A 56,979-nucleotide genomic window follows, 5' to 3' on the forward strand; every position below is an offset into this window, starting at 1 on the left:
AGCCCCGTGGCCCTGGCGGGCGGTCAGCAGTCCCTTGCCGACGCCGTCCGGTTTCAGGTACGTCGTCAGCGAGTTGTCCAGCGACTGCATGACCAGGCCGATGATGGTCCGTTCCGACCAGCGGCGGTTGGAGAGGGAGCGGGCGACCAGGAGGGGGTGCCGGGCCGCGTTCGCCAGCCAGGCCAGGACGCGCGAGGAGCCCTCCGCGTACGGCACCTGGAGGATCGACAGGCCGCCCATCGCGTTGGAGCCCTTGCCGTAGCGGACCGGCTCGATGTGGGTGTTCTCGTCCGGGTGGATCGAGGACGTGATGGCGACACCCTGGGTGAAGTCGGCCTGGGCCGTGCCGTGCGCCCTGCGGTAGCGGCGGTTGTCGGTCTGCGCGCCGACCAGCGCCTCGGAGTTGGTGCGGGTCAGCTCGCCCAGCCGCTTCGACAGATACGGCAGCTGACCGCCCGCCTTCATGCGGTGCAGCAGGGTCTGGGTGCCGTAGGTGCCGGCCGCGAGGACGACCTTCCGGGCGGTGAAGAGACGGCCCTCGCCCCTCTTCTTCCGGTCCGTCGGCAGGGTCGCCACCGCGTAGCCGCCGCGCGAGTCGTCCGTGACGGACACGACCGTCGTCAGCGGGTGGACCACCGCGCCCGCCTGCTGGGCGAGGTGGAGGTAGTTCTCGTTGAGGGTGTTCTTCGCGCCGTGCCGGCAGCCGGTCATGCACTCACCGCACTCGGTGCACGCCCTGCGCTCCGGCCCCGCCCCGCCGAAGTACGGGTCCGCCACCGGCTCCCCCGGGCCCGCCTTCGCCATGCCGTCGGCGTCCTTGCCGTCGCCGAAGAACACGCCCACCGGGGCCAGGTGGAAGGTGTCGCCGACACCCATCCGCTGGGCCGCCGCCTTCAGATGCACGTCGGACGGCGTCATGGTCGGGTTCAGCCGGACGCCGAGCATGCGCCGGGCCTGGTCGTAGTACGGCTTCAGCTCCTCCTGCCAGTCGGTGATGTCCTTCCACTGCGGGTCCTCGAAGAAGGCCTTCGGCGGTACGTAGAGGGTGTTGGCGTAGTTCAGCGAGCCGCCACCGACGCCTGCGCCGGCCAGCACCATCACGTTGCCCAGCAGGTGGATGCGCTGGATGCCGTAGAGGCCGAGTTTCGGGGCCCAGAGGTAGTTCTTGAGGTCCCAGGAGTTCTTGGGGAGGGTCTCGCGGGTGTAGCGGCGGCCGGCTTCCAGGACACCTACGCGGTAGCCCTTCTCGGTGAGGCGGAGGGCGGTGACGGAACCGCCGAAGCCCGAGCCCACCACGATGACGTCGTAGTCGTAGGTGTCCTGTGGCACATGCTCTCCTCGTCGAGAACGGGTTGGGCGAACGGGAGTCGGCTAGCGGAAGCGGAATGCCTTCATCAGGCGCAGGCTCCGGCTCATGAAGGCCGCGTACTTCTGGTCGTCCATCCCCAGCGACGGCGCCATCGGCAGCAGCCGCTGCTGAGCGACCGTCTGCGCCTCCGTGTACTTGAGGATGCCCTCGGAGCCGTGGCGGCGGCCGAGGCCGGAGTCCTTCATGCCGCCCATCGGGGACTGGACGCTGCCGTAGGCGGGCGCGTAGCCCTCGTTGACGTTGACCGTGCCGGTACGCAGGCGGGCGGCGACCTCGCGGCCGCGCCGGGAGTTGGTCGTCCAGACCGAGGAGTTGAGGCCGTACGGCGTGGCGTTGGCGCGCTCGACCGCCTCGTCGTCGGAGGAGAAACGGTAGATCGACACGACCGGGCCGAAGGTCTCCTCCTCGCACACCGCCATGGAGTCCTCCACGCCGTCGAGGATGGTGGGCTCGAAGAAGTACGGGCCGATGTCCGGGCGAGCGGTGCCGCCCGCCACCACCTTGGCGCCCTTCGCCACGGCCTCCTCCACATGCCGTGCCACGGTCTTCAGCTGGCGCTCGCCCACCAGCGAGCCCATGTCGGCGCCGTAGGCCAGGGAGTTGCCGAGCCGCATGGCCCGGGTGCGGGCGGCGAAGCGCTCCAGGAAGGCGTCGGCGACCGACTCGTGGACGTACAACCGCTCGATGGAGATGCAGAGTTGGCCCGCCGAGGAGAAGCAGGCGCGTACGGCTCCGGCGGCGGCCTTCTCGATGTCGGCGTCGTCCAGCACCAGCATGGCGTTCTTGCCGCCGAGTTCGAGGGAGACGCCGACCAGGCGGGCGGCGGCGCCCTGGGCGACCTCGCGGCCGGTGCGGGTGGAGCCGGTGAAGGAGACGTAGTCGGCGTGCCGCACCACCTCCGGGCCGACCACCGGGCCCTCGCCGAGCACCACCTGGAAGACGCCCTCGGGCAGGCCGGCCTCGATCAGCAGGTCACGCGCCCAGAGCGCGGTCAGGCAGGTCTCGGTGTCCGGCTTCATGACCACCGCGTTGCCGGCCACGAAGGCGGGCAGCGCGTCGCCGACGGACAGCTCCAGGGGGTAGTTCCAGGGGGCGATCTGGCCCACGACCCCGCGCGCGTGGCGCAGTTCGGTGACCTTCGTGAGGGTGGGGATGGCGCCGGTGTGCCGCTTCGGCTTCAGATAGGCGGCGGCCCGGCGGCCGTAGTGGCGGGCCGCGACGGCGACGGCCTGCACCTCCTCGTGCGCGTGCAGCCGGGCCTTGCCGGTCTCCAGCTGGATGAGGTCGAGGACCTCGGCCTGCCGCTCCAGCATCAGGTCGTGGAAGCGCAGCAGGACGGCGGCCCGCTGCCCCACCGGGGTCTTCTCCCACACGGCCTGCGCGGTACGGGCGGCCTGGAAGGCCTTCTGTACGTCCTCCGGGGTGGACTCGGGCAGGTCGGCCAGCTTCTCGCCGGTGAACGGGGTGTGGTTGGCGGTCCGGCCGGAACCGGCCACGCCCTTGGTGAGCCGGGCCACCAGTTCCGGGGTGACCACGTCGGCGGCGGTGCGGGCGCCCTCGGGGGCGGGCGCGAGGGGGTTGGTACCGGCGATGTCCGAGGCCTGCGTGTCCGTCATGAGGCGCAGGGTATGCCGGAGCGAAGCCTTTGTGTACCCGTCGGTAACGGGGATTCACGGAGTGCTCACACGCCGCCAGTGATCACTGGCAGTGAATGTGCTGATCAGGGCGTTGACGGTCGACCGAACAGAACGATCATTCGAGTCCGGCTTTTTTCGCCAGCAGCAGGCCGAGCGCGGTGCGGGGGGTGCGGCGACGGGGATCGGGGGAGGGTACGACCTCGGGAGCGGGCGCCGGTCGCGCCGTTTCCAGCTCCGGCTCCGGTACGACGGGGAGCCCGAGGTAGTCCTGGAGCGCCGCCGTGACCTGCGCCGCGTCGGGGCGGGCCGCCGGCTCGTCGGCCTGCAGCCGGTCCAGCAGCGGGCCGAGCGCGCCCAGCCGTACCGGGTCGGTGTCCTCGGCGTCTTCCCCCACCGCGGCCCGCAGCAGCGCGCCCAGGGACCACAGGTCGGAGGCCGGTCCGGCGCCGGGGCCCGCGGCGCGCTCGGGGGCGACGAATCCGGCGGGCGCGTCCGCCGGGTGGCCGTCGCCGGTCCCGAAGTCGGTGACGACCACCCGTCCCGTGCCGGACTCCAGCAGGACGTTGGCCGGTTTGACGTCCCGGTGCACGATGCCGACGGCGTGCGCGGCGCGCAGGGCGCCGAGCACCGCGAGCCCGATCCGGGCGGCCTCGACGGGCGGCAGCGGCCCGCGCCGCAGCACCTCGCGCAGCGACTCGCCCTCCACCAACTCCATGACGATCCACGGGACATGGCCCTCGGTGACGACGTCCAGCACCGTGACGGCGGACGGGTGGCTCACCCGGGCGGCCGCCCTGGCCTCCGTGTACAGCCGGTGTGCGATACGACGGCTGTCCTCGTCGTCGGCCGGATCGCCGGGCAGCAGCGGCTCCTTGAGGGCGACCTCGTCGGCCCCTTGCTCGTCCCGGGCCCGCCACACCGTTCCGGTCGGCCCGGACCCGAGACGCCCGGCGAGCCGGTAGCGGCCACCGATCAGACGTACGCCGGGCGGGTGTTCGCCGTCTCCAGTCATGCCACATGAGTACCGTGCGCACCACGCCGTTGTCGAAGCGGGCGGTCAGCGTCCCTTTTCGGATGCGGACGGTTCAGGCGGCCCACCGGTGAAACGTGAACCCCCGGGCCGCCTTCCGCACCTCCACCGCCCCTCCCCCGCCGGCGAAGTGGGCCGGCACGACCAACTCCCGTTCGGCCGCCGCCCGTTCCAGCACCCGCTGCCGGGTGGTGGCCGCCTGCCGCGGATCGAGGCAGAAGCAGCTGCTGCACTCGGGGCGCAGGATCTGCACCGGACTGTGCAGCAGATCCCCGACGAACACCGCCCGCTCACCGCGGGACTCGACCCGCAGCACGGAGGAGCCCGGCGTATGGCCGGGGGCGGACTCCAGCACGAGGTGTGCGTCGATCCGGTACGTGTCCTCCCACCGGACCGCCTGACCGGCCCGGTGCACCGGGGCCACGCTGTCCTCGTACAGCAGCCGGTCGGCCACGCGCGCCCCGCCCCCGTACCCGCCCTCGGGCCCGAAGTGGCGGTCGTCGGCGGCCGGGAGGAGGTACCGGGCACGCGGGAAGGCGGGCACCCACTCGCCGTCCACAGCCTGGGTGTTCCAGCCGACGTGGTCCGCGTGGATGTGGGTGTTGACGACGACGTCCACCGCGCCGGGATCCACCCCGGCCGCGCGCAGCCGCCCCGGCAGATCGCCGGGACGGCGGTGGAACATCGGCAGGCCGGGCCGCTCCCGGTCCCGGCCCACACCCGTGTCGACCAGCACCGTCCGCCCGGCGCTGCGCACCACCCAGGTCTGCAGCGCCGATACGGCGAGATCGGCGCCGGGCTCCCAGTGCCCGGGGGCGAGCTGGTCCTCGTACTCCTGCCACAGCCCGGGACCGCAGTCCGGGACGAGCTGCCGGGCGGACGCGATAGGCCCCTGCCATTCGACGATGCGCAGGACCTCGACGTCCCCGATCAGAAACCTCTGCACGCTCTCTTCGGTCATACCTCCACGCTAGGAGCCGGGTGTGAGCGTTCCAATGCTCGATCGCCTCGACCGGATACGCTGGTGTCTCATGGACGTCGTCAGTGATGCCATCTCGGCCGTCCGGGTGGGGCGGCCCTCTTCCAGCCTGCTGCGGGTGCGCGGCGACTGGGCGGTGCGGCTGGTGCCGTACGAGGGCGCGGGTTTTCATGTCGTGCTGGGCGGCGCCTGCACCCTGCTGCCGGACGACGGCGAAGGCACGCCGGTGCCGCTGGGGGCCGGGGACGTGGTGCTGGTGCCGCACGGGGCCGGGCATGTGCTGGCGGACCGGGCGGCGGGCCCGGAGGCGGCGCGCCGGGCCCGCCCCCTGGAAGAGGTGCGGGACACCGATCTGTCCCTCCCCGGAACCGGGCCCGAGGTACGGCTGCTGTGCGGCAAGTACCGCCTCGACCGCAGCCGGACCCACCCCCTGCTCGCCGAACTGCCCGAGGTGGTGCGGCTGCCGGCCGGCGACGCGGACTGCCCCGAACTGCGCTCGGCGGTGGACCTGCTGGCCCGGGAACTGGACGCGGACGCCGGCCGTCCCGGCGCCAGCCTGGTGCTGCCCGGCCTGCTGGACCTGCTGCTGGTCTACATGATCCGCGCCTGGGCGGCCCGCGCCCGGACCGCCGGATCGCCTGCCGCCCGGACCGGCAGCTGGCCCGCCGCCCTGGCCCACCCGGCGACGGCGGCGGCCCTGCACGCCCTGCACTCCGACCCGGCAGCGCCCTGGACGAACGACCTGCTGGCCGCCCGCGCGGGCGTCTCCCGGGCCACCCTGTCCCGCCGCTTCACCGCCCTGGTCGGCCGCCCGCCGATGGCGTATCTGACCTGGTGGCGGCTGACCCTGGCGGCGACCCGGCTGCGCGGCTCCGACGCGCCGCTCGCGACGGTGGCCCGCGAGACCGGGTACGGCAGCCCGTACGCCCTCTCGCACGCCTTCAGCCGGGAGTTCGGGATCACCCCGGGCCGCTACCGGACCCTCGGCACCTCACCCGAACCGGTCACGAAGCCGTGACCGAGAAGGTGTCGAGGGCCACGTCGAAGTACTCCCGCGCCTCGCGCACCTTCCCGACCGGCGCCGACACCCACACGTCGTACAGCCGCCCGGACTCCTCCCAGCACAGGTCGTACGTGTGCCGCGGGCCCTCGGCCGCGCTGAAGCCGTCCCAGGTGAACTCCCAGAGCGCGGCCGGGTGTCCGGCGTGCGTGGTGCGGGTGATCCGGCCGTCGTGGTAACCGGGGTTCGTGTGCGGGCCCTCGGCCGCCGACCGCTCCATCGCGCCCTGCGGGCCGCCCGGTTGGGCCACCGTGACCTTGATGCCGAGCCGGAAGGTCTCCCCCGGAGAGAGGTAGAAGACGCGCTCGCCCTGCGGGCTGCGGGTGAAGTCCCCCGGTACGGCGAGGGAGAAGCCGGCCGGGTCTCGGGCGGTGCGGTAACCGGAGGGTGCGGTACGGGAGTTGGTATCCGTCGGGCGGGGCGAGGGCGAAACAGGGCTCGTGCCGGTGCCGGTCGCCGGGGACGTCGCCGTACCGCCGGGGCTGCCGCCGCCCCCGGCATCGTCGCCGCGCAGCAGCAACGCCGCCGACACGCCCGCCCCGGCCAGCGCGGCGACGAGCACCGCAGCGATCAGCACCCCGCGCGTGGCGGCCCGGGGTGGCGAGCCGGCCGGCGGCGCGGACTCGGCGGGCGGGAGCGAGGTGCCGTGCGGAAGGTCCGGCTGGGTCGGCGAGTAGGGCGCGGCGGCCCCCGGCGGCGTACGGCTCTCCGTACGTCCGCCTGCGGTACGGCTCCCTGTACGGCCGCCTGCCGCCCCGGACCTGGTCGTACGGCCCCCGCCGATCCGGTGGTGCCCGCGCCCGCCGCCCGCCGTACCGGCCGTACCCGGCGCCTCCGGTGTCCGTCCCGTCTCCAGGTACGCGAGCAGCATCTGCTCGGCGTCGGCCGCGCCGAGGCGGCGGTCGGGGTCGCGTTCCAGCAGGCCCCGTACGACGGGCAGCAGCGGCTCGGCCTCGGCGGGTGGCCGGATCTCGGCGGCGACGACGGCGTGCAGGATGCCGCCGATCGAGTCGCGCCGGAACGGCGAGGCGCCGCTGAGAGCCGTGCACAGCAGCGCGCCGATCGACCACAGGTCGGACTCCGGCCCGGTGCGCACCCCCGACATCCGCTCCGGCGCGGTGTACTCGGGCGAGCCGACGAAGGAACCCGTCTCGGTGAGCGTGGTGGCGCCCGCGACCTGCGCGATGCCGAAGTCGGTGAGCACGACCCGGCCGGTGCCGGACTCGATCAGCACGTTCGCGGGCTTGATGTCCCGGTGCAGCACCCCCGCCTCGTGCGCGGTGTGCACGGCGCTGAGCAGGGCGATGCCGATGCGCGCGGCCTCGGCGGCGTCGGCCGGCCCGTCCCGGGCGATCCGGTCGGCGAGCGAACCGCCCTCGACCAACTCCATGACCAGGTACGGCCGTTCGTCCTGCTCCACGACGTCGTGCACGACGATGATGTGCGGATGCCGCAGCTGGGCGACCGCCCGCGCCTCACGGAAGGTACGGTCCCGGCGGCGGCGGGTGTCGTCGTCCGGGAGCGAGTCGTCCGGGAGGAGTTCCTTGACCGCGACCAGGCGCCCGAGCAGCTGGTCGCTCGCCCGCCACACGACGCCCATGCCGCCGCGCCCGATGCGTGCCTCCAGGCGGTAACGGCCCGCGATCACCCGGAAGTCGGCGCCCTCGGTCCCCATGCGCCCCATCATGCCGCACCGGACCCATGCGCTCCGGGACACCGATCGGCCAAGCCGGGGCGCTCAACCAGCGTTTTCGGCCGTATCAGCCGTTGGCCGGCTGCTGCCAGCTCTGCAGCACCCACTTGAACTGCTTGCTGGTCTTCGCCCAGTCCCCGGCCGGCGTCGACATGTAGATGGCGTACTCGATGCCCGCGCGCGAGTAGTACGTCTCCTCGATGGCGTGCCGCGGACCGGGGACGTACGGCGGGTCCTTCTTCAGCGCGGTCCAGGTGTACTCCCACTGCGCGCCCTTGCGGTCGCGGTAGATGTTCTCCTGCATCTGCACTTGCTTGTAGCCGACCAGCCGCTGGAGCTGCTGTTCCAGGTCCTGCTGGTGCTGGAGGGGGGTCGCGAAGTCCGGGGAGCTGTCGATGGCGATACGGACGAAGTGCAGGCCGCCGTCCGGGCTGTAGTCGATCTGCTTGAGGGGGCCCTGGACCTCGTAGACCTTCCGCTTCCAGCCCTTGGGCAGCGAGAGGGTGAAGCCGAGCGGGTCGTGATAGGTCTGCCAGCTGTCCGGGACCGTGCCGTCGGAGCCCGGCGTGCCGGTGTCGCTCGCGGAGGGTGACGTGGCCGGGCCCGCACCGCCGCTCGCGGAGGTGCCGCTCCCCGTTCCGCCCCACTCCTGGAAGGCGACCGCCGCACCACCGCCGAGCACGGCGGCTGCCGCGACGACGAGGACGAGGCTGCGCAGCCGGCGCCGGGGGCGGGGGCGTGCCTTCGCCGCACCCCGGCCCGCGGGTCCGGATGGTGTGGGCTGCACGGGCGGTGTGGGCGCCACGGCCGTCGGCCCGGTCGCCGTACGGCCCATGCCCGAGGACACGTCCGTGCCGTAACCGGTCGCGGAGGTGCCGTAACCCGACCCGGTGTGCACACCTGAGCTCTGGGTCGGGACGAAGGCCTGTGCCGCGCTCGGCCGGCGGCCCTCCGCCGCCTCGGCGAGCATCTGCTCCGCCTCCTCCGCGCTGGGCCGCTGAGCGGGCTCCTTGCGCAGCAGGGCGGCTATGACCGGGCCGAGCGCACCGGCGTGGCGCGGTTCGGTGGCTTCCTCCTCGACGACCGCCTGCATGGTGCTGAGCGGCGAGGTGCGGCGGAACGGGGAACGGCCCTCGACCGCTGTGTACAGCGTGGCACCGAGCGCCCACAGGTCCGAGGACGGGCCCGGGTCGTGGCCGCGCACCCGCTCGGGCGCGAGGTAGTCGACCGAGCCGACGACCTCCCCGGTGCGGGTGATGGTGGTGTCGCCCTCGATCTGCGCGATGCCGAAGTCGGTGAGCAGGACCCTGCCGTCCCGGCCGAGGAGCACGTTGCCGGGCTTGACGTCCCGGTGCAGCACCCCGGCGGAGTGCGCGGCGCGCAGCGCCCGCAGCACCCACAGCCCTATGCGAGCGGCCTCCGACGGCTCCACTCGCCCCCGCTCCTTGACCGCGTCGGCCAGCGAGTTGCCCTCGACCAGCTCCATCACGATCCAGGGGCGGCCGTCGTGTTCGAGGACGTCGTGCACGGTGACGACGGCGGAGTGGTTGATGCGCGCGGCGGCGCGCGCCTCGGCCCGGGTGCGGGCGAGCAGCACGGCCCGGTCGCCGTCGGAGACGTAGAGGGCGGCGGTCAACTCCTTGACGGCGACCGTCCGGTGGAGCACCTCGTCGTGGGCGCGCCACACCCGGCCCATGCCGCCGCTGCCGATGGAATCGGCGAGCCGGTAGCGGCCCGCTATGAGCAGGCCCTGCATCTGATTCACGTTGCCCCGCAATGCTCTTGACAGGGTCAGACTAAGGACCGGCTACCCCGCAGGGAACAAGCGGGGTACCAAGGTGACAGCACTGTGACGCTTGTCCCCGCCCTCGTGCACAGGGCGCTCAACCGGTGTAGCGGTACGTCGCGGTCGCCTGCTCGTACAGCCGCGTCACCTCGTCCCGCTGGGACTCCGGACCACGGACCTGGATGACGTGATAACGGCCGTTCAGCAGGATCGCCATGTTGCGCACGAACAGGTCGCGCCCCTGCCCGTCGGTCCAGGTGAACTGCCCCTCGGCCATGGTCCGTCCGCCCACCTCGATGGTCCGCAGCCCGGTGGCCGTGGCCCAGCTGGAGTCCCGGTACGGCTGGAGTTCGCTCTCCTTGTCCCGCTGGTAGCCCATGGGGTCGCTGCCGTAGGTGGCGGCGCTGTCCCTTCCGGGTACGACGACGAGCTCGAAGTTCCCGTGCGCGTAGACGATCTGCCCGCTGCCGTTCTTGGGCGTGCGGTCCCATCCCTTGGCGACGGCGATCCTGAAGCCGGCGGGGTCGGTGCGCAGGGTGAACCCGTCGGCGACGGAGGAATCGCCGCCGGTCTGTGTCTCGGTGGTGTCGGTGCCGGGTGCGGACGCGGAAGGGCCGCCGTCCGCGGACTGCCCGGAGGACGGCTGCTGGGTGCGGGAGGGAGCGGCGCTCACCTCCCCCGCGCTGCCGGTACGGTCACCGCCCGTCGCGCCGTTGCCTCCCTGCTTCGGCATGAACAGCATCGCGTAGGCGATCGCGCCGGCCAGGAGAAGCAGGATCAGCAGAAGCAGGGTCCGGCCGAGACTGCGCGGCGACCGGGCCTCGTCCCGGGCTCGCTCCCGGTCCCGCTTGTGCCGTCCGTGCGGCGACTGGGCCTCCGCCGCCCTGGTACGCCGGCGCCGCAGTCGCACCAGCTCGCCGCGGCGCCGGACGATGGGCAGCCGGCGCGGGTCGGCGGGTGGGACGGGCACCACGTGCGTACCGGCGTCGGGCTCGGGTGCGGACCGCACCAGCGAGCGCAGCCAGCCGTTCAACTCCTCGAAGTCGAGCCGCTCGGTCGGATCCTGCCGCAGCAGCGACTCCACGACCGGCCGCAGCGGACCGCACTCCTCGGCGAAGGCGGGTGGCTCGGCGCACACCAACTGCACGAGTTCGGCGGTGGACTCCTCGGGATAGGGCGCGTGCCCCTGCACGGACCGGAACAACAACGCCCCAAGCGCCCACAGATCAGTGGCGGGCCCGATGGGCGCCGCCAACTGCCAGTTCTCGTGTACGGGCCCGGCCTGCTCCGGCGCCCACCGCTCGGTCACGGGCCCGACAACGGTCATCCGCACCTGCCGAGCCCGCTCAGCCGCCAACGGGTTCGCAGGACCGCGCCGAGGACCGGCAAGACCGGCGGGAGCGTCCCAACGGGAGCGGGCGGGGGCTTGTGGGAGCTCCGGGACATGGGGAGGCGTGCCCTGGCCGGGGAGGAGGGGGCCGGCGCCGGAGTGGGGGGTTGGGGGCTGACCGGGTACGGGCGGGGCGTACGGGTCCCCCGGGGGCAGCGCGGGACCGGCGTGGGGGGCTGCGGCCGGCCCCAGAGAGTCCGGGCCCGTGCGGTGGGCCGGAGCCTGGCCCGGTACGGACGGGTGGTGCGGGTGGTCGCCCGAGGGCAGCCCAGGGCGCTGGGTGGCGCCGTCCAGGGGTGGAGCGGTGCGGGGTGAGGCGCCGTGCCAGGGGGTGCCCTGTACGCCGTACGGGTCGGCGATCCGGCCGGGCGGTGTCGTGCCCGGTCCGCCGGGGTACGGCGGCTGCGCCGTGGCGTCGGCCCGGCCCGCACCGGTGTCGCCCTCCGCGGGCGGGCGGGCGCCGGGCAGCGCGGGGTGGGTCTCCTGCACCCGGGCGGCGGCACGCGCACCCGCGCGGTACGCCGCGATGGCCCCGGCGCGGGCGGCACGGATGTCCGCCCCACTCGTCCCACTCGTCCCACCCGCCCCGCTCTCCAGCGCCCGCTGCCCCGTCGGACCGCCGACCACACCGGGCCCGTCGGACGCACCGTTCGCACCGGGCAGCCCTCCGGCCGCCCTCGCCTGGATCGCGGCCCGGCGCGCGGCCTCAGGGTCGATGTCCGCGGACGGAACACCGCCGGCCGCACCGAGGGAGGACACGCCGACTCCCTGACCACCGGCCGACGTACCGCCGGCGCCGGGGGCCGTCTCGTCCGCCTCGTCGTCCTGCCCCGGCACCGGGTCGTACCCGCACAGTGCCTCCTCCGCCGCGCCGACCGCGAGGCCGGTCAGCAGGACGCGGCCGTCCTCGCAGACAAGGACGGTGCGGGCGGTGATGTTGCGGTGCACCCAGCCGTGGGCGTGCAGTACCCGGAGTGCCATGAGCACGTCGGAGGCGACCTCGGCCGCCCGGTACGGCGACAGCGGCTGTTCGGCGAGGAACGCGGACAGCGGACGCGCGGCCACCCACTCGCTGACGATCCACAGGGACCCGCCCTCGGCGAACACGTCGAAGACCTGGTCCAGCCGGGGATGGTCGGGGATCCGGGCGGCAGCCTGCGCGGCCTCCACAGCGCGTCGTACGGCCGGGTCGGCGGGGCGGCGCGTCGCCGTACGGGCATCCGGCGTCACCCGCCGCCCCCCGCGCTCACGCGCCGTGAACCCCTCCGGCAGCCCCTCCGCGTCGAGCACCTCGGCCTCGACGACCTCGGGCAACGGCACCTGCCGGACGAGGACTTCCTGTCCGCTGTAGGTGTCGAAGGCGCGGGTCTCGGTGAGTTCGTACTCGTCGGACGGCGGCAACGGCAGGCGGTAGCGGTCGGCGAGCACCCGACCCGCGTAGTCGTCCACGTTGCCTCCCCCGGCCGCCCGGTTGGTCACATCCGTTCGCCTCACGACCCGTTTCGCACAGACATGCGGCTGCGTACGGTCCGCAACCATTCACGATACGTGCCGGAGGCAACCCGCATTGAGCGGATGCCGGAATGTGACGCCTAAACCACCGTGCGGTGACTACGACTTGGGCGTGAAGGAGGCCGTCAGCGTCTTCCAGGTGTCCTCGCGCAGCGCGCTGCCCCAGTCCGCCGCCTTCGCGGTGTACATCAGCCCGTAGCCGAGATGGCCGTTGACGACGAAACCCCGGTCGACGGTGCGGTACTCGGTGCCGCCCTCGACGTAGGTGAACTCCCAGTCGGCCGTGTTCCAGCCCCGGTAGTCCACCTTCTCGATGCGGACCTTCTGGTAGTGGGAGCGCACCATGTAGCGCTCCTGGTTCTCCCAGTCCGCCACCGGGTCGTCCTTGGGCGTGCTCGTCCAAGCGACCAGCAGCCTCTGCCCGTCGGGCCCGGTGTAGCGGTCACCCGCGTCGTCGCTGGACTTGTACGACCAGCCCTTGGGTAGCCCGATCGAGTAACCCTGGCCGCCCTTGCGGGTGGACACCACCGGCGCGGAGCCGGCGGCGGACGGGCTCGCGCTCCCGTCGGGCTTGGTGTTCGCCGCCGAAGGGGTACCGGCGGACGACGAAGTCGCCCCGCCCGTCCGCGCCGCGCTGCCCGCGCTCCGGTCCTCCTTGGCGGACGCGCTCGCCGTGCTCCTGGCCCCGCCGTTGTCGTCCTTGCCGCCGCCGTTGAGGGCGATCGCCAGGACCGTGCCGAGCACCGCGAGGACGACCACCACGGCGATGATCACCAGCGTGCGCTTGGGCACCACATCGGTCAGCGGCGCCCTCGGCACCGGCCGCGGCGGCAGGTCCAGGTCCGGCGGCGGAACCACCGGCCAGCCGGAACTCGGCTTGGTCGGGCTGGAGTTCGGCCCACCCGCGGCGGCGGAAGCCGAACCGGCCGACCTCGCACCGGGTACGACACCCGAACCCCCGGTCCCACCGGGAGCGGCGGGTCGCACCCCACCGGCGACGGAACCGCCCACGCCCGCCGAACGGCCCGTACCCGACGCACCGCTCGTGCCCGCCGGGCCACCGGCCGCAGGAGCCGTACCCGCGTCCCCAGCGCTCTTCGCGCGCGTCCCCGACCCGGCCGTGGCGGCCCCCGCCGCCTTGCGAACCGAACGCAGCGCGCCGCGCAGCTTCTCCCCGGCCTCCTCGCCCCGCCTGCCCTCGGCCGGACCGGGCTGCGCGGGCAGCGGAACGACCCGGGTCTCGTCCATCGGCTCCGGCTCGGGCGCGTGGATGACCTGGTTGAACATGGCCCGGGCGCGGGCGTCGTCGAGCCGCTCGGCCGGGTCCTTGGTGAGCAGGCCGTAGATGACGTCCCGCAGCGGGCCCGCGTTCTTGGGCTCCTCCAGCGGCTCGGTCATCACCGCGGTGAGCGTGGCGATCGCCGACCCCTTGTCGTACGGCGGCGTGCCCTCCACCGCCGCGTACAGCAGGCCGCCGAGCGACCACAGGTCGGCCGCCGGGCCCGGCTTGTGGCCGCGGGCGCGTTCCGGGGAGATGTAGGAGGGGGCGCCGACGAGCATGCCGGTGGAGGTGATGGACGGGTCGCCCTCGACCTGGGCGATGCCGAAGTCGGTGAGCACGACCCGGCCGTCCTCGGCGATGAGCACGTTGGACGGCTTCACGTCCCGGTGCAGGATGCCCTCGCGGTGCGCGGAGCGCAGCACGTCGAGGACGGCGAGCCCGACCTCGGCGGCGCGCCTGGGCGCCAGCACGCCGTCCTCGCGGATGACCTCGGCGAGGGACTTGCCCTCCACCAGCTCCATGACGATCCACGGCCGGTCGTCCTCGTCGACCACGTCGAAGACCGTCACCGCGCTGTTGTTGCGGATCCGGGCGATCGCCTTGGCCTCGCGCAGGGTGCGCGTGATCAGGCGTCGCTTCTCCTCCTCGTCGATGTTCGACGGGAACCGCAGCTCCTTGACGGCCACCGTCCGGCCCAGGGTCTCGTCCTCGGCCCGCCACACCGTGCCCATGCCGCCGCGGCCCAGGACGTCCCCCAGCCGGTACCGCCCGGCGAGGAGACGACGCTCGCTCTTGTCCTGACGAGTCTCCTGACGAGAAGTGCCCGCCCGCTCCGCCTCCGACATGCGTCCCCTCATGCAACCCGCCCTGACAGAGCCTCCATTGTCTCTCACCCGACAAGTGGCCGACGCCCAGGGTGCCTCCCTGAAGTGGCCGTTCCGCTTATCGGGACGATGGCCTGCAAAAGGACCGAAGCCACGGCCGCAGCCGCCCCCTTGACTCCGCTTCAGGCCGTTTTCCGGCCCTGGCGGCGTTACAGCGGCACGATGTCCGGCGCCCCCAGCCGGGCCGCGTCCGCCGTCAGGTCGTCGGGCTGGAGCTGGGACTCGCGCTCGGCCTCCACCCGCTTCTCGTAGTGCTGGACCTCGCGCTCGACATGGTCCTTGTCCCAGCCGAGGACCGGCGCCATCAGCTCGGCGGCCTCGCGGGCGCTGCGGGTGCCCCGGTCGAACGTCTCGATGGATATACGGGTACGGCGGGTGAGCACGTCGTCCAGGTGACGGGCGCCCTCGTGCGAGGCTGCGTAGACCACCTCGGCGCGCAGGTAGTCGTCGGCGGCCTGCAGCGGCTCGCCCAGGGCGGGGTCGGCGGCGACGAGGTCCAGGACCTCCTCGGCCAGGGAGCCGTACCGGTTCAGCAGATGCTCGACGCGGGCCACGTGCAGCCCGGTGCGGGCGGCGACGCGCGCTCGCGCGTTCCACAGCGCCCGGTACCCCTCCGCGCCCAGCAGCGGGGTCTCCTCGGTCACGCACTCGGCGACGCGCGTGTCCAGGCCGTGCACCGCCTCGTCGACGGCGTCCTTCGCCATCACCCGGTACGTGGTGTACTTGCCGCCCGCGACGACCACGAGCCCCGGCGCCGGGTGGGCGACCGTGTGCTCGCGGGACAGCTTGCTGGTGGCGTCGGACTCCCCGGCGAGCAGCGGGCGCAGACCGGCGTAGACGCCCTGGACGTCGTCGCGGCCGAGCGGCACCGCGAGCACCGAGTTGACGTGATCCAGCAGGTAGTCGATGTCGGCGCTGGACGCGGCCGGGTGGGCCTTGTCGAGGTCCCAGTCGGTGTCGGTGGTGCCGATGATCCAGTGCCGGCCCCAGGGGATGACGAACAGGACGGACTTCTCGGTGCGCAGGATCAGGCCGGTGGTGGAGTGGACGCGGTCCTTGGGCACGACGAGGTGGATGCCCTTGGAGGCGCGGACGTGGAACCGGCCGCGCTCGCCCACCATGGCCTGGGTGTCGTCGGTCCACACACCGGTCGCGTTGACGATCTGCTTGGCGCGGATCTCGTACTCCCCGCCGCCCTCGACGTCCTGCACGCGCGCGCCGACGACCCGGTCGCCCTCGCGCAGGAACCCGGTCACGCGCGCACGGTTGGCGGCTTTCGCGCCGTACGACGCCGCCGTGCGCACCAGGGTGGCCACGAAACGGGCGTCGTCCATCTGGGCGTCGTAGTACTGCAGGGCGCCGACCAGGGCGTCCTTCTTCAGACAGGGGGCGACACGCAGGGCGTGACGGCGGGTCAGGTGCCGGTGCAGGGGCAGCCCCCGGCCGTGCCCGCGCGCCATGGACATCGCGTCGTAGAGCGCGACCCCCGAACCGGCGTACAGCCGCTCCCACCCCTTGTGCTGCAGCGGATAGAGGAACGGCACGGGCTTGACCAGATGCGGGGCGAGCCGCTCGAGCAGCAGCCCGCGCTCCTTCAGCGCCTCCCGTACGAGGGCGAAGTCGAGCATCTCCAGATAGCGCAGCCCGCCGTGGATGAGCTTGCTGGACCGGCTGGAGGTGCCGGAAGCCCAGTCACGGGCCTCGACCAGCCCGGTGGACAGCCCGCGCGTGACGGCATCCAGCGCGGTCCCGGCCCCGACCACTCCGCCCCCGACCACCAGGACGTCCAGCTCCCGCTCCGCCATCGCCGCCAGTGCCTCGGCGCGCTGCTCCGGCCCCAGAGTCGCTGTCCTCACCGCTGCCTCCCGCTGTCGCACACTCGCTCGCGTCGGCCGCACCCGGCGGGCGAAGCCCGGTTCATCCCCTCCTCATGCCCAAATTCTGACCGGCTTGCCCGGGTTCAGCCACCACGGGCTTCCCACCTGTGGACAACTCGCGCACATCCCCGGAAGACACACGAACACAATCACACATAACACTCATATATGTACCTAGTCTGACAGAGCGCTCGCTCATCCTGTCCACAGCGGTTGCGCAACTGTCCCGCTTCGGCTACTGGGAAGGACGGCCTACGCCATGCCCGCAGACCTCGCCGTCATCGGACTCGGTCCCTACGGCTTGCCGCTCGCCCAGGCCGCCGTCGCCGCAGGCATCCCCACCATCGGCTATGCCACCGGTCCCGAGGCGGGCTCGCTCAGCCCCGCCGAGCTGCGCCGGATGCATGCGGCGGGGTTCCGGCCCGGCACCGACCCGGCGCAGCTCGGCCGGGTGCGCACCGCCGTGATCTGCGCGCCGACCCCGCGCGACGCCGACGGCGGGCTCGACCTCGGCCAGGTGGAGGCGGCCGCCCGCACGCTGGCCGAGCGGCTGCGTCCGCACACCACGGTCATCCTGGAGTCCCCCGTGCTGCCCGGGACCACCGAGGAGTTCCTGCGGCCGCTGCTGGAGAAGGGCTCGGGGCTGCGCGCCGGGCGCGACTTCCAGCTCGCCTACTCTCCCAGCCGGGTCGACCCCGGCAACCGCGACCACACCCCCGCCGGCACCCCCAGGGTCATCGGCGGCCTCACCCCCGCCTGCACCGAGTCGGCCGCCGCCTTCTACGGCCGGCTCACCGACAAGGTGGTCCGCGCTCGCGGGCTGCGCGAGGCGGAGACCGTCCAGCTGCTGGAGACCAACTTCCGGCACGTCAACATCGCGCTCGTCAACGAGATGGCCGTCCTCTGCCATGAGCTGGGCGTCGATCTGTGGGACGTGATCCGCTGCGCCGAGACCAAGCCCTTCGGCTTCCAGGCGTTCCGCCCCGGACCCGGCGTCGGCGGGCACGGCGTCCCGCAGGATCTGAGCGGGCGGGCCAGCCGTGGACTGCGCATGGTGGAGCTGGCCCAGCAGGTCAACCACCGCATGCCCCGCTACGTCGTCCAGCGCGCCGCCACCCTCCTCAACGAGCACGGCAAGTCCGCCCGGGGCGCGCGCGTGCTGCTGCTCGGCGTCACCTACAAGGCCGACCTCGCCGATCTGCAGGGCACTCCGGCCCAGGAGATCGCGATCCGGCTGATGGAGCTGGGCGCCTCGGTGAGCTACCACGACCCGTACGTGCCCGCGTGGAGCGTCCTGGACCGCCCGGTCCCGCGCGCGGACTCGCTCTACGAGGCGGCCGCCGACGCCGACCTGACGATCCTGCTCCAGCAGCACCGCACGTACGACCTGCAGGGGCTGTCGGTGAAGGCCCAACTGCTGCTGGACACCCGCGGCGCGACCCCGACGGGAGCGGCCCAGCGGCTCTGATCTCGGCGCAATAACCACGCCGCCCGGGCCACCGGCAATGAGCCCGGTCTGTTTACGCCGACCGCGCACACCGTTGTCAACCGGCACTATCAGGGCGAGCAGTGCGGAACAACCGTCATCCAGAAGACCTCTGACCAAGGGAAGACCACCCTGACCATGTCTGTTCAGAAGTCCGTGACCACGAAGTGGAGCGCCACCGCGACGATCACAAATCGAGGCGTATCCGCTGTACGACGTTTATGGCTTCAACGAAACCAGCGCCGTCGACGGAAAGAAGATTGGCAACGGGCGGGTTCTGAAGCCGGTCGGCGTCTGCTTCAACCAGTGGAACAGCTGACCATGGTGGGATCCACGCAACTCAATTCACCCTCATAGGGATTGCGTTTTCCTCACCAGTTCACACATTCGAAGTGCCTCGGGTGCGGCGCCGGCCCCCACCCGAGGCACTTCGGCGTCAGTGGCCAGAAGCGCGAGGTTCACGCCGCCCCTGGGCGAGTACCACTGCTGCTGGGCACCTGGAGTACCGAGCACGGACTCCGAGCCCCGGTCACGAAAGGGAAACAGCCGCGGCGTTGTCGTCCCCGGCTGTTAATCTCCCCCGGACTCGCCACACACGCGTGTGCCGGGTGCCTTCCGTTTCCGTTCTTCACCTGTGTTCCATATCGGGGGATTTCTGTCATGAGCCAGTCAGTGCCGCCACCGCAGCAGCCGCAGCCCGGCCCGGCCGGCCCCAACCCGTACGCTCAGCAGCCCGGGCCGGCCGGGGCGAACCCGTACGCCCAGCAGCCACCCGCCGGTGCGCCGTACCCGCCGCAGCAGGGCGCGTACCCCCAACAGCCGGGCGCCTTCGCGGCACCGCCCGCCCCGCCCGTGCCGGGCAAGAACAACCTCGCCCTCGGCCTGGTCGCCGCGGTCGTCGCCGCCGTGGCGGTCGCCGCGCTCTACGGCGTCGTCATCGGAGCCACCAAGCACGAGATCGGTTATGCCGCGGTGGGCGTCGGCTTCGTCATCGGACTCGCGGCGGGCAAGGCCGGTGGCCGCAACCCCGCCCTTCCGGTGGTCGGCGCCATCCTCGCGCTCGGCTCGGTCTACGTCGGCCAGCTGATCGGCGAGGCCATGATCATTGCGGACTACGTGCACGCGGGCTTCTCCGAGGTCTTCTTCGATCACCTCAGCGTGGTCCAGGAAGCCTGGAAGAAGGACGCCGACCCGCTCACCTTCCTCTTCTTCGCCATCGCCGCGTTCGCCGCGTTCTCCGGCGCCAAGAAGGCCGCCGCGTAACGCCTACGACAACCCGAAGGGCCCGCCCACCGTGCCGGTGGACGGGCCCTTCGTACGTCGGTACGTCAGCGGCGGTGCTGGCTGTCCGCGACCGTCACCTCGACCCGCTGGAACTCCTTCAGCTCGCTGTAGCCGGTCGTGGCCATCGCGCGGCGCAGGGCGCCGAAGAAGTTCATCGAGCCGTCGGGGGTGTGGGACGGGCCGGTGAGGACCTCCTCGATCGTGCCGACCGTGCCCAGGTCGACCTTCTGGCCGCGGGGCAGCTCCTCGTTGACCGCCTCCATGCCCCAGTGGTGGCCCTTGCCGGGCGCGTCCGTCGCGCGCGCGAGCGGGGAGCCCATCATCACGGCGTCGGCGCCGCAGGCGATCGCCTTGGGCAGGTCGCCGGACCAGCCGACGCCGCCGTCCGCGATCACGTGCACGTACCGGCCGCCGGACTCGTCCATGTAGTCCCGGCGGGCCGCGGCCACGTCGGCCACCGCCGTGGCCATCGGGACCTGGATGCCGAGGACGTTGCGCGTGGTGTGCGCGGCGCCGCCGCCGAAGCCGACCAGGACACCGGCCGCGCCGGTGCGCATCAGGTGCAGGGCGGCGGTGTACGTGGCGCAGCCGCCGACGATCACCGGGACGTCCAGCTCGTAGATGAACTGCTTCAGGTTCAGCGGCTCGCTCGAGTGGGAGACGTGCTCCGCCGAGACCGTCGTACCGCGGATGACGAAGATGTCCACGCCCGCGTCCACGACCGCCTTGGAGAACTGGGCGGTGCGCTGCGGGGAGAGCGCGGCCGCCGTGACCACGCCGGAGTCGCGCACCTCCTTGATGCGCGCGCCGATCAGCTCCTCCTTGATGGGCGCCGCGTAGATCTCCTGGAGGCGACGGGTGGCCGCCTCCGCGTCCAGCTCGGCGATCTCGTCCAGCAGCGGCTGCGGGTCCTCGTACCGCGTCCACAGGCCCTCGAGGTTGAGCACGCCGAGGCCGCCCAGCTCGCCGATGCGGATCGCGGTGGCCGGGGAGACGACCGAGTCCATGGGGGCGGCCAGGAAGGGCAGCTCGAAGCGGTAGGCGTCGATCTGCCAGGCGATCGAGACCTCCTTCGGGTCCCGCGTACGGCGGCTGGGGACGACGGCGATGTCGTCGAAGGCGTACGCCCGGCGGCCGCGCTTGCCGCGCCCGATCTCGATCTCAGTCACGTCTCTAGGCCTTTCCCTATGCGTTGCAGCGCTTTCCAGTATCGCCGACAGGTACGACAACGGCGGCCCCGGATGCTCCGGGACCGCCGCCGTACGGGGTTCACGCGCGCGTGGGCGTCACTTCCTGCTGTAGTTCGGCGCCTCGACCGTCATCTGGATGTCGTGCGGGTGGCTCTCCTTCAGACCCGCCGAGGTGATCCGCACGAACCGGCCGTTGGCCTGCAGCTCGGGCACGGTCCTGCCGCCGACGTAGAACATCGACTGGCGCAGACCGCCGACCAGCTGGTGCACGACGGAGGCCAGCGGGCCGCGGTAGGGCACCTGGCCCTCGATGCCCTCGGGGATCAGCTGCTCGTCGGAGGCGATGCCCTCCTGGAAGTAGCGGTCCTTGGAGAACGACTTACGGTCGCCACGGGTCTGCATCGCGCCGAGCGAGCCCATGCCTCGGTACGACTTGAACTGCTTGCCGTTGATGAACAGCAGCTCGCCCGGGGACTCCTCGCAGCCCGCGAGCAGCGAGCCGAGCATCACCGTGTCGGCGCCCGCGACCAGGGCCTTGGCGATGTCGCCGGAGTACTGCAGACCGCCGTCGCCGATGACCGGGACACCGGCCTCCTTGGCGGCGAGCGCGGCCTCGTAGATCGCCGTGACCTGCGGGACGCCGACACCGGCGACCACACGGGTCGTACAGATGGAGCCGGGGCCCACGCCGACCTTGATGCCGTCCGCGCCCGCGTCGACCAGGGCCTGGGCGCCGTCGCGCGTGGCGACGTTGCCGCCGATGACGTCGACGCCGGAGGAGTTCGACTTGATCTTGGCGATCATGTCGCCGACCAGGCGGGAGTGGCCGTGCGCGGTGTCCACGACGATGAAGTCGACGCCGGCCTCGATCAGGGCCTGGGCGCGCTCGAAGGAGTCACCGGCGACGCCGACCGCGGCGCCGACCAGCAGCCGGCCCTCGGAGTCCTTCGCGGCGTTCGGGTACTGCTCGGCCTTGACGAAGTCCTTGACGGTGATCAGGCCCTTGAGGATGCCCTCACCGTCGACCAGCGGCAGCTTCTCGATCTTGTGCTTGCGCAGCAACTCCATGGCCTCGGCGCCGGAGGTGCCGACCTTGGCGGTGACCAGCGGCATCGGGGTCATGACCTCGTGCACGCGGCGGCTGCGGTCGCTCTCGAAGGCCATGTCGCGGTTGGTGACGATGCCGAGGAGCTTCTTGTCGCCGTCGGTCACCGGGACGCCGCTGATGCGGAACCGGGCGCACAGCGCGTCGGCCTCGGCGAGCGTGGCCTCCGGGTGGATGGTGATCGGGTCGGTGACCATGCCGGACTCGGAGCGCTTCACCAGGTCGACCTGGTTGGCCTGGTCCTCGATGGAGAGGTTGCGGTGCAGCACGCCGACGCCGCCCTGGCGGGCCATCGCGATCGCCATGCGGGACTCGGTCACCTTGTCCATGGCGGCGGACAGCAGCGGGATGTTGACCCGCACGTTCTTGGAGACGTACGAGGCGGTGTCGATCTCGTCGGGCGCCATGTCCGACGCGCCCGGCAGCAGCAGCACGTCGTCGTAGGTCAGCCCGAGTGTCGCGAATTTACCGGGCACTCCGTCGACGTTGGCAGTCATGACACCTTCCCCAAATGGCCTTGATCGGTGCGGATGTCCATGCTAACGGGAAGCACCGCTAGCAAATTCCACGGTACGGGGTCGCTTCAGGCTTCGTATGTTCGTACGGAAGCGGGAGCGCGCCTGTTCACGACAGGACGACAGGGGCTACGGCCCAGGGGTGTTACTGCTCGGCGAGCGCGCGCAGACGGCTCAGCGCACGGTGCTGGGCGACCCGGACCGCGCCTGGTGACATTCCCAACATCTGTCCGGTCTCCTCCGCGGTCAAGCCCACGGCGATGCGCAGCAGGAGCAGTTCGCGCTGGTTCTCGGGGAGGTTGGCCAGGAGCTTCTTGGCCCAGGCGGCGTCGCTGCTGAGCAGGGCGCGTTCCTCGGGGCCGAGGGAGTCGTCGGGGCGCTCCGGCATCTCGTCCGAGGGGACGGCCGTGGAGCCCGGGTGGCGCATGGCCGCGCGCTGGAGGTCGGCCACCTTGTGCGAGGCGATGGCGAACACGAACGCCTCGAAGGGGCGGCCGGTGTCGCGGTAGCGCGGCAGGGCGAGCAGGACCGCGACGCAGACCTCCTGGGCGAGGTCCTCGACGAAGTGGCGCGCGTCGCCCGGGAGCCGGGACAGCCGGGTGCGGCAGTAGCGCAGCGCGAGGGGGTGGACGTGGGCGAGCAGATCGTGCGTGGCCTGCTCGTCGCCGTCGACCGCACGATGCACGAGCGCACCGATCGGCCCCTGGGCCGTGCCCGCATCGTCGTCGCGCATCGGTCCATGGTGCCTTGCGGCCGTCCGGTCCGTCGCATCGTGTTCGTGGTTGTGCACCGAAGCGTTATGAGCAGGTGCGCCGGCACTCATCTCCTGCGCCCTCCCCTTCCGCTCGACCGACTCGTCCCCGAGAGACTCCACACCTCAAGGATGCGGCATCCGCGCCGAAACGAGCAGCGCGCGTCCGGCGGGCCGTCCTGCGCACCACCCGCCGACGTGTCCGGCGAGGTCGTACGCCCGGGCCGTACGCGACCCGGCCGCACGTGCCCCGCACCGCGCCGCACGACACCGGCCGCGAGTACTGCGTCCGGGACCGGCGGGACCCCGCCGACCTGGGCCTTGGCGGGCGGCGGTAACGGCCCGGCCGGGCGGGCGACGGCGCCCCGCGCGCGGTGCGCGATGCGGTACGCGATCCCGTTCCCGCGCGCGGCCGGGCAGCCCGCCGACGATCCGGCGCAAACGCCCTCAAGTGTGACCGGGTCCACCCCGCGAAGACGCCTCACCGTGGCTTCCCGGGGCGATCGGGAGGCCCGGCCGGGGATTTCACCGGGGCCCCGAGCACACCGGTACGCCCTCGGCGCCGACGGCAGCACCGAAGGACGTGCGCCCCCAGTCGGCGAACCAGGGCCGATGCACCCCGGGACCGAGCGCGGCGTCGAGGGGTCGTCGCGTTCGTGTCCACGGGCGCACCGGTCCGCGAACGGTTCAGGCGCCGCCGAGGCCGACGGCTGCCGCCGGGGCGGCGGATCCGTCACCGGAGCCGTTCGGCCCGGGGTGTGATGCCCGGGGCGGCGGATCCGTCGTCGGCCCCGGACATGCCGCCCGGCGCCGGCTGGTCCCGCCCGCCCCGCAGGGCCGGGCACCGGCTACCGGACCAGTCCCCAGCGGAAGCCGAGCGCGACCGCGTGGGCCCGGTCCGAGGCGCCGAGCTTCTTGAACAGGCGGCGTGCGTGCGTCTTGACGGTGTCCTCGGAGAGGAACAGCTCGCGGCCGATCTCCGCGTTGGAGCGGCCGTGGCTCATGCCCTCCAGGACCTGGATCTCGCGCGCGGTGAGCGTGGGCGCGGCGCCCATCTCGGCCGAGCGGAGCCGGCGCGGGGCCAGCCGCCAGGTCGGGTCGGCGAGCGCCTGCGTCACCGTGGCGCGCAACTCCGCGCGCGAGGCGTCCTTGTGCAGGTAACCGCGGGCACCGGCGGCGACCGCGAGGGCGACGCCGTCGAGGTCCTCGGCGACGGTGAGCATGATGATGCGCGCGCCCGGGTCGGCGGACAGCAGCCGGCGCACGGTCTCCACGCCGCCCAGACCGGGCATGCGCACGTCCATCAGGATGAGATCGGAGCGGTCGGCGCCCCAGCGGCGGAGGACTTCCTCGCCGTTGGCCGCCGTCGTCACACGCTCGACACCGGGCACGGTCGCCACCGCGCGGCGCAGCGCCTCTCGGGCAAGCGGGGAGTCGTCGCAGACGAGGACGGATGTCATGACCGCCCTCCCCAGCTGATGCGCGTCACCTTGAGCCTCCAGGCTGGTACGGAATCGTCACCTGTGCGGTCGACCGCCTCGGACGCCTGCCCGAGCGCCGGTGTTCTCAACCGCCTCCGCACTCTCAACGACGGTCACTCGAAAGAGTTACGGGGCTGCATGTCGTCATCGGCACTCTACGTGAGGGCCTCGACACGGTGCAGACACGACCAACAGACCCTCAACTTTTCATCACAACCTATGCCCCATTCGGCCGCTTTTCTTCCCGTTTCGGGATGTCCGAGGCTAGATTCGCAATGAGTCATATTTTCATCTCCTTAGACCGGAGATGTACGGTCGTTGGCACCGTATCCGCCCAGAACGGCTACAAGGGGTCACGTAATGGCAGATTTCTCCCGCCTTCCCGGACCGAACGCTGACCTGTGGGACTGGCAGCTGCTGGCTGCCTGCCGCGGGGTGGACAGCTCGCTCTTCTTCCACCCGGAGGGCGAGCGCGGGGCGGCTCGGAGCGCTCGTGAGAACTCGGCCAAAGAGGTCTGTATGAGGTGCCCCGTCCGTGCGGAGTGCGCGGCGCACGCGCTAGCGGTGCGCGAGCCGTACGGCGTATGGGGAGGCCTGACCGAGGACGAGCGCGAAGAGTTGATGGGGCGGGCTCGTAACCGCCTGGTGTCGGCGTCGACCACCAGCGGGGACACCGCCCCGAGTCATTGAAGGAACGTTTCTGCATTCACTCTGTCGGCGGACACGCGCACGCGTGCCCGTGACTCCCGCCGCGGCACCCTCACGCGCGCGTGGCCGCGTCGCCGTGTCCTGCGGCGGTGCCCTGCGGCCCTATCCGCGCCTGGCCGCCCGGGCCAGCTGTTCCAGCGTCGCCGCCACCGCCGGTACCTGAGCCAGGTCGGGCAGGGTGAGGGCGACGATCTCGCGCCGTACCGCCGGTTCCAGCCGTACCGTGCGCACACCCCTCGGCCGTACCGACTCCACCGCCAGCTGCGGCAGTACGGCCACCCCCAGGCCCGCGCCGACCAGGCCGACCACCGCCGGGTAGTCGTCCGTGGCGAAGTCGATGCGCGGGGTGAAGCCGGCCCCCTCGCACACCTCGACCAGCTGGCCCCGGCAGCGCGGGCAGCCCGCGATCCAGGGCTCGTGGGCCAGCTCGCCGATGGCGACGCTCTCCGCGCGCGCGAGGCGGTGCCGCTCGGGCACGAGGGCCACGAGACGGTCCGTCAGCAGGGGCCGTACGACCAGGTCGTCCCAGTCCTCGGCGGCCGCCGCCCCGGCGTAGCGGAAGGCCAGGGCCAGGTCGCAGTCACCCTCGCGGAGCAGCTCGACGGACTTCGGAGGCTCGGCCTCCTCCAGGGAGACGCGGGTGCCGGGGTGGGCGGCGCGCAGGGCGGCCAGGGCGGTGGGGACCAGGGTGGAGCTGCCGCTGGGGAAGGAGACCAGCCGGACCCGGCCGGCGCGCAGGCCGGCGATGGCGGCGACCTCCTCCTCGGCGGCGGTGAGCCCGGCGAGGATGCCGGAGGCGTGTCTGACCAGGGCTTCTCCGGCCTGGGTCAGGCGCATCTCGCGGCAGCTGCGGACCAGCAGCGGGGTGCCGACCGATGTCTCCAGGGCCTTCATCTGCTGGCTGACGGCGGGCTGGGTGCAACCCAGTTCGCGCCCCGCCGCCGAGAAGGAACCGGTGGCGGCGACGGCGCGCAGGACGCGGAGATGGCGGGCCTCGATCACCCTTCGAGCATAAGGCCTGCTTGGGGATGGCGCCGAATATTCGCTCGACGCTTTGAGGTGGGCTCCCGTACCGTGCGTACATGAAGGTTCTCTCGGTCAATCTGGGCCGCCCGCAGCCGGTGCCGTACACGGACCAGGCGGAAGGCGTGACGGGCATCGGCAAGAAGCCGGTCGACGGGCCGGTGCGGGTGACGGCACCGGGCCTGAAGGGGGTCGGCGCGAGCGGGCTCGCCGGGGACGCGGTGTGCGACCTGCGCCATCACGGCGGGGACGACCAGGCGGTGTACGCCTACGCGCGCGAGGATCTCGACGACTGGGAGCGCGAACTCGGCAGATCGTTGGCCAACGGTTGCTTCGGGGAGAACCTGACGACGGAGGGCCTGGACCTCTCCGGAGCGCTGATCGGCGAGCGCTGGCGGGTGGGTGCCGAGCTGGTTCTGGAAGTCACCTCGGGCCGGATCCCGTGCCGTACGTTCCAGGGCCATCTGGGCGAGCGCGGCTGGGTCAAGAGGTTCACCCGGAAGGCGGCCACGGGTGCCTACCTCCGGGTGATCGAACCGGGCGAGATCCGCTCCGGCGATCCGGTCGAGATCGTGCACCGGCCGGAGCACGGGGTGACGGTGGCGATGGAGTTCCGCGCGGTGACCACCGAGCGCGAGCTGCTGCCGCGGCTGCTCGTGGCGGGCGAGGCGCTGCACCCGGAGACCCTGGCGAAGGCGCGCTCGTACGTGGCGGCACCGGGGGCCTGAGGCGCAGGTGCGCGGCGGAGCCCCAGGGCTGAGGCGCGGGGTCGAGGCGCGCAAGTGCGCGGCTGCGCCGCGGGGCTGAACGGCCGTCAGCCGGGCCTTCGCGCGGAGGCCGAAGGTGGCGGCTGACAGGCGGCGCTGTCGGTCCGGGTCACTACCCTTGGGTCATGACAACGGCTCTGATTACGGGATCGACCGCGGGGATCGGCGCCGCGTTCGCGCGGCGGCTGGCGGCGGACGGGCATGACCTCGTCCTGGTGGCGCGGGACACGGGACGGCTGCGCGAGCAGGCGACGGAACTGCACGACCGGCACGGCATCGAGGTGGAGGTGCTGACCGCCGACCTGTCCGAGGACAAGGGCATCGAGTCGGTGGCCGACCGGCTCGGCGACCGGAAGAACCCGGTCGACCTGCTGGTCAACAACGCCGGTTTCGGCAACAAGGGCCGCTATCTGGACGTGTCCATGGCCGACGAGCTGAGGATGCTCAAGGTGCACTGCGAGGCGGTGCTCCGGCTGACGTCGGCGGCGGCCGAGGCGATGCGCGAGCGGCGCCGGGGCGGGATCGTCAACGTCGCCTCCGTGGCCGCCTTCGTGCCGCGCGGCACCTACGGCGCCTCCAAGGCGTGGGTCGTGCAGTTCACCCAGGGCGCGGCCAAGGACCTGGCCGGCAGCGGGGTGCGGCTGATGGCGCTGTGCCCCGGCTTCGTGCGCACCGAGTTCCACCAGCGGGCCGGGATGGGCACGGACAACATCCCGGGCTGGATGTGGCTGGACGCCGACAAGCTGGTCGCGGCGGCCCTGGCCGATCTGGCCCGCGGGAAATCGTTGTCGATCCCCGACCCGCGCTACAAGGCGCTGATGGGTCTGGTGAAGGTCGCGCCCCGGGGGCTGCTGGGCGGGATCAGCTCGAAGACGGGGCGCAGGTACGGGCCGCAGTAGCCCCGCCCGGGAAGCGGTGACGCCGTCGCTCCGGTGTGGAAACGGGGCGAAAATGGGCGTGACGGAAGACCGGGCCAGGGGGGCCGGGAGGCGGCGTCATGACCTTCGTACAACTCATCGACTGCAGGACGAGCCGGCTGGACGAGATGAACCGGCTCCTGGACGACTGGGTCGCCGAGACCAAGGGGAAGCGGACGGCGACGCACGCGCTGGTCGGCAAGGACCGCTCGGACGCGGCGCACATCGTGGAAGTCGTGGAGTTCCCGTCGTACGAGGAGGCGATGCGGAACTCGCATCTCCCGGAGACCGGCAGGATCTTCCAGGGGATGGTCGCCCTGTGCGACGAGACGCCGACGTTCATCGATCTGGACGTCGTGCGGGACGAGCGGCTGGCCGAGGACACCGTACGGCGGTTCCTGGAGGCGCTGCGGGCTCCGGGCGAACTGTCGCCGCTCAACGACCTGCTGGACGAGGACATCCACAGCCATGACCCGATGAACCCGCAGGACACCCTCGGGCTGGACAACGTCCGCGCCGAGGTCCGCATGTGGCGCGACGCCTTCGACTTCGCCTTCACCGTCGAGGACCTGCTCACCCAGGGTGACAAGGCCTGCGCGCGGTGGACGTGGAACGCCACGCACAAGGGTGACTTCCTCGGCATCGCGCCCACCGGCAGGCAGGTCACCATGACCGGGACGACGATGTTCCGGTTCACGGAACACGGGAAGATCGCCGAGACCTGGTGGCAGCACGACACCCTGGAGCTGATGCGGCAGCTGGGCGCGCTGGACGAGCTGGAGCACTAGAACGGGCGAAGGCCCGGCTCCCCTTCCGGGGAACCGGGCCTTCGTTCAAGGGCGCTCGGCTCAGTGGGCGTGGCCGTGGCTGTGGCCGTGGCCCGCTGCCTCCGGCTCCTCTTCCTTCTTCTCGACGACCAGGGTCTCGGTCGTGAGCAGGAGGGAGGCGATGGAGGCGGCGTTCTCCAGGGCGGAGCGGGTGACCTTGACCGGGTCGATGACGCCGGCCTTGACCAGGTCGCCGTACTCGCCGGTGGCGGCGTTGTAGCCGTTGCCCTTCTCGAGCTCCGCCACCTTGGAGACGATGACGTAGCCCTCGAGGCCGGCGTTCTCGGCGATCCAGCGCAGCGGCTCGACGGCGGCGCGGCGGACGACCGCGACACCGGTGGCCTCGTCGCCGGTCTTGCCGAGGTTGCCCTCCAGGACCTTCACGGCGTGGACGAGCGCGGAGCCACCACCGGAGACGATGCCCTCCTCGACCGCGGCGCGGGTCGCGGAGATGGCGTCCTCCAGACGGTGCTTCTTCTCCTTCAGCTCCACCTCGGTGGCGGCGCCGACCTTGATCACGCACACGCCGCCGGCCAGCTTCGCGAGGCGCTCCTGGAGCTTCTCACGGTCCCAGTCGGAGTCGGTGTTCTCGATCTCGGCCTTGATCTGGGCGACGCGGCCGTGGACGTCCTCGGACTTGCCGGCGCCGTCGACGATCGTGGTGTCGTCCTTGGTGACCGTCACGCGGCGGGCGGAGCCCAGCACGTCCAGGCCGACCTGGTCGAGCTTGAGGCCGACCTCCTCGGAGATGACCGTGGCGCCGGTGAGGATCGCCATGTCCTGCAGCATCGCCTTGCGGCGGTCGCCGAAGCCGGGGGCCTTGACCGCGACCGCGTTGAAGGTGCCGCGGATCTTGTTGACGACCAGGGTCGACAGGGCCTCGCCCTCGAGGTCCTCGGCGATGATCAGCAGCGGCTTGGAGGCACCGGCCTGGATGACCTTCTCCAGCAGCGGCAGCATGTCCTGGATGGAGGAGATCTTGCCCTGGTTGATGAGGATGTACGGGTCCTCGAGGACGGCCTCCATGCGCTCCTGGTCCGTCACGAAGTACGGCGACAGGTAGCCCTTGTCGAAGGCCATGCCCTCGGTGAAGTCCAGCTCCAGACCGAAGGTGTTGGACTCCTCGACGGTGATGACACCGTCCTTGCCGACCTTGTCCATCGCCTCGGCGATCAGCTCGCCGACCTGCTGGTCCTGGGCGGACAGCGCGGCCACGGCGGCGATGTCGGACTTCTCGTCGATCGGGCGGGCCGTGGCGAGCAGCTCGTCGGAGACGGCCTTGACCGCGGCGTCGATGCCCTTCTTCAGGGCGGCCGGGGAGGCACCGGCGGCGACGTTCTTCAGGCCCTCGCGCACCAGCGCCTGGGCGAGCACGGTGGCGGTGGTGGTGCCGTCACCCGCGATGTCGTTGGTCTTGGTCGCCACCTCCTTCACCAGCTGCGCGCCTAGGTTCTCGTACGGGTCCTCGATCTCGACCTCGCGGGCGATCGTGACACCGTCGTTGGTGATGGTGGGGGCGCCGAACTTCTTGTCGATGACGACGTTGCGGCCCTTGGGGCCGATCGTCACCTTCACCGTGTCGGCCAGCTTGTTGACGCCGCGCTCGAGGGCGCGACGGGCGTCCTCGTCGAACTTCAGGATCTTCGCCATGACAGCGGGAGCCCTCTCGGGAATCTGTGGGTGAAAAGACAACTGCGCCCCGGGCGCCCGGCTTCGTTATCGGTCGCGGGGGCCAGGGGCGCAGCTCAAAAACTCTGAGGTGGTCTTACTTCTCGATGACCGCGAGGACGTCGCGGGCCGAGAGGACGAGGTACTCGTCGCCGTTGTACTTCACCTCGGTGCCGCCGTACTTGCTGTACAGGACGATGTCACCGACCTTGACGTCGAGCGGCAGACGCTCGCCGTTCTCGAACCGGCCCGGGCCCACGGCGAGGACGGCGCCCTCCTGGGGCTTCTCCTTCGCGGTGTCCGGGATGACCAGGCCAGAGGCCGTGGTCTGCTCGGCGTCCAGCGGCTGGACCACGATGCGGTCCTCGAGCGGCTTGATGGCAACCTTGGAGCTGGCGGTCGTCACGATCCGACCTCCCCCTTCGGAGATCTCACGGGGTTAACTGTCTGAGGTGGCGACCAGGTCGATCCGTCGTCGCGGGTGCCGGACCTGCCCGTCGCGTTTGTCTGGCACTCTCCAGGGGGGAGTGCCAGGCCTGAGACTATGACCGCGATTAGCACTCGGTCAAGCGGAGTGCCAATGCCCGCGGCGCGTCGGCCGCGTTCGGGCGCGTTCGGGCGCGCGGCCCCGCCGTCCCGGGGGCCGACCGGAGCCGGTCAGTTCAGGTAGTCCTCCAGTCGCCCCGCCGTCAGTCCGCGCTGCTGTGCCCTCCGCAGGACCTGGACCGTCCGGGCCCGCAGGCTCGCCCCCGTCGTCTCGTCCGGGCCCACCAGGACGATGTCGCCGGGGCGCAGGTGGTGGTCGCCGCGGGTGTAGGCCAGGTCGGTCGGGGTCATCGCGGCGCGCCACAGGACGAGCGTGGAGATGCCGCAGTCGGCGGCCGCGCGCAGGGTGGTCGTGTCGTACGTGCCGTAGGGCGGGCGGAAGAGGCGGGGGCGCAGGCCCAGGCGGGACCTCAGACGGTCCTGCTGGCCGCAGATCTCGGCGCGCTGCCCGGCGTACGGCAGTCCGGCGAGCGCGCGATGGTCGAGGGTGTGGTTCTGGATGCCGGCGCCCAGCTCGTGCAGGCGGGCGAAGTGGTCGTAGCGGGGGCCGGCCACGCTGTCGGTGAGGAACATGCTGACCGGCAGCCGCAGTTCGCGGACCATGTCGACGAAGCGGGGGTCCTGGTCGGCGCCGTCGTCGTAGGTGAGGAAGACGACCGGGTCGCGGGTGGGGACGTGGTCCATGACGCGGGGCAGGGAGCGGCCCGCGCTGTGCGGGGTGAGGGCGAGGGTGCGGGCGTCCGGCCGGGGCGGGCGGGCGAGGGGCTCGGTCAGGCCCCAGTGGCGGTAGCTCTGGTCGGGTGCGGCGCCGTGCGGGGCGTGCGGGCGCACCCCTTCGGCGGCCTTACGGCCAAGGCGCTCGATGGGATCGACGGACTGGGCACAACCCGAGCCCACGAGGAGAAGGGCCGCGACGAGAAGTGCGGCCAGAGGGCGGTGCGAGCGCCACCCGGCACGGAACCGACGGAACCGCCCGGCGGCCTTACGGCCGAGGCGCTCGACGGGATCGACGGACCGGGCACAACCCGAGCCCGCGAGGAGGCGGTGCGGGCGCGGTCCGGAACCGGCCGGCCGGCCGGGCCCCGGACCTGGCGTCACCGTCCCGTCGTCCGTCCGGAGGGCGGGCCTCGCGCCCGCCGTGGAGGGTCCGGTGTCCGCCGCGGGCGCGGGCTCTCGGCGCGCCGGGCCCGGACCCCCGTACGGAATGTGCGTGGGTCCGGGCCCGGTGCGGCGGGGGCTGGGGACGGGAGTTCGCCGGCGGGGCCTGGCCCACGGGCTCCTCCCGCGCGTCACAGGTAGTCCTCCAGGCGGGCCACGGCGTAGCCCTCGCGCGTGATGCGGTTCAGGAAGCGGCGCATGTCGTCGACCATCGTGCCGTCCCAGTCGGAGCGGCCGCGGAAGTGGGTCAGGACGATGTCGCCCCGGCGGAACTTCTGGTCGTCCTCGCGGAACTCCCAGTGGTCGACGTAGACCTCCTCGTTCCAGATCGGCGCGTATCTGATGCCGCAGGCCTTGGCGGCGCGCAGGGTGTCCTGGTTGTAGTTGCCGTAGGGCGGGCGGAAGACGGTCGGGCGCTTGCCGAACTGCTTCCGCATGATGTCCTGCATGCCGCAGATCTCGTCCTTCTGCTGCTCGTAGGACAGGCCCGGCAGGTAGGGGTGGTGCAGGGTGTGGTTGTTGAGGGTGTGGCCGTACGACTGCATGGTGCGGAAGTAGCCGTAGTCGTCCTTCACCAGGTAGTTGCTGAGGAAGGCGGTGTACGGGATCTTCAGGTCCCGCATCATCCGCAGGAAGTCCCGGTCCTTCTCCGAGCCGTCGTCGATCGTGAGGAAGACGACCTTCTGCCGGGTGGGGATGGTGGTGAAGACCGGGGGCAGGTCCCAGTCCTCCTGGTGGGCCACCTCGAAGCCGGCCCGGGCGGTGATCTCCGGCTTCTTCTTCGGCGGCGGCGGGGGCGTCAGCGGGACCTGGTCCAGTCCCCAGTGCTTGGCGGCGGCGGCCAGGCGGGTGTGTTCGGTGGCCTGCCGGTCCTGGGGTCTCAGTACCTGTACGGGGCCGCCCTGGCCGGATGCGGGGCGGGTCTCGGCGGGGCCGGCGCAGCCGGAGAGGAGGGCGGCGGAGGCGAAGGCGGCGGCTCCGCAGCCGAGGGCCAGACGACCCGAAAGAGGCCGGTTCTTATCTTTTTGTACGACGGCTCGCATGGTGCCGGATCCTCCCAGCCCGACGCCCGCAACCCCGGCCGACACCTCCACCGGAAGCACACCGTCCACCGACTGGCCCACAATGAGCCGGTGAACGACCTCGCTCTGCTGCTCACCCCCGAAGGCCGTGCCCTCCTCGACGAGGTCCGCGACACCGCCCCGGCGGACGAACTCGCCGTCGCCACCCGGCTGCGCCGCGACCACCCGGCCGAGCTGGTGTCGGCCGCGCTCGGCCAGGCCCGGCTGCGGCAGCGGGCGGTGACGAAGTTCGGGGCGGCGGACGCGGGACGGATGTTCTTCACGCCGAACGGGGTCGAGCAGTCGACGCGGAGCAGCGTGGCCGCCTACCGCGCCGAGCGCTTCAGGGCGCTGGGCGTGACCTCGGTCGCCGACCTGTGCTGCGGGATCGGCGGGGACGCCGTCGCGCTGGCCCGGGCCGGGATCCGGGTGCTCGCGGTGGACCGGGACCCGGTGACGGCGGCCGTGGCCCGGGCGAACGCCGACGCGCTGGGGCTCGGCGAGCTGATCGAGGTGCGCGAGGCCGATGTCACGGAGGTGGACACCGCCGGGTACGACGCCGTCTTCGTGGACCCGGCGCGGCGCGGCGGCCGAGGCCGGATCTTCGACCCCGAGGCCTACTCGCCGCCGCTGTCCTGGGCGATCGGGGCGGCCCGTACGGCACCCCGCGCGGCCCTGAAGATCGCCCCGGGCATCCCGCACGAGGCCATCCCCGCCGAGGCCGAGGCCGAGTGGATCTCCGACGGCGGCGATGTGAAGGAGGCGGTGCTGTGGTTCGGGACCGGCACGCCGGGCGCCGTACGCGCCACCCTGCTCCCCGGCCCGCGCACCCTGCTCGGCCGAGGCCTGCCGGACCCCGGGGTACGCCCGGTGGGCCGATACCTGTACGAGCCCGACGGCGCCGTGATCCGGGCGCACCTGGTCGCGGAGGTGGCGGCCGACCTGGACGGCGGGCTGATCGACCCGACCATCGCCTACGTCACCGCCGACGCACCACGCCCGACCGCGTACGCCTCCGCCTACGAGATCACCGACCAGCTCCCCTTCAACGTCAAGAAGTTGAAGGCCCTGCTGCGGGAGCGCGAGGTCGGCACACTGACCGTGAAGAAGCGCGGGTCGGCGGTCGAGCCGGAGGAACTGCGCAAGAAGGTGAAGCCGCAGGGGCCGAACGCGGCGACGGTGTTCCTCACCCGTGTCGCCGGGGCGCCCACGATGCTCGTGGGCCGGCCCGCCTAGGCATCTCGTCTACGGCATCTCGTCGGCCCGGCGCAGCAGCAGTTCCCGTTCCTTCTCGTTCCGGGCCAGGCCCGCCGCCCGTACGAACTCCTCGCGGGCCTGCGCCGTGCGCCCGAGGCGGGCGAGGAGGTCGGCGCGGACGCTGGGGAGCAGGTGGTAGTCGCGCAGGGACGGCTCCGTGGTCAGGGCGTCCACGAGTTCCAGGCCCTCGGCCGGGCCGTCGGCCATCGCCACGGCGACCGCGCGGTTCAGCTCGACCACCGGGGAGGGGGCCACGGCGGCCAGGAGGGCGTACAGGGTGGCGATGGCGCGCCAGTCGGTGTCCTCGTAGCGGTACGCGTGCGCGTGGCACGCGGCGATGGCGGCCTGGAGGGCGTACGGGCCCGGTGGGCCGGAGGCGGTGGCGCCGGCACGGTCGAGGGCGCGGATGCCGCGGGCGATGAGCAGCCGGTTCCAGCGGCGGCGGTTCTGGTGCTCCAGGAGGACGGGGGTGCCGTCCGGGGCCGTACGGGCGGCCGTGCGGGACGCCTGGAACTCCAGCAGCGCGGTCAGGCCCGCCACCTCCGGCTCCTTGGGCATCAGGGCGGAGAGGACGCGGGCCAGGCGGAGTGCGTCCTCGCACAGGCCGGGGCGGAGCAGGTCGTCGCCGGCGGTCGCCGCGTACCCCTCGTTGAAGATCAGGTAGATGACGTCCAGCACGGAACCGAGGCGGGCCTCACGGTCGGGGCCGTACGGCACCTCGAAGGCGACGTTCCTCGTGGCGAGGGTCCGCTTTGCGCGGACGATGCGCTGGGCGATCGTCGGCTCCGGGACCAGGTAGGCGCGGGCGATCTCGGCCGTGGTCAGGCCGCCGAGGAGGCGCAGGGTGAGCGCGGTGCGGGCCTGCGGGGACAGCACCGGATGGCAGGTGGTGAAGACGAGCCGGAGCAGGTCGTCGTCGATGTCCTCCGGGTCGGCCGGCTCCTCGGGCAGGGCCGTGGTCTCGAGGTCCCGGCCGATCTCGGCGAGCTTGCGGGCGTAGGTCTCGCGGCGCCGGACCAGGTCGACGGCGCGGTGCCGGGCGGTGGCCATGAGCCAGGCGCCCGGGTTGTCGGGCACGCCGTCGCGGGTCCACCGCTCCAGGGCGGCGACCAGCGCGTCCTGCGTCAGCTCCTCGGCGATGCCGACGTCCCGGACGATCCGGGCGACACCGGCGACGACGCGGGGCGACTCCAGGCGGAAGACGGTCTCGATGGCATGTGCCGCGGTGGGCTGTGGTTCCACAGCCCACCATGCAACACCCCTTCGTGCCAGGGGGCCAGCGAACACTCAGGCCTCGGCGATCTCCCGCACCTCACACGAGACGGTCCAGTAGTCCTCGTGGACCTTCACGAACCGCTTGGACCACTCGACGGCCTCGGCCCGGTCCTTGCACTGCATGATCGCGTAGCCGCCGATGACCTCCTTGGCCTCGGTGAACGGTCCGTCGGTGACGGACAGCTTCCCGCCCTCCCAGCGCACCGTGGTGCCCTGGGCGGCCGGGGTCAGCCCGGCGGTCTCGAGCATCACGCCGGCCTTGGTGACCTCCTCGATCAGCTCGCCCATCCGGCGCATCAGCTCCTCGCTGGGGCCCCCGGCGGGAGCGGTGGACTCGTCGATGTGCACGAGCGACAGGTAGCGGGGCATGGTGACTCCTTCGGTCGGGCGGCGGGGCCGTTTCCCTGCCGCTCACCCATGCGTCGAACGGAAGGACCCGGGATCGACACGCCCCCGGAAATTTTTTTCGGCTCAGCGCAGCGAGGCCCACAGCGTGCTCGCCGCCGGTTCCTTCGCGATCACCCGGTTGGGGTCGGAGGGGGCCAGGACGACCGGCATCATCACCGTCGTCACCCGGTCGGCCGTCAGGCCCTTCAGGCTCTGGCCGAGCCGCATCAGCTCGCCCAGCGAGTGCAGGCCGGTGTCGGTGGTGAGGCTCGCGGTGACCGCGTCGGCGACCCGGTACAGCCTGGCCGGGTCGGTGAGGAGGCTGGTGCCTGCCATCTGCTCCAGCAGGGCCTTCACCAGCTTCTGCTGCAGCCCTATGCGGCCGAGATCGCTGCCGTCGCCTATGCCGTGCCGGGTGCGGGCGAAGGCGAGGGCCTGCTTGCCGTCGAGGTGGTGGGTGCCGGCGGGCAGGTCGAGGTGACTGTCGTCGTCGTGGATGTCCTGGTCGGTGGTGACCGTGACCCCGCCGAGCGCGTCCACCAGCCCGGCGAAGCCGGAGAAGTCGATCTCGACGTAGTGGTCCATACGGACGCCGGTGATCGACTCGACGGTCTTCACCGCGCACACCGGCCCGCCCACCTCGTAGGCGGTGTTGAACATCGCGCCGTACGCCACCGCCGTGGAGCGCCCGGAGGACAGCGGACAGGACGGGCGGGTGACGAGGGTGTCGCGCGGGATGCTGACCACCGTGGCCTTCGTCCGGCCCGCGTCGACGTGCACGACCATCGCCGTGTCCGAGCGGGCGCCGGAGCTGTCGCCGCCGCCCAGCTCCTGGTTGGCCTTGCCGCTGCGCGAGTCCGAGCCGAGGACCAGGATGTTCAGGGCGCCGGACGGGAGCGGGGAGGCGGCGGCCGACGGGGTGATCATCGCCCTGGCGGGGCGGTCGTCGCCGAGCGCGCTGTTGATGTCGACGCTTTTGATGTTGTGGTCGAGGTGCCAGTACGCCCAGCCTCCGGCGGCCGCGCCCAGCACCAGGACGCCTGCCAGGGTAAGGCCGACGATCTTCAGCGCTCTCGACCGCCGGCCCACCCGTCTGCCCGCTTCTGCGTGCTCCTCGTGTCGCGTCACGGCAGGAACGTAAGTCCGAATTATTAGGGGACTGTTAGCGGAAGCGGTGAGAGTCGGCTTTCTTCCGAAATTCTCATCCCAAGGTCACCGTGGGTACCGGATTGCCCCCGCTCCAGGACCCGTTGAAACCGAACGTCACCGAACCGCCGTCCGGCACCGAGCCGTTGTACGAGGCGTTGGCGCAGGAGACCGCCGCGCCGGACTGGGTGCAGGTGGCGTTCCAGGCCTGGGTGATCTGCTGGCCCGCGCCGAACGTCCAGTCCGCCTTCCACGAGGACAGCGAGGCCCCGGCGCAGGAGATGGTCACCTGGCCGGTGAACCCGGTGTTCCACTGGCTGCTGACGCTGTACGCGGCGGTGCAGGCACCGGTCGGTGGCGGAGTGCTGCCCCCGCCTCCGTCGCTGCCGCCGAGCGCCGTGGCGATGCCGTAATACGCCGGTTTCGGCTGGTAGTTCTCGTCGTACGGCGTCGCCGCCCCGTACCCCGGGAAGGTGCTCGGCACCCAGGAGTCGGCGTCGGTGAAGCCCCACGCGGTGACGTTGACGCACCGGCTGACGGCGGCGCAGGCGGCCACGACCGCGTGGAAGTCGGCCTTCTGCTGGGCGAGTTTGGTGACGTCGGCGGGCAGCTGCATGCGGATGTCCAGCTCGGTGATCGCCACGTCCACGCCGAGGTCGGCGAAGCGCTGGATGTTCTGCTGGAGTGTCGACGGCACCTGGCCGAGGACGAGATGGGCCTGGAGGCCGACGCCGCCGATCGGGACGCCCTGCGCCTTCAGGGACCTGACCAGGTTGTACAGGGCGTCGGACTTCGCGTTGACGCCCTCGACGTTGTAGTCGTTGATGTACAGCTTTGCGTCCGGGTCGGCCGCGTGGGCCCAGGTCAGGGCGTTGGCGATGTAGCCGGAGCCGAGGCCGTCGTACCAGATCGTGGAGCGGTAGCTGCCGTCCTCGTTGAAGGGTTCGTTGACGACGTCCCAGGCGGCGATCTCGCCCTTGTAGCGGCCGACCTCGGTGCTGATGTGGTTCTGCAGCAGGCTGCCGAGCTGGGCGGAGGTCCAGCTGCCGTTGGTCAGCCAGCTCGGGTTCTGGTTGTGCCAGACCAGGGTGTGGCCGCGCACCTGCTGGTGGTGGGCCTGGGCGAAGGCCACGATCTGGTCGGCCTCGGTCCAGTTGAAACTGCCCCGGGTGGGCTCGACGGTCCCCCACTTCATGGCGTTGCCGGGGGTCAGCGAGCTGAACTGGGCGCCGGTGATGTCGCCGTAGGTACCGGTGAGCCTGGAGCCGGTGACGGCGGTGCCGATGAGCTTGCCCTTCGCTGCCGCGAGGTCGCGCAGGGGAGTGTCGGCGGCGTGCGCCGTGCCGGCGGTGAACAGGCCGACGGCGGCGACGAGCCCGGCCAGTCCGGCCCTTAAGAGGTTTCTGGAGGATCTCATGCGGGTGCCTCCGAAAGTTCGAAAGTTTCGGTCGAACAACCGATTTGCTTCGGAGGAGTGTGGGGGCGCCCACCCCACCCGTCAATACGTCAACTTCCGGCCACCCGCGTCACGCCGGCGCCGCCGTACTGCTGCGCACCACCAGGCTCGTCGCCAGCTCCACCCGGGTCGCCGCCCGCTCCTCCGGCTCGCGCCCCAGCTCCAGCACCAGCCGGGCGGCCGCCTCGGCCATCTCGGTCAGCGGCTGCCGTACGGTCGTCATCGGCGGGCCCACCCAGCGGGCCACCGGCAGATCGTCGAAGCCGACCACGCTGAGGTCCTCCGGGATGCGCAGGCCCAGCTCCCGGGCGGCCTCGTACAGGCCGAGCGCCTGCAGGTCGTTGCCCGCGAAGACGGCGGTGGGCCGGTCGGGGCGGCCGAGCAGCTCCAGGCCGAGCCGGTAGCCGGCGTCGTGGTGGAAGTCGCCGCCGACGATCAGCGAGGGATCGACGGGCAGGCCGGCCGTCTCCAGCGCGGCCCGGTAGCCGTCGACCCGGGCGCGGCTGCACATCATCCGGGACGGGCCGCTGATCGCGCCGATCCGGGTGTGGCCGAGTTCGACCAGATGGCGGGTGGCGGCGAGGCCGCCCTGCCAGTTGGTGGCGCCGATCGAGGGCACGTCCGGGCCCGGGTCACCGGCCGGGTCCATCACCACGAACGGGATGGACCTGCTGGTCAGCAGCGCCCGCTGGGACTCGTCGAGCCCGGACAGCACCAGCACCACCCCGTGCGGGCGGCGCGCGGCGACCTGGTCGGCCCAGGTCCGGCCCGGGGTGAGCCGCCCGGCCGACTCGGACAGCACGACGCTCAGCCCGGCGTCCCGGGCCACGTTCTCCACGCCCCGGATGACCTCCATCGCCCAGGCGCTCTCCAGCTCGTGGAAGACCAGGTCGATCAGCGGGGAGCGGGACGCCTCGGCGCGCCGGCGCCGGTAGCCGTAGGCACGCAGCAGCTCCTCGACGCGGGTGCGGGTCGCCGGAGCGACATCGGCGCGGCCGTTGAGGACCTTCGAAACAGTCGGAGCGGACACCCCGGCCTCACGGGCGATCTCGGCGAGCGTCGCCGTCTGGTTTTCTGTGGGCTTCGAAGGTTTCATGCCCGCGATCGTAATCCCCGCAGGACCTCTTGACGAAGGCTCGTGCGCGCCATAGGTTCCCGGAACATTCGGAGTAGTCAACGAAACATTCGCGAACGAGCTCGGGAGTCCCATGACCATCGCTCCTTGGCGCGACCCCGCCCTGCCCGCCGACGCCCGCGTGGCCGACCTGCTCTCCCGGATGACCCTGGAGGAGAAGGCCGCCCAGCTGTACGGCGTCTGGGTGGGCGCCGCCACGGACGGCGACGGGGTCGCGCCCCTGCAGCGCGAGATGACCGCCGGCTCCTCCGCCATCGAATGGGACGAGCTGATCACCCGTGGCCTCGGCCAGCTGACCCGCTCCTTCGGCACCGCCCCCGTGGACCCGGCGCTGGGCGCGCAGGCACTGGCCCGCGCCCAGCGCCGTATCACGGCGGCCGGCCGCTTCGGCATCCCGGCCGTCGCGCACGAGGAGTGCCTGGCCGGGTTCACCGCCTGGCGCGCGACGGCCTACCCGGTGCCGCTCGCCTGGGGTGCCGCCTTCGACCCGGCGTTGGTCGAGGAGATGGGCCGGCGCATCGGCCACGACCTGCGCGCCTGCGGTGTCCACCAGGGCCTCGCCCCCGTCCTGGACGTCGTCCGCGACCCGCGCTGGGGACGGGTCGAGGAGACGATCGGCGAGGATCCGTACCTGGTCGGCACCATCGGCACGGCCTATGTACGCGGCCTGGAGTCGGCCGGGGTCGTCGCCACGCTCAAGCACTTCGCCGGGTACGCGTCCTCGGCGGGCGCCCGGAACCTGGCCCCGGTCCGGGCGGGCGTACGGGAGTTCGCGGACATCACCCTGCTCCCCTTCGAGATGGCGCTGCGCGAGGGCGGAGCCCGCTCGGTGATGGCGGCCTACACGGAGACCGACGGGGTGCCCGTGTCGGCCGACCCGCGCCTGCTCACCGGACTCCTGCGTGAGGAGTGGGGCTTCACCGGCACGGTGGTCGCCGACTACTTCGGCATCGGCTTCCTCGAGACCCAGCACCGGGTCGCGGCGGACGAGGCGGAGGCGGCCCACCTGGCCCTCGCGGCGGGCATCGACATCGAGCTGCCCACCCTGAAGTGCTACGGCACCCCGCTCGTGACCGCCGTACGCGCGGGCCGTGTCCCCGAGGCGCTGGTGGACCGCGCGGCCCGCCGGGTGCTGCTCCAGAAGTGCGAGCTGGGCCTGCTGGACGAGGACTGGCGGCCGGAGCCGGCGGGCCCGGTCGACCTGGACTCGGCGGAGAACCGCGCCCTGGCCCGGCGCCTCGCCGAGGAGTCGGTGGTCCTGCTGGACAACCCCGACGGTCTGCTGCCGCTGGCCCCGGACACCCGGATCGCGGTGGTCGGCCCCCGCGCGGCGGACGCGTTGGCGATGCTCGGCTGCTACTCCTTCCCCTCCCATGTCCTCACCCAGCACCCCGGAACTCCGCTGGGCATCGAGATCCCGACGCTCCTGGAGTCCCTGCGGGCCGAACTCCCCGACGCCAAGGTGACGTTCGCTTCGGGCTGCGGGGTCGACGACCCGGACACCGGCGGCTTCGAGGAGGCGGTGGCCCGCGCGGCGGAGGCGGACGTGTGCGTGGCGGTCCTCGGCGACCGGGCGGGCCTGTTCGGCCGGGGCACCTCCGGCGAGGGCTGCGATGTCGCCGACCTCCACCTGCCCGGCGTACAGGCCGAGTTGCTGGACACGCTGGTGGCGACGGGCGTCCCCGTGGTCCTCGTCCTGCTGACCGGCCGGCCGTACGCCCTGGGCCGCTGGCAGGGCCGGCTCGGCGCGGTGGTGCAGGCCTTCTTCCCCGGCGAGGAGGGCGGTCCGGCGGTGGCCGGGGTGCTGTCCGGCCGGGTGAACCCCTCCGGCCGGCTCCCGGTGAGCGTCCCACGCCTGCCCGGCGGCCAGCCCTGGACCTACCTCCAGCCCCCGCTGGGCCTGGCCGGCGACGTCAGCAGCCTGGACCCGACCCCGCTGTACGCGTTCGGGCACGGCCGCTCGTACACGACGTTCGCCTGGGAGGCGGTGGACGCCCCCGAGACGGAGATCCCGACGGACGGCTCCCACGACCTCTCCCTCACCGTCCGCAACACCGGCGACAGGGCCGGGTCCGAGGTCGTCCAGCTGTATCTGCACGACCCGGTGGCGAGCGTGACCCGGCCCGACGTACGGCTGATCGGGTACCAGCGCGTGGAGCTGCCCCCCGGCGCCTCCCGCCGCCTCACCTTCCGCTTCCACGCCGACCTGTCGTCCTTCACGGACCGCACGGGCGCGCGGGTGGTGGAACCCGGCGCACTGGAACTGCGGCTGGGCGCGTCGAGCGCGGACGTACGGCACACGGCCCGGCTGCGGCTCACCGGGCCGGTCCGGGTGGTGGGGGCGGAGCGGCGGCTGCGGTGCGAGGTCTTCGAACAGTTGGACTGAGCCCCCAGCGCGAACACTGGCAAAAAGCAAGCCCTGTGCGGCGCGTGCTCAGGAAGCGTTCAGGTTGCCCCTGGGAGGGTCGGGCCCCACACGACTCCCCCCACAGGAGCACCCTTGACGACCACGCCTTCGACGACGACGAAATCCGTCATGAAGAAGCTGCCCGAGGTCACGCTCGCCTTCTGGATCATGAAGATCGCGGCGACGACCCTGGGCGAGACCGCGGGCGACCTGTTCTCCCAGACGCTCGGGCTCGGCTACTTCCTCACCACGATCGCCCTGTTCCTGGTGTTCGTGGTGACGCTGGTGATCCAGCTCAGCTCGAAGCACTACAACCCGTTCTTCTACTGGACCGTGATCCTGTCGACCTCGATGGCCGGCACCACCATGTCCGACTTCATGAACCGGGACGCCAGCGCCAAGTACCTCTCCGGAGGGGCCACGTCCCTCGGCTGGGGCCCGCAGGGGCTGGGCCTCGGCTACCCGGAGGGCGCCGCGATCCTGGTCTCCCTCCTGCTGCTGATCTTCCTCGCCTGGAAGCTGAGCGGGATGACCTTCCAGATCACCGAGATCGTCACCTTCCGGGGCGAGGCCCTGTTCTGGTCGGCGATCCTGGTCTCCAACACCCTCGGCACCTCGATGGGCGACTTCCTCTCCGACAGCTCGGGCCTGGGCTACCTGGGCGGCGCGGCCCTGGTGGCCGGTGTCCTGCTGGTCCTGGTCGCCCTGATGAAGGTCCCGGCGGTGCCGAACGTCCTGCTCTTCTGGATCGCCTTCGTCCTGACCCGCCCGCTGGGCGCCACGGCCGGCGACTTCCTGACCAAGCCGGTCGCCAAGGGCGGGCTGAACCTGGGTACGGCCGGTTCCTCGGCGGTGCTGCTCGCGGTGCTGTTCGGCCTGATGGCGTACGCGCATCTGAGGGAACGGCGGGCGGTGCCACCGGAATTCGCGGCTGCGGAGGAGGTCCAGCCGCAGCGGGCCGGTCACCGGTAACCACGGCCGACCCCCGACAACGGCGAAACCCGCCCCGGAGAACCGGGGCGGGTTTCGAGTGGAGCGCCGGGCAGGCCTTGCACCTGCATCTCCCCGCAGGAAGCGGGACGTCTTTCCTTGGACCACCAACGCACTGCGTCCGAAGCCGTTTTCCGTTTCCGGTTTCCGGCCGTTCGCTGTGTGATGATCATAGCGCAGTTCTGCCGGACACCTCAACCTCAGCCCTCGGCCACCGCCTCGAACCGCCAGCGGTGCACCGCCCGGGTCACCAACCCCGGGTCCGGCTCGGGCAGTTCGGGCAGCTCGGCGTCGTACGGCGCGTCCCACCACGTGATGACCAGCACCCGGTCCTGCGGTGCGCGGAAGGTCTCGCGGCGCAATGGCAGGCCGGCCAGCGGCTGTTCCCGCGCCCAGGCGAGCAGCTCCGCCCCCCGGCCCTCGGCCGCCCGACCCTCCCACATCAGCGCGACGGTCACCGGTACAGGTTCTCCTTGCTGACCTCGTGCACATGGTCGTGGTGGCCGGGGACGTGCGGGTCGGTCACCGGCAGGGAGGAGTCGGCCGACAGGTCCCAGCTGGAGGCGGCCCGGCCCCGGGCGACCATCTCGGCGCCGAGGGCGGCCACCATCGCGCCGTTGTCCGTGCACAGCTTGGGACGGGGCACCCGGAGTTCGATGCCCGCCGCCTCACAGCGGTGCCGGGCCAGCTCCCGCAGCCGGGAGTTCGCGGCCACACCGCCGCCGATCATCAGGTGCTCGACGCCCTCGTCCTTGCAGGCGCGGACCGCCTTGCGGGTCAGCACGTCGACCACGGCCTCCTGGAAGGAGGCGGCCACATCGCGGACCGGGACCTCCTCGCCGGCCGCGCGCCTGGCCTCGATCCAGCGGGCCACCGCCGTCTTCAGGCCGGAGAAGGAGAAGTCGTAGGCGGGGTCGCGCGGGCCGGTCAGGCCGCGCGGGAAGGCGATCGCCCCCGGGTCGCCCTCGCGCGCGTACCGGTCGATGACCGGGCCACCCGGGAAGCCCAGGTTCAGCACACGGGCGATCTTGTCGAAGGCCTCGCCCGCCGCGTCGTCGATCGTCGCGCCCATCGGGCGGACGTCGGAGGTGATGTCCTCGGACAGCAGCAGGGAGGAGTGGCCGCCGGAGACCAGCAGGGCCATCGTCGGCTCGGGCAGCGGGCCGTGCTCCAGCTGGTCGACGCAGATGTGCGAGGCGAGGTGGTTGACGCCGTACAGGGGCTTGCCGAGGGCGTAGGCGTACGCCTTGGCGGCCGAGACACCGACCAGCAGCGCGCCCGCGAGACCGGGGCCGGCGGTCACGGCGACGCCGTCGAGGTCCCTGGCGGAGACGCCCGCCTCCTTCAGCGCGCGGTCGATGGTGGGGACCATCGCCTCCAGGTGGGCGCGGGAGGCCACCTCGGGGACGACACCGCCGAAGCGGGCGTGCTCGTCGACGCTGGAGGCGACGGCGTCCGCCAGCAGCGTGGTCCCGCGGACGATGCCGACGCCGGTCTCGTCGCAGGAGGTCTCGATGCCGAGGACGAGAGGTTCGTCAGCCATGGTCCTTCTCTTCGGTTGTCCGGTGAGTGATCAGGCGCATCACCAGGGCGTCCACGTTGCCCGGCTGGTAGTAGCCGCGCCGGAACCCGATGGGCTCGAAGCCGTAGCGCTCGTAGAGCTTCTGGGCGCTGAGGTTGTCGACCCGGCACTCCAGCAGCACCTCGTGGCACTCGAACGCGGTCGCCGCGCGCAGCAGTTCGGTCAGCAGCCGCCCGCCGAGCCCGGTGCCCTGGTGCTCGCGGGCGACGGCGATGGTCTGCACGTCGCCCTGTTCGCCGGAGGAGGCGAGGCCCGCGTAGCCGACGATACGGCCGGTCTCCTCCTGGGCCACGAGGTAACGGCGGGTCGCCTCGGCGCCCCGGGCATGGGCCAGCTCGGACCAGAACATGCCCCGGGACCAGGCGTCCTCGGGGAACAGGTCCTTCTCCAGCTCCAGGACCCGGTCGATGTCCCACCAGCGCATCTCGCGCAGTCGCACGGTCACTTCGGTGTGACCACCTTGTAGTTCTTGGGGACCTGGGCGTCCGGCCGGCGCAGATACAGCGGCCGGGGGTCCGGCAGCTCCTCGCCGGCGGCGAGCTTCTCCACGGCCAGCGAGGCGAGCGCGGCGGCGGACACGTGCTCGGGCTCGTGGACGCGCGGGAACGTGTCCGGGTAGAGCAGCGCGCCCGCGCCGACCGCCGGCAGGTCCGCGACCCGCTCGGCGATGTCCGCCGGGCGGTCCACGGCCGGGCCGGTGAGCCGGGTGCGCGAGTCGGCGTAGGTCGCCCAGTAGACCTCCTTGCGCCGGGCGTCGGTCGCCACGACGAAGGGGCCCGTCTCGATGTCGGCGGCGTAGGCGAGGCCGTCCAGCGTGCACACGCCGTGCACCGGGACGCCGAGCGCCAGGCCGAAGGTGTCGGCGGTCATCAGGCCGACGCGCAGCCCGGTGTAGGGGCCGGGCCCGGTGCCGACCACGATCCCGGTGACGGCGTCCAGCGTGAGCCCGGCCTCGGTGAGCAGCCGGTCCACGGCCGGCAGCAGCAGCTCTCCGTGCCGACGCGCGTCCACCTGGCTCGACGAGGCGATGACGTCCGTACCGTCGTGCAGCGCGACGGTGACGGCGGGTGTTGCGGTATCCAGAGCGAGCAAGAGCACGCGAACAGCCTACGGCGCCTGCGCCCCGGGCAGCGCCGTACGGGCCGGACGGTCACCGGCTGCTACGGTCTGTAGTACGAAGTACGACATTTGGCACGACGTACGGCATGACGTACGGACTCGACGTACGGCACGAGGCAGAGGTGGACGCACGTGGCAGGGACCAGCTCGGGAATCGTGGCCGGCCTCACCGCGGCGGCCGTCGGCGCCGTCGGCTTCCTCGCCTACCAGGCCCGGGGGACCGTACCGGCGAGCCCGGCCGGCCGGCCCGGCGCCAGCGCGTCCCCCTCGGCCACCGCGACCAAGGCGCCCCGGGACCGCCGCCACCCGACGGCCCTGCCGGGCGGCTCCGGCCGGGGTGAACGGGTCGTGTACTCGCTGGACGACGACCGGGTCTGGCTGGTCGACCGCACGAACCAGGTGGAGCGCACCTTCAGGGTGAACCCCGGCACCATCGACCCGACGCCCGGCTCCTACTGGGTCACCTCCCGCTCCAGCGCGACCACCGGCACCGACGGCCTGCCCGTCGAGCATGTCGTGCGGTTCAGCAGCGTCGACGGGCTGGCGATCGGGTTCAGCGCGGCGGTGGCTGCGCAGGCTTCGGCGGATCCCGGTGTGCGGACCGGTGCCATTCGGGAGAGCCGGGAGGACGGGCTCGCGATGTGGAACTTCGCGACGATCAGGGTGCCCGTGGTGGTGATTCGTTAGGCGGCTTTGCGCTCCACGGGGTGCCGCGAAGTGCCGTCCGGCGGCTGCGGGTCCGTTGTGGCTTGTCGCGCACACGCGGCGGTAGCCGCATGTTCAGCACAGCCCCGCGCCCCCTTCGTCGCCCCTTCGGGGCGTTCGAAATCCCGCGGTGGTCTCGAGATCGCGTCCGCCGCCGCGCACGACGCCAGCAGGTCGTGCATGGAGACCCGGGTGGGGGTGGGTGCGGTCATGGACGCCTCCTGAGGTGCGGGGGCGGGGGTGGTTAGGTATGCCTAACCACGAGCTGGATACCATGGGACCACGCCCGGGACGTCCTGCGCAATATCTTGCCGACGGTCTGTCGGAACCCGAGGTTTCAGGCGGCCAGCGTCTCCAGGCCGGCCTCGGCCCAGCGCTCCCCCAGGCCGGTCAGCGTCACGTGCCGTACCTCGTCCGTGGTGTCTCCCACGGCGCGGTGGATGACGACCTGGAGCCGGTCCTCGGTCAGCTCCTCGACCTTGCCCTCGCCCCACTCCACGACGATCACCGAGTCGGGCAGCGAGACGTCGAGGTCCAGGTCCTCCATCTCGTCCAGGCCGCCGCCGAGCCGGTAGGCGTCGACGTGGACCAGGGGCGGGCCGTCGCCGAGGGAGGGGTGCACCCGGGCGATCACGAAGGTCGGGGAGGTGACCGCGCCACGCACGCCGAGGCCCTCGCCGAGCCCGCGGGTCAGCGTGGTCTTGCCCGCGCCCAGCTCGCCGCTGAGCATCACCAGGTCGCCCGCGCGCAGCAGCTTGGCCAGGCGGCGGCCCAGCTCCCGCATCTGCTCGGGCGAGGTGATCGTCAGCCGGGTCTCAGCGGGGTCCTGCGGAGCTGCTGGTGCTGCCGGTCGTTCCATAGCCACTAACCGTAGCCCCTGCCGGCACGGCACCCGCACGGGTGAGCAGGTCGGCGAGACGGTCGGTGACCACTTCCGGGTGTTCCAGCATCACCAGGTGCCCGGCGTCCGGCACCAGCACCAGCTCGGCTTCCGGAAGCAGGTCGGCGATCGCCTCGCTGTGTTCGCTGGGCGTGACGAGATCCTTGACCCCGGCCAGCACCAGCACCGGCATGTCCGCGAAGAAGGCGAGGGCCTCGGTCTTGTCGTGGTCGGTGAAGGCCGGGTAGAACTCGGCGACCACGTCGATCGGCGTGGACTCGATCATCCGCTCCGCGAACCGCTCGACGGCCGGGTCGACGTCCCGCCCCGCGAACGAGTACCGCTTGATGACCCCGGCGAACAGATCGGCGGTGGCCCGGCGGCCCTTCTCCACCAGCTCCGCCTGCTGCCCGAGCGCCTTGAGCACGCCCGGCAGGATCCGGCGCACCGCGTTGACCCCGGCGACGGGCAGCCCGAAGTTGACCTCGCCGAGCCGCCCGGACGACGTCCCGACGAAGGCGGTGGCGACGACCCGGTCCCGGATCAGCTCGGGGTACTGGGCGGCGAGCGCCATCACGGTCATCCCGCCCATCGAGTGCCCGACCAGCACGATCGGCCCCTCCGGTACGGCGGCGTCGAGGACGGCCTTCAGATCGCGGCCGAGCTGGTCGATGGTGAGCGGCACCCCGTCCCGGGTCTGGGCCACGCCCCGCCCGGAGCGGCCGTGGCTGCGCTGGTCCCAGTGCACGGTGCGGACGACCCCGCGCAGTGCGGCGCGCTGGAAGTGCCAGGAGTCCTGGTTGAGGCAGTAACCGTGGCTGAAGACGACGGTGACCGGGGCGGGGGCCTTGCGGCCGAAGAGCCGGCGCCGACGGGGCGAGACGTTCGGCCCCGGGTCCGGCTCGATCTCGTCGACCTCGTAGTACAGCTCGCTGCCGTCGTCGGCCTGCGCCCGGCCCGGGGTGCCCCGCAGGGTGCCGTACGGCCCCGCGGAGTCCAGGGCCAGCCGGGCCTTGCGGCGCATCCCGCGGCCCACCGTCATCCGCTCGACGGCCACCCCGGCCGCCGCGCCCGCGGCGAGCACACCTATCGCGGCACCGGCGATGCCGGTCGCCCGGCGCCAGCCGCCGGCCGCTCCCGCGGCGGAGGCGGCGGCCGCCGAGGCGACGACGTCCGCCACGGCCTCCGCGCTGCTCTCGCTCACGTACCGCTCCTCTTCACCGTTGTGGCCGTCATCGCCGTACTGCGTTCCGCCGGGTGGTCGCGAACGATGGTGCCGCTGCCGCCGCTCCCACCGGTATGACCGGTGTTACACGTGATCCGGGTCGCGTCTCCCGAAGGGGTCACCGGAGTCCTTCCCCGTTCACGGGGACGCGTTCACATGAGCGCGTTCACATGGCCGCGTTCAGATAGACGCGCGGAACCCGGGTGCCGATGCGCGTGACGATCTCGTACGCGATCGTGCCGCAGGCCTGCGCCCAGTCCTCGGCGGTGGGCTCGCCGCCGTCGCCGGGCCCGAACAGCACGGCCTCGCTGCCCACGGCCGGCTCGTCGCCGCCGAGGTCCACCACGAACTGGTCCATGGCGACCCGCCCGGCGACCGTACGCCACTTGCCGTCGACCAGCACCGGGCCGGTGCCCGAGGCGTGCCGCGGGATGCCGTCCGCGTAGCCGACCGGAACCAGGCCGAGGGTGGTCTCGCCGGCGGTGACGTAGTGGTGGCCGTAGCTGACGCCGTGCCCGCCCGGGGCGCGCTTGACCAGGGCCAGGGAGGCGCGGAGGGTCATCACCGGGCGCAGCCCGAAGTCGGCCGGCGTGCCCAGCTCCGGGCTGGGCGAGATGCCGTACATGGCGATGCCCGTGCGCACGAGGTCGAAGTGGGTCTCGGGGAGGGTGAGCGTGGCGGGCGAGTTGGCGATGTGCCGCACCTCGGGCCGCACGCCCTGGCCCTCGGCGTACGCGAGCATCTCCCGGAAGCGGTCGAGCTGGGCGGCGATGGACGGATGCCCCGGCTCGTCGGCGCAGGCGAAGTGCGACCAGATGCCGGTGACCCGCACCAGCCCGTCGGCCTCGGCGCGCAGGGCCTCGCCGACCAGCGCCTCCCAGTCCGGGCCGGGCTGGCAGCCGTTGCGGCCCAGCCCGGTGTCGGCCTTGAGCTGCACGCGCGCGGTCCGCCCGGCCTCGCGAGCGGCCGCCACGACCTCCCGCAGGGCCCACATCCCACTCAGCGACACGTCGATGCCGGCCTCGATCGCCTGCCGCCAGGGGCCACCCGGCACCCACAGCCAGCACAGCATGCGGGTGTCCAGACCGGCGGCGCGCAGCGCGAGGGCCTCCTCGGGGGTGGCCGTGCCGAGCCAGGTGGCCCCCGCCTCGACGGCCGCGCGGGCGCACGGCACCGCCCCGTGGCCGTACCCGTCGGACTTGACGACGGCCATCACGGCCGCGTCCTTCACCCGGGCACGCAGGGTCCGCACATTGGCGCGCAGGGCACCCAGATCGATCTCGGCACGGGCGCGCAGGGGGGCGGTCGGCACAGTTGCTGTCTCACTCATCGCGCCCCCAGTGTCTCAGAGGGCCCCGCGGGCCCCGGTCGCAGTCTCAGGTACCCGGCCTTCGCCCCCATACGTAGACGTGGTCGCCCTTCTTCAGCACGTCCCACAGCGTGCGCGCGTCACCGAGCCTCAGATTGACGCAGCCCCAGGAGCCGACGGTGGTGTAGATGCTGCCGTAGACGGCGTGGAAGGCCTCGCCGCCGTCGAAGAACTGGGCATACGGCATGGGCTGGTTGTAGAGGGTCGACACGTGGTTCTTGTGCCGCCAGTAGATGGTGTGCCAGCCCTTGCGGGTGACATGCCCCGCGCGCCCACTGCGCATGGGCACCGGCCCGAACATGACCTTGGAGCCCTTCTGCACCCAGGTGAGCTGCCGGTCCAGATCGACGCAGGCGACCTTGTACGACCGCACGGGGCAGTTCTTGGCCGCGTTCGGGCTCTTCTTCGCCGAGACGAGCATCATGGTCGACCAGGTGACGGGTCCGGCGAAGCCGATCGCGGGCTTGATCTTGTACGTGAGCTGGAAGGCGCGGATGGCCTTGCAGTCGGCGCCGGACTGCCGTCCGTCCGCCTTCAGTCCCAGCCAGCGCTCCACCTGCCGTTGGTACGGCCCGGTCTGCTTGCTGCAGGTCACCTTGGTGACGGCGTCGGAGAGGGGCACGTACTCGACGAGGTCGTACGCCCCCGCCGGCGCCCGGCGGGGCTCGATGCGGTCCTCGCGGGGGGTCGGCGTGTACGTCCTCGGCGGCAGCACCTGGTCGGGCGTGTCGATCTGCCACTGCTGACCGGTGGGGGGCACGCCGGGGACGAGGTCCGATTCCGGTTCGGTACGGGGAGCGGGGGGTGCGGGCTTGGCCACCACGGCGGGTGCGGCGCCCGCGGCGAGGGTGCCGGCCAGCAGGGCCGTCATGGTGGCGAGCAGGACGGCGACACCCCGGGACGCGATTCGTCTGCTGATCATGCGATCAGCCAAACGTGCGCCCGCGCCGGATCGGTGATGCCGCGCGGGCGGGGTCACCCGAGGGGCGGAGCCGGGCACCGCCGGGCCCCCGGCAGCGGGAGTTCGTCATGATTGGCCTCAACCATGCGGCCGCCTGGGCGGGTTGGCCGACACGTGCGCCGTGGCCGCGTCCGTCTGTCACGTCGTGACGGCGGACTCCGTTTGCCCCCGTCCCCACGGGGCCGCAGACTGAATGCGGGATCTCACATTCCTGGCCGAAGCCCTCGCCACCCCCGCTTCTGGTTCCAGTCGAGGAGAAACCACATGACCTGGCAGTACAACGACCTCACGCGGGCCGGCGGTGGCCCACCGTCGGCAGGCGATCCCGCCGGATACACCGTGGACGCCGACAGGACCGAACGTGTGGTCCACCGCGGTACGGACGGCCATATTCACGAACTGTCGTTCGACGGCGCCTGGCATCACACCGATCTCACCGGCACGGCACAAGGTGACCCGCCGGAGTCGGCAGGCGATCCTGTCGCCGGGAGCCCGTCCGGAGCGGCCGCGTATGTCTTCTTCCGCGGTACGGACAGCCACATTCACGAGTTGTCGTTCGACGGCGCCTGGCATCACACCGATCTCACCGGCACGGCACAAGGTGACCCGCCGGACTCCACGGACGATCCCTTCGGCATCATCGTCAACGACATAGGCGGAGAACCGACGGTGCTCTACCGCGGTTCCGACAGCGGCATCCACGACCTGTCCGAATTCGAGTCCGCGTGGAGCGACCTCGCCCCCGGCGTCCTCTTCGCGCCGGACACGCCTCCGGAAGCGGCCGGCGGCCCGACCGCCGTCTACTACTGGGGGTTGGACAACGGCATGAACGTGGTCTATCGCAGCACCGACGACCACCTCTGTCTCCTGTCGCTCTCCCGCCACTTCGGCGCCCAGTACAAGGGGGACCTCACCGCCATGGCCACCGGCGACCCGCCGGCCGCGGTCGGCAACCCCGCCGGGGACACACTGGGCGACGAGGAGCCCGAGCAGCACCTCGTCTACCGTGACGGCGACGGTCGCCTCCACGAGCTGTTGGGGGTGTACACGGGTCTCGTCGAATGGCGCCACAACGACCTGTCCACAGCCAGTGGGGCTCCGAACGCCGCCGGTGACCCGGCCGTCCGCTCCTGGGACGTCGACAAGGCCCTGCACGTGGTCTATCGCGGCACCGACGACCACATCCACGACCTCGTGTGCAACGGCCAGTGGCACCACGAGGATCTGTCCGGCATCAGTGGGGCTCCGCAGGCGGCCGGTGACCCGGCCGTCTACTCCTGGGACGTCGACAAGGCCCTGCACGTGGTCTATCGCGGCACCGACGACCACATCCACGAGTTCCGCCTCACCACCGGCTAGCCACCGCGTCGCACGTCCCGCCAGGCCGACGGCAGCTTCTCGGCCACGTCGTGCGCTCCCACCGGCGCCCCCTGCGCCGCGAACCTCCCGGCCAGGCCGTGCAGATACGCGGCCGCACTCCCCGCGTCCAGGGCCGAGAGTCCCGACGCCAGCAGCGACCCCGTGAGCCCGGACAACACGTCCCCGCTGCCCGCCGTGGCCAACCAGGAGGTCCCCGTGGCGTTCACCCGCGCCGCCCCGCCCGCGACGTCGGCGACCAGTGTCGTGGACCCCTTCAGCAGCACGGTCGCCCGGTACACCGCCGCCAGCTCCCGCGCCGCGGTCAGCCGGGCCCCCTCGACCTCCTCCCGGCGTACCCCCAGCAGCGCGGCCGCCTCCCCGGCATGAGGGGTCATCAGCGTCGGCGCCGTACGCCCCCGTACCGCGTCCCGGTCGGCCAGCCGCAGCCCGTCCGCGTCGAGCAGCACCGGTACGTCCGTGCCGAGCACCTCGGCCACGGTCGCCGCGTCCTCCCCCGCCCCGGGCCCGGCCACCCAGGCCTGCACGCGCCCCGCCTCGGCCGGCCCCCGGTCGGACACGAGCGTCTCCGGGAAGCGGGCGATGACCGCGTCCCCGGCGGGACCGACGTACCGTACGGCCCCCGCCCCGCCCCGCAGCGCCCCGGAGACGGCGAGCACCGCGGCCCCCGGATAGCGCGCGGACCCGGCCGCGATGCCGACGACACCGCGCCGGTACTTGTCGCTCTCCGCGCCCGGCACCGGCAGCAGCCGCGCCACGTCGGCGTGCTGCAGGGCCGCCAACTCGCCCTCGCCGGGCAGCTCCAGCCCGATGTCGACGAGCCGTACGACACCGGCGTACTCCCGCGCCGGATCGACCAGCAGCCCGGGTTTGTACGCGCCGAAGGTGACGGTCAGGTCGGCTCGTACGGCGGCCCCCCGCACCTCCCCGGAGCCGGCCTCGACCCCGCTGGGCAGATCCACGGCCACCACGGCGGCCCGCGACCGCTCGGCCACCTCGGCCAGGGCGGCCGCCTCGGGCCGCAGCCCCCCCTTGCCGCCGATCCCGACGATCCCGTCCACGACGAGATCGGCCCGCTCGACGAGCCCCTCGACAGCATCGGAAGCCACGACTCCGCCGGCGCGCCGCAAGGCGGCGAGCCCCCCGGCGTGCGCCCGGTCGGGTGACAGCAGGACAGCCGTCACCCCGGCCCCGCGCCGGGCCAGCCGCGCCCCCGCGTACAGGGCGTCCCCGCCGTTGTCCCCGCTGCCGACGAGCAGCACCACCCGGCTGCCGTACACCCGCCCGAGCAGCTCCGCGCAGGCCGCGGCCAGCCCCGCGGCGGCCCGCTGCATCAGCGCACCCTCCGGCAGCCGCGCCATGAGGGCCCGTTCGGCCGCCCTTACCGTCTCCACGCTGTACGCAGTACGCATGGCACCGAGTCTGCCCCGCGACCCCCGCCCGTCACACCCGGGCCTCACCCCTCGGCGACCACCACCGCCGAGGCGACCCCGGCGTCATGGCTCAGCGACACGTGCCAGGACCGCACGCCCAGTTCCGCGGCCCGCGCCGCCACGGTCCCGCGCACCCGCAGCCGGGGCCGCCCGCTGTCCTCGACGTACACCTCGGCGTCGGTCCAGTGCAGTCCGGGCGGTGCCCCCAGCGCCTTGGCCAGCGCCTCCTTGGCCGCGAACCGGGCCGCGAGCGAGGCGATCCCGCGCCGCTCCCCGCTGGGCAGCAACAGCTCCGACGCCACGAACAGCCGCTCGGCCATCCCGGGCGTGCGCTCCAGCGACGCCCGGAACCGGTCGATCTCGGCGACGTCGATCCCCACTCCGATGATGCTCATGGGCCGCAGCCTACGGTCCTCCCGGACGCGCCCGGCCGACTCCCCGCACCACCGCGCCGCCCAGGGTGACGAGGTGTCCGAGCACCCCGATTCCCCCGAGCAGCTGCACCGGCTGGCCCTGCGCGCCACCGACCGGTTCCGGACCGCCGAACTGGTCCGTGCCCTCGCCGGGGACCACTCCCCGAGCGCCACCGACTGGGCCGTACGGCTGGCGGAGGACCTGGCCGGCGTCCTCGCGCCGGACGCCTGGCGGCCGCTGGCGCGGCAGATCGCCTGGCGGCTGGCGAAGCGGCCGAGCACGGTCGCGCTCCGGCCGCACTTCGCCTCCCACGCCCCCGTCTCCCTGGACGACCCGGGGACCGAGTTCCGGGCCTGTCTGCTGCACGAGATGGCCCTGCGCTTCGGCTTCCACCACCCCCGGCACGACGAGGTCCCGCTCGCGTACGGCGCCGCGCTGCGCGACCTCGGCCACCCCCTGTCCTGGCTGCCGCTGAACTCGTACCGCTTCGAGCAGTCGATGCGGCTGTGCTCCGGCAGCGACGGCGGTGCGGTGGGCTCGGACGGACCGGAGCGGCTGCGCGCCACCCATCCCGAGATCCCGGCCACCGACAAGCTCGACGCCGAGTGCCTGGACGGCACCACCCGCGAGACCGTCTTCACCTTCCACACCACCGCGGACGACCTCGCCGCCGACCTCTTCCTCGCCGGCTTCGCGGGCGGCTGGTACGGCGAACCGCAGTACGGCGCCTACGCCCGGCTGCACACCTGGCAGAGCCTGTACGCCGTGCTGGACGCCGGCCCGGACACCCCGCACCGGGAGGTGGTACGACAGGTCGCCGACTGGCGCTGGGTCCGCTTCGCCATGCCCCGGTACACGGACAACCGGTGGTTCAGCCGGGACTTCACGGACACCGCCGTCGCCGCGCTCGACCCGACCCGCACCCGCCTCGGCGTTCTCGCGGCGAGCGAGACGGACTGACGAATTCCCCGTCTACGCTCCCGTCCATGACTTCTCAGGCCTATCTCTCCGACCTGTTCTCGCTCGACGGCCGCACCGCCCTGGTGACCGGCGGCAGTTCCGGCATCGGCCGGGCCATCGCCGGGGCCCTGGCGCGAGCCGGTGCACGGGTGGTGATCGTGGCCCGCGGAAAGGAGCAACTCGCCGATGCCGTGAGCGAGTTGACGGCCGTTGGCGCGCAGGTCTCCTTCGTCGCCGGTGACGTGAGCACCCGTGACGCCGTGCGCGCCGTCGCCGAGGAGGCGGCCGGGGTCTTCGGGGAGCCGGACATCCTCGTCAACTCCGCCGGGATCAACCTCAGGCCGCCGATGAGCGAGCTGGGCGAGGACGTGTGGGACGCCACCATGGCCGTGAACCTGGAGGCGCCCTTCCTGCTGGGACAGCGGTTCGGGCCCGGCATGGCGGAGCGGGGCTTCGGCCGGATCATCCACGTCACCTCGCAGCAGGCCCACCGCGCCTTCGTGCAGAGCGGCGCCTACGGCGTCTCCAAGGGCGGGCTGGAGTCGCTGGCCCGCTCGCAGGCCGAGGCCTGGTCACCGCACGGCGTCACGGTGAACACGCTGGTGCCGGGCTTCGTGATGACCCCGTTGAACCAGCGGATCGCCGCCGACCCCGAGAAGTCGGCGGCGCTGGCCGCGCGCACGATGACCGGCCGCAACGGTCTGGCCGAGGACTTCGAAGGCGCGGCCGTGTTCCTCGCGAGCCGCGCCTCCGCCTATGTCACCGGCCAGTCGCTCTTCGTCGACGGCGGCTTCTCCGTGCACTGAGCCGGCTGCCTACTCCACCGTGACCGACTTCGCCAGGTTCCGCGGCTGGTCCACCTCGTTGCCGCGCGCGGTGGCCAGTTCGCAGGCGAAGACCTGGAGCGGCACGGTCGCGACCAGCGGCTGGAGCAGGGTCGGGGTGGCCGGGATGCGGATCAGGTGGTCGGCGTAGGGGACGACCGTCTCGTCGCCCTCCTCCGCGATCACGATCGTGCGGGCACCCCGCGCCCGGATCTCCTGGATGTTGGAGACGATCTTGTCGTGCAGGACGGACCGGCCGCGCGGCGACGGTACGACCACCACCACCGGCACGTCCTCCTCGATCAGCGCGATCGGCCCGTGCTTCAGCTCGCCCGCCGCGAAGCCCTCGGCGTGCATGTAGGCGAGTTCCTTGAGCTTCAGGGCGCCTTCCAGCGCCACCGGGTAGCCCACGTGCCGGCCCAGGAACAGCACCGTGTTCTTCGACGCCAGCGTGCGGGCCAGGGCCCGTACCGGCTCCATGGTCTCCAGGACCCGCTCGACCTCGACCGAGATCCGGGACAGGTCCTTGATGACCGCCTGGATCTCGTCGCCCCACTTGGTGCCGCGCACCTGGCCCAGGTACAGCGCGACCAGATAGCAGGCCACCAGCTGGGTCAGGAACGCCTTGGTGGAGGCCACGGCGACCTCGGGCCCGGCGTGCGTGTACAGCACCGCGTCCGACTCGCGCGGGATCGTCGAGCCGTTGGTGTTGCAGATGGCCAGCACCTTGGAGCCCTGCTCACGGGCGTGCCGCAGCGCCATGAGGGTGTCCATGGTCTCGCCGGACTGGGAGATGGCGATGACCAGGGAGCGGCCGTCCAGGATCGGGTCCCGGTAGCGGAACTCGCTGGCCAGCTCCACCTCGCACGGGATGCGCGTCCAGTGCTCGATGGCGTACTTGGCGATCAGACCGGCGTGGAAGGCCGTACCGCAGGCGACGATGACGACCTTGTCGATCTCGCGCAGCTCGGAGGGCGTGATCCGCACCTCGTCCAGGGTGAGGGAGCCCGACGGGTCGATACGGCCGAGGAGCGTGTCGGCGACCGCCTTGGGCTGCTCGGCGATCTCCTTGAGCATGAAGTAGTCGTAGC

General features: G+C 72.4%; 48 protein-coding genes (2 of these 48 running past the window's edge). 14 read left to right on the forward strand and 34 right to left on the reverse strand.

Annotation, left to right across the window (positions count from 1 at the left end):
• The 4 genes from ACH47Z_RS16720 to ACH47Z_RS16735 form a co-directional block, all read right to left on the reverse strand.
• On the reverse strand, nt 1-1,329 hold the 5' portion of the coding sequence (locus tag ACH47Z_RS16720; protein ID WP_399074108.1) for a GMC family oxidoreductase N-terminal domain-containing protein. Its footprint begins 450 nt before the window's first position; only the first 1,329 of its 1,779 coding nucleotides appear in the window; it begins with the start codon at nt 1,327-1,329; its stop codon lies off the left edge, out of view.
• A gap of 42 nt (nt 1,330-1,371) precedes the next feature.
• Entirely contained in the window at nt 1,372-2,985 is a 1,614-nt protein-coding gene (locus tag ACH47Z_RS16725) for a succinic semialdehyde dehydrogenase (RefSeq protein WP_399074110.1), read from the reverse strand.
• A 136-nt stretch (nt 2,986-3,121) separates the two neighbouring features.
• A complete protein-coding gene (locus tag ACH47Z_RS16730; RefSeq protein WP_399074112.1) occupies nt 3,122-4,018 on the reverse strand; it encodes a serine/threonine-protein kinase in 897 nt (298 codons plus the stop codon).
• A gap of 73 nt (nt 4,019-4,091) precedes the next feature.
• A complete protein-coding gene (locus tag ACH47Z_RS16735; RefSeq protein ID WP_399074114.1) occupies nt 4,092-4,997 on the reverse strand; it encodes an MBL fold metallo-hydrolase in 906 nt (301 codons plus the stop codon).
• Nucleotides 4,998-5,067: 70 nt separating this feature from the next.
• On the opposite strand from ACH47Z_RS16735, the gene ACH47Z_RS16740 reads away from it, so the two are divergent.
• A complete protein-coding gene (locus tag ACH47Z_RS16740) occupies nt 5,068-6,033 on the forward strand; it encodes an AraC family transcriptional regulator (protein ID WP_399074116.1) in 966 nt (321 codons plus the stop codon).
• Here the strand turns inward: ACH47Z_RS16740 and ACH47Z_RS16745 are convergent.
• The 5 genes from ACH47Z_RS16745 to ACH47Z_RS16765 all read right to left on the reverse strand — a co-directional run bounded on the left by ACH47Z_RS16745 (nt 6,020) and on the right by ACH47Z_RS16765 (nt 16,478).
• A complete protein-coding gene (locus ACH47Z_RS16745; protein ID WP_399074118.1) occupies nt 6,020-7,750 on the reverse strand; it encodes a protein kinase in 1,731 nt (576 codons plus the stop codon). The two genes, ACH47Z_RS16740 and ACH47Z_RS16745, sit on opposite strands and share 14 nt — an antisense overlap.
• Nucleotides 7,751-7,835: 85 nt before the next feature.
• A complete protein-coding gene (locus ACH47Z_RS16750; protein ID WP_399074120.1) occupies nt 7,836-9,524 on the reverse strand; it encodes a serine/threonine-protein kinase in 1,689 nt (562 codons plus the stop codon).
• Nucleotides 9,525-9,651: 127 nt separating this feature from the next.
• Entirely contained in the window at nt 9,652-12,393 is a 2,742-nt protein-coding gene (locus ACH47Z_RS16755; RefSeq protein ID WP_399074122.1) for a protein kinase, read from the reverse strand.
• 162 nt (nt 12,394-12,555) lie between these two features.
• A complete protein-coding gene (locus tag ACH47Z_RS16760) occupies nt 12,556-14,583 on the reverse strand; it encodes a serine/threonine-protein kinase (protein ID WP_399074124.1) in 2,028 nt (675 codons plus the stop codon).
• Between the two features lie 188 nt (nt 14,584-14,771).
• The gene (locus tag ACH47Z_RS16765) at nt 14,772-16,478 is read right to left on the reverse strand and encodes a glycerol-3-phosphate dehydrogenase/oxidase (RefSeq protein ID WP_399074126.1); all 1,707 of its coding nucleotides are present in this window, start codon (nt 16,476-16,478) and stop codon (nt 14,772-14,774) included.
• Between the two features lie 280 nt (nt 16,479-16,758).
• Between ACH47Z_RS16765 and ACH47Z_RS16770 the strand changes: the two genes are divergently transcribed.
• Together ACH47Z_RS16770 and ACH47Z_RS16775 are read left to right on the forward strand one after the other, a co-directional pair.
• Nucleotides 16,759-17,967 (forward strand): nucleotide sugar dehydrogenase, encoded by a 1,209-nt coding sequence (locus ACH47Z_RS16770; RefSeq protein WP_399074128.1) that lies wholly within the window; start codon nt 16,759-16,761, stop codon nt 17,965-17,967.
• A 678-nt stretch (nt 17,968-18,645) separates the two neighbouring features.
• Nucleotides 18,646-19,248 carry a hypothetical protein gene (locus tag ACH47Z_RS16775; RefSeq protein ID WP_399074130.1) on the forward strand — a complete coding sequence of 201 codons (603 nt, stop codon included), beginning with the start codon at nt 18,646-18,648 and terminating at the stop codon, nt 19,246-19,248.
• 65 nt (nt 19,249-19,313) lie between these two features.
• Here the strand turns inward: ACH47Z_RS16775 and ACH47Z_RS16780 are convergent, their stop codons facing one another.
• The 4 genes from ACH47Z_RS16780 to ACH47Z_RS16795 all read right to left on the reverse strand — a co-directional run bounded on the left by ACH47Z_RS16780 (nt 19,314) and on the right by ACH47Z_RS16795 (nt 24,290).
• Entirely contained in the window at nt 19,314-20,438 is a 1,125-nt protein-coding gene (locus tag ACH47Z_RS16780) for a GuaB3 family IMP dehydrogenase-related protein (protein WP_225099736.1), read from the reverse strand.
• Between the two features lie 117 nt (nt 20,439-20,555).
• The gene (gene guaB, locus ACH47Z_RS16785) at nt 20,556-22,061 is read right to left on the reverse strand and encodes an IMP dehydrogenase (protein ID WP_399074132.1); all 1,506 of its coding nucleotides are present in this window, start codon (nt 22,059-22,061) and stop codon (nt 20,556-20,558) included.
• A 163-nt stretch (nt 22,062-22,224) separates the two neighbouring features.
• A complete protein-coding gene (locus tag ACH47Z_RS16790) occupies nt 22,225-22,812 on the reverse strand; it encodes a sigma-70 family RNA polymerase sigma factor (protein WP_399074134.1) in 588 nt (195 codons plus the stop codon).
• Between the two features lie 866 nt (nt 22,813-23,678).
• The gene (locus ACH47Z_RS16795; protein WP_003948568.1) at nt 23,679-24,290 is read right to left on the reverse strand and encodes a response regulator transcription factor; all 612 of its coding nucleotides are present in this window, start codon (nt 24,288-24,290) and stop codon (nt 23,679-23,681) included.
• 381 nt (nt 24,291-24,671) lie between these two features.
• On the opposite strand from ACH47Z_RS16795, the gene ACH47Z_RS16800 reads away from it, so the two are divergent.
• Entirely contained in the window at nt 24,672-25,001 is a 330-nt protein-coding gene (locus ACH47Z_RS16800; RefSeq protein WP_270082097.1) for a WhiB family transcriptional regulator, read from the forward strand.
• Between the two features lie 120 nt (nt 25,002-25,121).
• Here the strand turns inward: ACH47Z_RS16800 and ACH47Z_RS16805 are convergent, their stop codons facing one another.
• Complete coding sequence (locus tag ACH47Z_RS16805; protein WP_399074137.1) at nt 25,122-26,021, reverse strand: LysR family transcriptional regulator; 900 nt, start codon at nt 26,019-26,021, stop codon at nt 25,122-25,124.
• Nucleotides 26,022-26,101: 80 nt separating this feature from the next.
• Here ACH47Z_RS16805 and ACH47Z_RS16810 point away from each other — a divergent pair, with 80 nt between their 5' ends.
• The 3 genes from ACH47Z_RS16810 to ACH47Z_RS16820 all read left to right on the forward strand — a co-directional run bounded on the left by ACH47Z_RS16810 (nt 26,102) and on the right by ACH47Z_RS16820 (nt 28,514).
• Nucleotides 26,102-26,770: an MOSC domain-containing protein gene (locus tag ACH47Z_RS16810; protein ID WP_399074139.1), complete on the forward strand. Its 669-nt coding sequence runs from the start codon at nt 26,102-26,104 to the stop codon at nt 26,768-26,770.
• Nucleotides 26,771-26,934: 164 nt separating this feature from the next.
• Nucleotides 26,935-27,708: an SDR family NAD(P)-dependent oxidoreductase gene (locus ACH47Z_RS16815; RefSeq protein WP_399074141.1), complete on the forward strand. Its 774-nt coding sequence runs from the start codon at nt 26,935-26,937 to the stop codon at nt 27,706-27,708.
• 98 nt (nt 27,709-27,806) lie between these two features.
• Nucleotides 27,807-28,514 (forward strand): ester cyclase, encoded by a 708-nt coding sequence (locus tag ACH47Z_RS16820; RefSeq protein ID WP_399074143.1) that lies wholly within the window; start codon nt 27,807-27,809, stop codon nt 28,512-28,514.
• Between the two features lie 60 nt (nt 28,515-28,574).
• On the opposite strand, the gene groL is transcribed toward ACH47Z_RS16820, so the two are convergent.
• From groL to ACH47Z_RS16840, 4 genes are all read right to left on the reverse strand, one after another.
• On the reverse strand, nt 28,575-30,203 hold the full coding sequence (gene groL, locus ACH47Z_RS16825; RefSeq protein WP_399074145.1) for a chaperonin GroEL: 1,629 nt from the start codon (nt 30,201-30,203) through the stop codon (nt 28,575-28,577).
• 115 nt (nt 30,204-30,318) lie between these two features.
• Nucleotides 30,319-30,627 carry a co-chaperone GroES gene (gene groES, locus ACH47Z_RS16830; protein ID WP_135783711.1) on the reverse strand — a complete coding sequence of 103 codons (309 nt, stop codon included), beginning with the start codon at nt 30,625-30,627 and terminating at the stop codon, nt 30,319-30,321.
• A gap of 251 nt (nt 30,628-30,878) precedes the next feature.
• Nucleotides 30,879-31,664: a polysaccharide deacetylase family protein gene (locus tag ACH47Z_RS16835; RefSeq protein WP_399074147.1), complete on the reverse strand. Its 786-nt coding sequence runs from the start codon at nt 31,662-31,664 to the stop codon at nt 30,879-30,881.
• 392 nt (nt 31,665-32,056) lie between these two features.
• Nucleotides 32,057-32,968 (reverse strand): polysaccharide deacetylase family protein, encoded by a 912-nt coding sequence (locus tag ACH47Z_RS16840; protein ID WP_399074149.1) that lies wholly within the window; start codon nt 32,966-32,968, stop codon nt 32,057-32,059.
• 90 nt (nt 32,969-33,058) lie between these two features.
• Here ACH47Z_RS16840 and ACH47Z_RS16845 point away from each other — a divergent pair, with 90 nt between their 5' ends.
• Nucleotides 33,059-34,222 carry a methyltransferase domain-containing protein gene (locus ACH47Z_RS16845; protein ID WP_399074151.1) on the forward strand — a complete coding sequence of 388 codons (1,164 nt, stop codon included), beginning with the start codon at nt 33,059-33,061 and terminating at the stop codon, nt 34,220-34,222.
• 9 nt (nt 34,223-34,231) lie between these two features.
• Here ACH47Z_RS16845 and ACH47Z_RS16850 read toward each other — a convergent pair whose 3' ends face one another.
• The 5 genes from ACH47Z_RS16850 to ACH47Z_RS16870 all read right to left on the reverse strand — a co-directional run bounded on the left by ACH47Z_RS16850 (nt 34,232) and on the right by ACH47Z_RS16870 (nt 39,603).
• Nucleotides 34,232-35,485: an RNA polymerase sigma factor gene (locus tag ACH47Z_RS16850; RefSeq protein ID WP_399074153.1), complete on the reverse strand. Its 1,254-nt coding sequence runs from the start codon at nt 35,483-35,485 to the stop codon at nt 34,232-34,234.
• Nucleotides 35,486-35,530: 45 nt separating this feature from the next.
• A complete protein-coding gene (locus tag ACH47Z_RS16855) occupies nt 35,531-35,887 on the reverse strand; it encodes a YciI family protein (RefSeq protein ID WP_399074155.1) in 357 nt (118 codons plus the stop codon).
• A gap of 102 nt (nt 35,888-35,989) precedes the next feature.
• Nucleotides 35,990-36,994, reverse strand: a complete 1,005-nt coding sequence (locus ACH47Z_RS16860) for an LCP family protein (protein WP_399074243.1) — start codon at nt 36,992-36,994, stop codon at nt 35,990-35,992.
• Nucleotides 36,995-37,106: 112 nt separating this feature from the next.
• Nucleotides 37,107-38,468, reverse strand: a complete 1,362-nt coding sequence (locus tag ACH47Z_RS16865) for an endo-1,4-beta-xylanase (RefSeq protein WP_399074157.1) — start codon at nt 38,466-38,468, stop codon at nt 37,107-37,109.
• Between the two features lie 109 nt (nt 38,469-38,577).
• Nucleotides 38,578-39,603, reverse strand: coding sequence for a LacI family DNA-binding transcriptional regulator (locus ACH47Z_RS16870; RefSeq protein ID WP_399074159.1), 1,026 nt, complete (start codon nt 39,601-39,603; stop codon nt 38,578-38,580).
• A 112-nt stretch (nt 39,604-39,715) separates the two neighbouring features.
• On the opposite strand from ACH47Z_RS16870, the gene ACH47Z_RS16875 reads away from it, so the two are divergent.
• Together ACH47Z_RS16875 and ACH47Z_RS16880 are read left to right on the forward strand one after the other, a co-directional pair.
• A complete protein-coding gene (locus tag ACH47Z_RS16875) occupies nt 39,716-42,028 on the forward strand; it encodes a glycoside hydrolase family 3 N-terminal domain-containing protein (RefSeq protein WP_399074161.1) in 2,313 nt (770 codons plus the stop codon).
• Between the two features lie 114 nt (nt 42,029-42,142).
• Entirely contained in the window at nt 42,143-43,021 is an 879-nt protein-coding gene (locus ACH47Z_RS16880; protein WP_399074163.1) for a hypothetical protein, read from the forward strand.
• Between the two features lie 218 nt (nt 43,022-43,239).
• Here the strand turns inward: ACH47Z_RS16880 and ACH47Z_RS16885 are convergent, their stop codons facing one another.
• From ACH47Z_RS16885 to tsaB, 4 genes are read right to left on the reverse strand one after another with little or no spacing between them, the layout of a single operon-like run.
• Nucleotides 43,240-43,497 carry a hypothetical protein gene (locus ACH47Z_RS16885; protein ID WP_399074165.1) on the reverse strand — a complete coding sequence of 86 codons (258 nt, stop codon included), beginning with the start codon at nt 43,495-43,497 and terminating at the stop codon, nt 43,240-43,242.
• Complete coding sequence (tsaD, locus tag ACH47Z_RS16890) at nt 43,494-44,582, reverse strand: tRNA (adenosine(37)-N6)-threonylcarbamoyltransferase complex transferase subunit TsaD (RefSeq protein WP_399074167.1); 1,089 nt, start codon at nt 44,580-44,582, stop codon at nt 43,494-43,496. Before tsaD ends, ACH47Z_RS16885 begins: the two co-directional genes overlap by 4 nt.
• The gene (gene rimI / locus ACH47Z_RS16895) at nt 44,575-45,045 is read right to left on the reverse strand and encodes a ribosomal protein S18-alanine N-acetyltransferase (protein WP_399074245.1); all 471 of its coding nucleotides are present in this window, start codon (nt 45,043-45,045) and stop codon (nt 44,575-44,577) included. Before rimI ends, tsaD begins: the two co-directional genes overlap by 8 nt.
• A 17-nt stretch (nt 45,046-45,062) precedes the next feature.
• Nucleotides 45,063-45,719 carry a tRNA (adenosine(37)-N6)-threonylcarbamoyltransferase complex dimerization subunit type 1 TsaB gene (tsaB, locus tag ACH47Z_RS16900; RefSeq protein ID WP_399074169.1) on the reverse strand — a complete coding sequence of 219 codons (657 nt, stop codon included), beginning with the start codon at nt 45,717-45,719 and terminating at the stop codon, nt 45,063-45,065.
• Nucleotides 45,720-45,872: 153 nt separating this feature from the next.
• On the opposite strand from tsaB, the gene ACH47Z_RS16905 reads away from it, so the two are divergent.
• On the forward strand, nt 45,873-46,427 hold the full coding sequence (locus ACH47Z_RS16905) for a hypothetical protein (RefSeq protein WP_399074171.1): 555 nt from the start codon (nt 45,873-45,875) through the stop codon (nt 46,425-46,427).
• A gap of 355 nt (nt 46,428-46,782) precedes the next feature.
• Here the strand turns inward: ACH47Z_RS16905 and tsaE are convergent, their stop codons facing one another.
• The 4 genes from tsaE to ACH47Z_RS16925 form a co-directional block, all read right to left on the reverse strand.
• The gene (gene tsaE / locus ACH47Z_RS16910; RefSeq protein ID WP_399074174.1) at nt 46,783-47,304 is read right to left on the reverse strand and encodes a tRNA (adenosine(37)-N6)-threonylcarbamoyltransferase complex ATPase subunit type 1 TsaE; all 522 of its coding nucleotides are present in this window, start codon (nt 47,302-47,304) and stop codon (nt 46,783-46,785) included.
• A complete protein-coding gene (locus ACH47Z_RS16915) occupies nt 47,261-48,529 on the reverse strand; it encodes an alpha/beta fold hydrolase (RefSeq protein ID WP_399074176.1) in 1,269 nt (422 codons plus the stop codon). The genes tsaE and ACH47Z_RS16915 overlap by 44 nt, the downstream gene beginning before the upstream one ends.
• A gap of 187 nt (nt 48,530-48,716) precedes the next feature.
• Entirely contained in the window at nt 48,717-49,880 is a 1,164-nt protein-coding gene (gene alr / locus ACH47Z_RS16920; RefSeq protein WP_399074178.1) for an alanine racemase, read from the reverse strand.
• A gap of 46 nt (nt 49,881-49,926) precedes the next feature.
• Nucleotides 49,927-50,841, reverse strand: a complete 915-nt coding sequence (locus tag ACH47Z_RS16925) for a L,D-transpeptidase (protein WP_399074180.1) — start codon at nt 50,839-50,841, stop codon at nt 49,927-49,929.
• Between the two features lie 303 nt (nt 50,842-51,144).
• On the opposite strand from ACH47Z_RS16925, the gene ACH47Z_RS16930 reads away from it, so the two are divergent.
• Nucleotides 51,145-52,239, forward strand: a complete 1,095-nt coding sequence (locus ACH47Z_RS16930) for a hypothetical protein (protein ID WP_399074182.1) — start codon at nt 51,145-51,147, stop codon at nt 52,237-52,239.
• On the opposite strand, the gene ACH47Z_RS16935 is transcribed toward ACH47Z_RS16930, so the two are convergent.
• Together ACH47Z_RS16935 and ACH47Z_RS16940 are read right to left on the reverse strand one after the other, a co-directional pair.
• Nucleotides 52,236-53,669, reverse strand: a complete 1,434-nt coding sequence (locus ACH47Z_RS16935) for an NAD(P)H-hydrate dehydratase (RefSeq protein ID WP_399074184.1) — start codon at nt 53,667-53,669, stop codon at nt 52,236-52,238. The genes ACH47Z_RS16930 and ACH47Z_RS16935 overlap by 4 nt on opposite strands.
• 44 nt (nt 53,670-53,713) lie before the next feature.
• Nucleotides 53,714-54,085 (reverse strand): holo-ACP synthase, encoded by a 372-nt coding sequence (locus ACH47Z_RS16940; protein ID WP_399074186.1) that lies wholly within the window; start codon nt 54,083-54,085, stop codon nt 53,714-53,716.
• Between ACH47Z_RS16940 and ACH47Z_RS16945 the strand changes: the two genes are divergently transcribed.
• A complete protein-coding gene (locus ACH47Z_RS16945; protein WP_399074188.1) occupies nt 54,084-55,064 on the forward strand; it encodes a DUF6183 family protein in 981 nt (326 codons plus the stop codon). The two genes, ACH47Z_RS16940 and ACH47Z_RS16945, sit on opposite strands and share 2 nt — an antisense overlap.
• Nucleotides 55,065-55,090: 26 nt before the next feature.
• Nucleotides 55,091-55,870 (forward strand): SDR family NAD(P)-dependent oxidoreductase, encoded by a 780-nt coding sequence (locus ACH47Z_RS16950; protein WP_399074190.1) that lies wholly within the window; start codon nt 55,091-55,093, stop codon nt 55,868-55,870.
• A 9-nt stretch (nt 55,871-55,879) separates the two neighbouring features.
• Here ACH47Z_RS16950 and glmS read toward each other — a convergent pair whose 3' ends face one another.
• On the reverse strand, nt 55,880-56,979 hold the 3' portion of the coding sequence (gene glmS, locus ACH47Z_RS16955) for a glutamine--fructose-6-phosphate transaminase (isomerizing) (RefSeq protein ID WP_399074192.1). Its footprint extends 748 nt past the window's final position; 1,100 of the gene's 1,848 nt are visible here — the last part of the coding sequence; its start codon lies off the right edge, out of view; it ends in the stop codon at nt 55,880-55,882.

Origin of the sequence: Streptomyces sp. NPDC020192 (assembly GCF_044388685.1) — a bacterium.
GTDB lineage: Bacteria > Actinomycetota > Actinomycetes > Streptomycetales > Streptomycetaceae > Streptomyces.

Excerpts from the sequence above, each read along its gene's own strand:
- ACH47Z_RS16840 (WP_399074149.1), bottom strand. The coding sequence starts at position 32,968 with ATGCGAGCCGTCGTACAAAAAGATAAGAACCGGCCTCTTTCGGGTCGT.
- ACH47Z_RS16950 (WP_399074190.1), top strand. The coding sequence starts at position 55,091 with ATGACTTCTCAGGCCTATCTCTCCGACCTGTTCTCGCTCGACGGCCGC.
- ACH47Z_RS16735 (WP_399074114.1), bottom strand. The coding sequence starts at position 4,997 with ATGACCGAAGAGAGCGTGCAGAGGTTTCTGATCGGGGACGTCGAGGTC.
- ACH47Z_RS16725 (WP_399074110.1), bottom strand. The coding sequence starts at position 2,985 with ATGACGGACACGCAGGCCTCGGACATCGCCGGTACCAACCCCCTCGCG.
- ACH47Z_RS16815 (WP_399074141.1), top strand. The coding sequence starts at position 26,935 with ATGACAACGGCTCTGATTACGGGATCGACCGCGGGGATCGGCGCCGCG.
- ACH47Z_RS16750 (WP_399074120.1), bottom strand. The coding sequence starts at position 9,524 with ATGCAGGGCCTGCTCATAGCGGGCCGCTACCGGCTCGCCGATTCCATC.
- guaB (WP_399074132.1), bottom strand. The coding sequence starts at position 22,061 with ATGACTGCCAACGTCGACGGAGTGCCCGGTAAATTCGCGACACTCGGG.
- ACH47Z_RS16810 (WP_399074139.1), top strand. The coding sequence starts at position 26,102 with ATGAAGGTTCTCTCGGTCAATCTGGGCCGCCCGCAGCCGGTGCCGTAC.
- groL (WP_399074145.1), bottom strand. The coding sequence starts at position 30,203 with ATGGCGAAGATCCTGAAGTTCGACGAGGACGCCCGTCGCGCCCTCGAG.
- ACH47Z_RS16745 (WP_399074118.1), bottom strand. The coding sequence starts at position 7,750 with ATGGGGACCGAGGGCGCCGACTTCCGGGTGATCGCGGGCCGTTACCGC.
- ACH47Z_RS16770 (WP_399074128.1), top strand. The coding sequence starts at position 16,759 with ATGCCCGCAGACCTCGCCGTCATCGGACTCGGTCCCTACGGCTTGCCG.
- ACH47Z_RS16740 (WP_399074116.1), top strand. The coding sequence starts at position 5,068 with ATGGACGTCGTCAGTGATGCCATCTCGGCCGTCCGGGTGGGGCGGCCC.
- ACH47Z_RS16945 (WP_399074188.1), top strand. The coding sequence starts at position 54,084 with ATGGGCCGCAGCCTACGGTCCTCCCGGACGCGCCCGGCCGACTCCCCG.
- ACH47Z_RS16800 (WP_270082097.1), top strand. The coding sequence starts at position 24,672 with ATGGCAGATTTCTCCCGCCTTCCCGGACCGAACGCTGACCTGTGGGAC.
- ACH47Z_RS16875 (WP_399074161.1), top strand. The coding sequence starts at position 39,716 with ATGACCATCGCTCCTTGGCGCGACCCCGCCCTGCCCGCCGACGCCCGC.
- ACH47Z_RS16775 (WP_399074130.1), top strand. The coding sequence starts at position 18,646 with ATGAGCCAGTCAGTGCCGCCACCGCAGCAGCCGCAGCCCGGCCCGGCC.
- tsaE (WP_399074174.1), bottom strand. The coding sequence starts at position 47,304 with ATGGAACGACCGGCAGCACCAGCAGCTCCGCAGGACCCCGCTGAGACC.
- ACH47Z_RS16940 (WP_399074186.1), bottom strand. The coding sequence starts at position 54,085 with ATGAGCATCATCGGAGTGGGGATCGACGTCGCCGAGATCGACCGGTTC.
- ACH47Z_RS16730 (WP_399074112.1), bottom strand. The coding sequence starts at position 4,018 with ATGACTGGAGACGGCGAACACCCGCCCGGCGTACGTCTGATCGGTGGC.
- ACH47Z_RS16930 (WP_399074182.1), top strand. The coding sequence starts at position 51,145 with ATGACCTGGCAGTACAACGACCTCACGCGGGCCGGCGGTGGCCCACCG.
- alr (WP_399074178.1), bottom strand. The coding sequence starts at position 49,880 with ATGAGTGAGACAGCAACTGTGCCGACCGCCCCCCTGCGCGCCCGTGCC.
- ACH47Z_RS16795 (WP_003948568.1), bottom strand. The coding sequence starts at position 24,290 with ATGACATCCGTCCTCGTCTGCGACGACTCCCCGCTTGCCCGAGAGGCG.
- ACH47Z_RS16855 (WP_399074155.1), bottom strand. The coding sequence starts at position 35,887 with ATGCCCCGCTACCTGTCGCTCGTGCACATCGACGAGTCCACCGCTCCC.
- ACH47Z_RS16820 (WP_399074143.1), top strand. The coding sequence starts at position 27,807 with ATGACCTTCGTACAACTCATCGACTGCAGGACGAGCCGGCTGGACGAG.
- rimI (WP_399074245.1), bottom strand. The coding sequence starts at position 45,045 with ATGCGCTGGTGGGACATCGACCGGGTCCTGGAGCTGGAGAAGGACCTG.
- ACH47Z_RS16760 (WP_399074124.1), bottom strand. The coding sequence starts at position 14,583 with ATGTCGGAGGCGGAGCGGGCGGGCACTTCTCGTCAGGAGACTCGTCAG.
- tsaD (WP_399074167.1), bottom strand. The coding sequence starts at position 44,582 with ATGGCTGACGAACCTCTCGTCCTCGGCATCGAGACCTCCTGCGACGAG.
- ACH47Z_RS16925 (WP_399074180.1), bottom strand. The coding sequence starts at position 50,841 with ATGATCAGCAGACGAATCGCGTCCCGGGGTGTCGCCGTCCTGCTCGCC.
- ACH47Z_RS16790 (WP_399074134.1), bottom strand. The coding sequence starts at position 22,812 with ATGCGCGACGACGATGCGGGCACGGCCCAGGGGCCGATCGGTGCGCTC.
- ACH47Z_RS16935 (WP_399074184.1), bottom strand. The coding sequence starts at position 53,669 with ATGCGTACTGCGTACAGCGTGGAGACGGTAAGGGCGGCCGAACGGGCC.
- ACH47Z_RS16870 (WP_399074159.1), bottom strand. The coding sequence starts at position 39,603 with ATGAAACCTTCGAAGCCCACAGAAAACCAGACGGCGACGCTCGCCGAG.
- ACH47Z_RS16865 (WP_399074157.1), bottom strand. The coding sequence starts at position 38,468 with ATGAGATCCTCCAGAAACCTCTTAAGGGCCGGACTGGCCGGGCTCGTC.